The following is a 55096-nucleotide window of genomic DNA, read 5'->3' on the forward strand; positions in this document are numbered from 1 at the left end:
CGATCAGTAGGTGACGGCCTTCACCATCAACCCGGTCTTGACCTTGTAGGCGACGGGGCGGGCGGGATCGATCGGCTGCGACCAGGTCGCGCCGGCATAGAGCCGCTTGGCGGGGAGCGGGCGGCAGTCGCCGCCGGCGGCGGTGCATTGCCGGCCCTCGTACAGCTCGACGCTGGTGCTGCCGGTGTTGGTTAGGACGAGCGTCGTGCCGTCGCGGCGGCCGGCGACTTCGCCGGCCATCACCGCGGGGCGGACGATGACCAGCATGTCGTAGCCGACCAGCACCTTGAGCGCCGACCCCGCGGCCGAGACATCGCCCGCCACCGGCTTGACCGTGACGCGGTAGACGCGATCGCGTGCCGCGCGCGGCGCCACCGCGGCGATGCGGATCAGCTTGCGCTCGCCCGGTTCGAGGATCATCTTCTGCGGCGTCACCAGCAGGCCGCTTTCGGCCGGATCGGCGCTGGCGACACGCCGCTCCGCCGGGGTGCCGGGATCGACGATGCTCGCGGGTTCGGCGACGACGTACATGCGCTCGGCCCCGGTGTTCCACGCCTCGACATCGGCGCGCGGCGGCCCGGCGGGTGTGAGGTCGACGACGACCTGGCTGAGCACGAGATTGGCGGCGGCGGGCTGGGCGCCCAGGCCGGCGACGGCGACGGCGGTGACGACGGTCGCGAGGCTCCGGCGCATCCGGGTCATGGTCATGATCCTCTCCTTCTTCACGGCCGCAGGTCGGCGATCTGGTTGACGAACGACGCGCCGACGCAGGCGAGCGTTCCGAGCGCGGCATAACCGTTGGGCGTCGCCGCGGCGTGGACCGGCAATTGGCAGGACCGGCCGTCGGGCGCCTGGATCTTCAGCACGGCGTTGCGGATCGTCTCGATCTGGAAATAGCCCGCGGCATCGGTGTCGCCGATCGCGCCGGCGGCGTGGATCGCCGCATTGGCGACCGGCGTGCCGTCGTGCCACAGCAGCCGCCCGAACATCGCGACGACGTGGCGCGTCTTCCATTCGAGCCGCGCGACGGTGCCGGGATAGACGCTCACCTTGCGCGTGCCGCCATCCAGATGCATCAGTTCTTCACCGGTCGAGCGCAGGCGTACGGCATATTGGCGATAGGCCGGCACCGACACCGCCAGCGTCTCGCCGAGCCGGACGGTGCCGCGCGCGCCATTGTCGACCAGCACCTCGAACGGCGCGCCGGCGGCGCCCTTGCGGCGGGGCTCGCCATCCTCCTGCACCGAGACGACGATGATCGCGTCGTTGCGCTCGCGGCCTTGCAGGACGAGCGCGCGATGCGTCGCCGCAGCGGTCGTCTGGAAGCCGAAACTATATTGGGTGGCGCCGTTGCTGCCCGCGAGCGGCTGCGCGACATCGGCATAGAGCGCGGCGGCGCGGGTGCGCAGATCGGCATGGCCGCGCGCCAGCGTGCCGCCGACCTCGCGCTCCACGCCGCCCGACAGCGCCAGCTCGCCGCCGAGCACGCGATCGCGCTGCCACGCCCCGGCGATGCCACCGACCGCCGCGACGCCACGCTGCGTGCCGCCGACATCGCTGGCGCGCAGGCCGGTGCTGGCGCTCCAGGCGGCGGTGCCGCGCAGCCGCTGGAGGCTGATGCCGAGGAACGCCGCGCGCCCCTGATTGGTGATCGTCGCGTCGCCGCGCACCGTCACCTGCAGGCCGCCGCGCTGGATCAAGGGGATGGTGAGGCTCGGCCCGAGGCCGTAGGAGGCGCGCGCACGCTGATCCCGGCGGTAGAAACCCGACAGGGCGAACTGGCCGCGGGGCAGCGCATAGTTGATCGTGCCGTTGACCTGGGTGAAGCCGCCGGCCGAGACGCGCGCCGCCGGATCGGCGCGGAGGATCATCGCGGTCGCGACGCTGTCGCCGAGCGGGATCAGCGGCCGTCCCCCCGGGCTCCACACCCGCCGCAGATCGACCGCATAATTGAGCCGCGCGGTGCCCGACGAGGTGGCCTGGGCCAGCACGCCGAACTGGCCGTGGAGGGAGGCGAGCCCGGCGGCGCGCCATTGCGCGGCGTGGCCGAGCCAATAGCCACCCAGTTCGATCAGCGCGTTGCGGTCGGTGCCGAGCACGGTAGCGTCGAGCGCGAGCTGCGGCGTCAGCCGGCGCGCGACGCCCGCTTCGTAGAAGGGCGTGCGCGACGTCGCGATGAAGGTGCCGACGCGGTCGTTGGCGAGCAGCCCGGCATAAGCGAAGACGATGGGGTCGCCGATCGCCGCGATCGCGGCGTTCTTGGTGAAGAAGCGCCGCTCGTCGCGCACCGCGCCGCCGGCCTCGGTGACGTGCAGTACCAGTTCGTAGGCGCCGTCCGGCAGGCTGGAAGTGTCGAGCGCCTGATTGCCCGCGTCATAGGTCCGCGAGGTCAGCAGCCGGCCGTCGCGCAGCACGTCGACGCGCGCCCGCGCCGCCAGCGAGACGACGAGCGGACTGCCGGCGATCAGCGTACGGTCGAGCCGGGTATCGATCTGGCTCTGCACGCCGACGCCGAGGATCCGCCGCCGGCCGGTGAGATCGATCCCCGGCGTCCACTGCACGCCCGCCGCATAGCGATAGCCGGGCGTGTCGAGCTCGGCCGCGAGCGTATCGGCGAGCAGGCCGTAGCGCGACGAATAGGACATCTCGCTGCGCACGCGGGCATGGCCGTAGCCGAGGATGGCGCGGTTGAGCACCGTATAGTCGACATAGCCGCCGCTGCCCGCGACGGTGCCGCCGATCTGGTCGACCAGCGACAGGCGCGCCTCGGGCGGCGGCAGATAGCGGCGCTCGCTCGCCGGATGCACCGCCAGCAGCTTCGGATTGAAGAAGAGATCGATACGGAAGCGTGCCGCATCAAGGATCACGCCGGCATCGGCGGGCGTCAGCGTCCGGCAGCCTGCCGGATCGGCATCGGCCGGGCAGACCAGCCCGGGATGCGCATCGAGATCCGGCGCGGCGAGCGCGGCGCGCGCGGTGGCGACGTCGACCAGATCGGGGACGAGGGCGAGCAGCGCGTCGACCTCAAGAAGGGTGACCCGGCCCGAACCGTAGCGCAGCCGCGTCTGGCCGATCGCGCGGCCGCCGACGAAGACGTCGACCATCGCCTCCTGCGGCTTGAGCAACTGGTCGAAGCCCGCCGGCGCACCGACGTGGAGCTGCGGCGCATCCGCCGGTCGATCCGCACGCGCGCCCGCGGAGCAGCACAGCGCCGCCGCCGCGGCCAGCGCCAGCCGCCAGCCCCTTCTGGGACGGCACTGGGGAACGGAAGCGCCGGACATGGCGTCGCGCCGCTATTCGGCCGCGATCAGCAGCGTCAGCGTACCCGTATAGGGACCCGCCGTCGCCTTGCTCAACTCGCTCGACCGCAGCAGGACGATCAGGCTGGCGCTGTCGTTGCCGAGCACGCAGCCGAGATTGAGGCCGAGGCCGGTCGTCGTAAGCCCGGTGGTGGCGACCCCGGCGACCAGCGCGGTGCCGGTCGCCCGGCCCGGCGTGCCGCTCCACTGCACCTCATAGGCCAAAGGCGCACCGGCGCCGGCGAGCGTGAAGGCGCGGTTGGTGCCACTGCCGCTCGCGACCACATTGTAGCGGCCGAGCAAGCCGGACGAGGAGATACACACGTCCTTGCTGCTGCTGATGTCCGCATCGACCCCGACCGTGCCGAAGGCAAAGTCGGCGAGCCGGGTGATCTGGACCTGCTGCGCGGCAGCGGGCGCGGCGCCGGCGAGCGCCACGGCCAGCATCATGCCGCCGGACAGGGCGCGCGGACATCCGATGGCCACGCTCCCGCCGTCCGTCAGAGCGGGTTGACGAGCAGCGTCAGCGTGCCTGTGTAGCTGGTCAGCGACGGCATCGCCTGCAACTGCGACTGCGCGATGGTGACGATCAGGCTCGACGTCGAGCTGGGCGTCGTCGCGCAGGTCGGCACCGCGGCGGTCGAGACGAAGCCGCTCGACGCGGTCGATGCGACCAGCGCGGTGCCGGACGTCTGGCCCGAGCTCTGGTTCCACTGCACGGCATAGGTCACCGGCGTCAGCGCGCCCGAGGCGAGTGTAAACGCGCCGCCGGTGCCGCTGCCCGTCGCGGTGATCGTATAGCCCTTGGTCGCGGTGTTGCTCCACACGCAATTGTTCTGCGCGCTCAGCGCCTGGGCGTTGGGCTCGGCATTGGCGAAGCTGATGTCGCTGAGGCCGGTGATCTGCACGCGGCTCGGCACCGAGACGGTGATCTGGACGCTGCCCGTCGAGGTTGCGCCGAGTGCGCCGTTGGTCGCGGCCGCAGCCGGCGTCGCGGCGAGTGCGGTGAGGCCGAGCAACGCCGCCGCGCGACCCGGCAGGAACTTTCCGAAAGCAATGATGTTGAGCTTCATGTTGCGCCACCCAAGTTGACCGACGTTCGAAGTGCCGGTGAATGTGCCGCTGGACCGCTCGTTAACCCGAACCGTCCGAATAGTTCGGCGTTGATCCGCTGATCTCATGGCGCCGTTAACATTACGTGTAACATTTTAACCACTTTGATGTGGGTTATAGGCGATTAGAACCACAACTGTTCTATGGGAACGGCGGTTTTATCTATCGTATATGATATCGCGGTGCGGTTGCGGGTGGGTCGCGCGGTTCGGGCGATCCGATCATGCCGGGAACCTCATCGGCGCTGCGGAATTGTGGGGGGCAGCGCGTGGGCGAACGCCCCGTGTCATCGATCTGAGGACATTATGAATCGTATCAAGCTGGGCCTGTTCGGGGCCGCCCGTCCGTCGAGCGTATCGGCCGACCTGCAAGCGCCGAGCGACGCGCGCACGATCGAAGCGCAGGACCGGCTCGCCGGCCTCACCCCGGTCGAGATCGCCACCGCGGAAGCCCTGTCGCGCAGCGACGGCGTCGCGCTCGCCGCGCGCTGACGCGAGGGTGGTTTAGGACGAGGCGACCTTCCAAAGTCCTCCCCCCGGCAGGGAGGTGGCATGCCGAAGGCATGACGGAGGGGGAGGTAAGCGACGACTTCGGTTCCGTGTCCTCCCCCTCCGTCACGGCTTCGCCGCGCCACCTCCCCCTGGCGGGGGAGGACTTCTTCTAAGCTCCGCGTGTCGCTCCTCCGGCCGCACGTCGACCGCCTCCGGTCATTCGACCAGGAAACCTTCGGGCGGCGTGCGGGTGATGAAATGGCCCTTCACGCCCGTGGGCCATTGCTTGAACGCGACCTGCCCGGTGTCGCTGGCAGCGTAGAGCGCGGCATAATCGAGGATCGCGCGCGCCGCTGCCTCGTCCGGAGTGAAACGGCCGAGGACGTAGCCGACCTTGCCGGGCGCGCGCAGGTGGACGGTGCAGAAATCGGCGCAGGCGAACAGGCACGGCATCTCCTGTACCGCAACGCCGGCATAAGCGGGATCGGCAGCGCGTGCCGCATGGAGCGCCGCGACGAGCAGCGCGCCGCCGCGACGGCCGTCGCCATCCTCGCGCGCGTCCGCGGTCAGGCGGCAGGTGCTGCATGCGACCACGGCAGGCCCGGCGGCAACGGGGGTGAGCTTCATCGCGCGACCCGGCGGTGCCTGTCCCGCACCGTCCGCTCCGCGGCGCGGCCGAACAGATCGGCGGCGACCAGCCAGAACAGCGCCTGCGTGCCGATCGCGGCGACGCGGAACTGCCAGAGCAGCGTCGCCGGGAAGCGTGCCGGCACCTCGTCGATCACCGGCAGCAGCCGCTGCACCAGCGCCACCGTGCCGGCATAGATGCCGATTGCGATCAGCAGCCGGTCGAGTCCGGCGATACGGCCGGCGAGGCGGCGATAGCTCCACAGTGCCAGGGTCGCCGCCGCCACCGACAGCGCGAGCATCGCGAAATAGGCGGCGGTGCGCAGCCGCACCGTCTCGTGCAGCCCGACCGCGGGCGGAGTCGGCGGATATTTGATCGCCGGCACCAGCACGATCGCGACGAAGGCGGCGAGCGCGAGCAGCAGCGCGAGGCTGCGCGGCCCGACCCGCGCGACCCGGCCGTACAGCCCGGCGAAGACGATCGCGAGCAGCCCGCCGAGGGCGGTGCCGTACAGGCCCATCGCCGTGTAGAGCCCCCAGGTCTTCTGCGTCGCGCGGCTGACCAGTTCCTCGTCCGCCATCGCATGCACGGCGTTATGCGCCTCCAGCGCCACCGCGGCGTCGATCTGCGGCTCGGCGAACAGCAGCGCGAAGGTGGCGGCGACCAGCGCGCCGATCAGTCCGGCGAGCATCCCCCGCCAGAGCAAAGTCCTCATCATGACCGTCCGTCCGTCGGGATCAGTGACAGGGGAAGCCGAGCAGGTGGCGGCCGTCGTGGACATATTCGTGGACGTACATGCCGTCGAACAGCGCGAAGGCGCCCTGTTCGGTGCTGACGAAATACAGCAGGATCAGCGCGACGATCGCGGCGAACACCGCCCAGGGGGCGATGTCGGCGAGCGGGATGTGCGTGGTGCCGACGGGAAGAAACGCGTCGTCGAAGGCGGCGGTGGTGCCGGACATCAGTCAGTCTCCTGCCGGGAAAGCGCGCCCGGATGGGGTGGAGGCGCCGGGCGGGGTCTGACTCTCGACAGGCTGGCGCCCGGCGATCACAGTGGCGCGACCGCGCCGGATTTCCACCGGCTTCCCGCCCGGCTCCGATCCACCATGCTGTGGACGCGGGGCGGGGATGCGTCAACCGATCAGGAGATCCCGCCCGATGCCGACCCGCCTCGTCCTGCTCTGCGCCGGTGCCACCGCGGCGACGCGCGCGGCGCGTTTCGCCGATCCGGCCGAGCCGCTCGACGCCGGCGGCCGCGCCAAGGTGCTGGCGCTCGACCTTGCCGGGGCGGCGGCCGCGCATTGCTGGGTCAGCCCGGCGGCGGCGGCGCGCGAGACCGCCGCACTGATCGGTGTCGCCGCCGAGGAGGCACCGGCGCTCCGCGACATCGATGCCGGCGCGTGGACGGGCCGCAGCCTCGAGTCGCTCGCGCCCGCCGCGGTCGCGGCGTGGCTGGCGGCACCCGAGGCGGGCGCGCCGGGCGGCGAGAGCATGGCGGCGGTGCGCGCGCGGGTCGGGCCGTGGCTTGACGGGCTGGGGGAGGGGCGGGTGCTGGCGATCAGCCATGCCGCGGTGCTGCGCGCGGCAATCGCGCACGCGCTTGACGTGCCGGTGGCGGCGACGCTGGCGATCGACGTCGCGCCACTGTCGATGGTGGTGCTGTCGCGGCACGGCCGCTGGCGGGTGCAGGAGCTGCGCCGCGGCTGAAACGTCAGCGCTCGACGATGCGGTCGGCGAGCGGTTCGCGCGCCTGCCAGCCGCGGCGCGCCAGTTCGGGGGTGGCGGCGGGTGCCTCGGGATAGCCGATGCAGAGCAGAGCGATCAGCGTCCACTCCGCCGGTACGTCGAGCAGGGCGGTGACATAGGTCGGATCGAGGATCGAAACCCAGCCGAGGCCGATGCCGTGCGCGCGAGCGGCGAGCCACAGCGTGTGGATCGCCATGACGGTGGAATAGCGCAGCATTTCCGGCATCGTCGCGCGGCCGAGGCCGTGGCCGGCGGCGGGCGCCTCGTCGCTGAACACCGCGAGCAATTCGGGCGCCTCGCGTAGCCCGTGCAGCTTGAGCCGGGCATATCGCGCGCGGCGCTCGGCGTCGGGCAGCCGGTCGGCCGCCGCGGCGCTGGCGGTATCGACATGCGCGGCGAGCGTCTCGCGCAGGCCGGGCGAGCGCAGCCGCACGAAGCGCCACGGCTGGGCGTTGCCGACCGAGGGCGCCAGCGCCGCGGCGGCGAACAGCGCCTGCATCGCCCCCTCCGCTACCGGATCGCGGCGGAAATGGCGCACGTCGCGGCGCCAATGGAGCAACAGGTCGAGCCGGTCGCGGAACGCCGCGTCGAAAGCGGGGGCGGTCACGCGGCCGTCCGGCGCAGGAGATAGGTGTCCATGATCCAGCCGTGGACCGCACGCAGCGCCGCGCGCCGCGCGACGATCGCCGCACCGGTGTCGGCGAGCGGACCGGCGGCGAGCGCTTGCTGCGGCATGCCGAGATAGGCGCCCCACCAGATCGTCACGCCGGCGGGGTCGAGCGTCGTGAACGCGCAATCGCCGTCGAGCATCACCGCCAGCGTGTCGATATCCGCCGGCCAGCCCGCGGTGCGCAGCCGGCGGCCGGTGGTGACGAGCACCGGCGCGGCGAGCGTGTTGAGCGGGATGGCATGCGCGGCGGTCAGCGCCTGCAGGCTGGTGATGCCGGGCACCACCGTGACCGTCAGCGCCATGCCGCCGCGGCGCAGGCGGGCGGCGATCCGCAGGCTGCTGTCGTAGAGCGAGGGGTCGCCCCAGACGAGCAAGGCGACCCGCCCGCCGGCGGGCAGATTGGTGGCGATCGCCCCGGCCCAGGCGGCGGCGATGGCGTCGTGCCAGTCGCGCACCGCCCCAAGATATGGGCCGAGATAGGGGCCGTCCGCGGCGCGTTCGGGCAAATCGAAGACCACGACGCGCGTCGTGTCGGTCAGCACCTCGGCGCAGAGCGCGCGGCGCAGATCGAGGAGATCGGCGGCGTCGGCGCGCTTGCGCGGCAGCAGGATCAGGTCGGCGGCGCGCATCGCGCGTTCGGCGGCGCGGGTGAGATGATCGGGATTGCCGGTGCCGATGCCGATGAGGTCGAGGTGGATCACGCCTCCTCCATCAACGGGCCGTAGAGGATCAATGCCGGTGCCTCCGACACGGTCGCGCGCAGGCGGTCGGCGAGCGCGGCGACGGTGGTGCGGGTCAGCCGCTGGTCGGGGTGGCCGACATTCTCGGCGAACAGCGCCGGCGTATGGGGTGGCAGACCGTGCGCGACGAGATCGTCGGCGAGCGCCGGAAAGGTGCGTTTGGGCATGAAGACGACGGTGGTCGCGTCGGGATCGGCGAGCGCCGCCATGTTGCGCGCCTGCGGCAGCGTGCCGGTGACGTCGTGGCCGGTGACGAACTGGACGCGCCGTGCCGACAGCCGCCGGGTCAGCGGGATCGCCGCCGCCGCCGCCGCGGCGCTCGCCGAGCTGATGCCGGGGACGATCTCGAAGCCGATCCCCGCGTCGCGCAGCGCGACGATCTCTTCCTCGAGCCGGCCGAAGATGGCGGGATCGCCCGATTTGAGGCGGACGACGCGCGCGCCGGTCGCCGCATGCGCGACGAGCAAGGCCGAGACGTGGCTTTGGCTCGGCGAGGGGCGGCCGGCGCGCTTGCCAACCGCGACCAGATCGGCGTCGGCGCGGACGTGACGCAGCACCGGCCCGGCTGACAGATCGTCGAACAGCACGATGTCCGCGGCGCGCAGCCGGTCGACCGCTTTCAGCGTCAGCAACTCGGGGTCGCCCGGTCCCGAGCCGACGAAGGAGACGAAGCCGCTCATCCCACCGCCGCGATCAGGTGGAAGAAGGTGCCCGACACGCGGCGCCGGTACGAACCGGTGTCGGCGAGCTCGGTCCCCTCTGCATCGATGACCCGCGCCAGCGCGGCGTCGGGCTGGTCGAGGATCGTCGAATAATGGAATTCGTGCCCGGCAAGCGTCGTCCCCGCCGGCAGCGCGGCGAGCGGCGCGTGCAGCGCGGCGCGACGATAGCCGAGGTGCATCCGCCGCCGTTCGTAGCTGGTGACGAGGCCGAGCAGCCCGGCCATGCGGTGGCGCACGCCGGCGGCATCGATCAGCCCCTCGCCGAGCGCCATATAGCCGCCGCACTCGCCGTGGACCGGCCGCGTTTCGGCATGGAGGTGGAGCGCGGCCCGGAACCGCTCCGCCGCGGCGAGGCGGCCGGCGTGGAGTTCGGGATAGCCGCCGGGCAGCCAGACCAGATCGGCGGCGGCGTCCGGCGCCTCGTCGGCGAGCGGCGAGAAGGGCAGGATTTCGGCACCGGCGGCGCGCCAGCCGTCGAGCAGATGCGGATAGGTGAAGGAGAAGGCCGCGTCGCGGGCCAGCGCGATGCGTTGCGCGGGCGGCACCAGCGGCGTCGATGGGACCGGCAGGCGCGTGTCGGCGCCGGCGGCGGCATGGAGCGCGTCGAGATCGACGTGCTCCGCCAGGAAGGCGGCATAGGCAGCGATGCGCGCGTCGAGATCGAGATGTTCGGCGGCCTGTACCAGGCCGAGGTGGCGTTCGGGCAATTGCAGGTCGGCGCGACGCGGCAGGCTGCCGAAGACGCGGAGGCCGATCGCCGCCATCCCGACCCGCGCGAGCCGTTCGTGGCGCGGGCTGGCGACGCGGTTGAGGATGACCCCGGCGATCCGCACCGCGGGATCGAAGCGCGCGAAGCCCAAGGCGGTGGCGGCGGCGGATTGCGCCTGACCCGATATGTCGAGCACCAGCACCACCGGCCAGCCCATCCGTGCGGCGATGTCGGCGCTCGCGCCATTGCCGGTCGCGCCGGCGCGCGCGACGCCGTCGAACAGCCCCATCGATCCCTCGGCGAGCACCAGATCGGCATCACCGGCGCGGTCGGCCAGCCCGTCGAGCATCGCCGCCGGCATCGCCCAGCTGTCGAGGTTGAACGACGGGCGCCCGCTCGCGGCGCGGTGGAAGGCGGGATCGATATAATCGGGGCCGCTCTTGAACGGCTGCACGGTCAGCCCGGCGTCGGTGAAGGCGCGGAGGAGGCCGAGCATCACCGTCGTCTTGCCGGCGCCCGAGGCGGGCGCGGCGATCATCAGGCCCGGAATGGAGCGGGGCGTCATGCCGCATCGCCTCGGGCGAAGCGCGAGCCCGCCGATTGCGGGCGGAAGCGGCGATCGTAACCGGGCGCGTAGAGGCTGCTGTCGCCGAACCCCTCGGCGGCGAGGACGCGGCCGACGAGGATCAGCGCGGTGCGCTCGGGGCCGCCCTCCGCCGCCGCGACGATCGTGGCGAGCGTGGCGCGGACGATGCGCTCGTCGGGCCAGCTCGCCCGCCAGACGATCGCCGCCGGACAGTCCGCGCCATAATGGTCCGCGAGTTCGGCGGCGATCTCGGCGAGGCGGTGGATCGACAGATGGATGGCGAGCGTCGCGCCGGTCGCGCCGAAGGCCGCGAGCGTCTCCGCCGCCGGCATCGCGCTGGCGCGACCGGAGGTGCGGGTCAGCACCACCGATTGGGCGAGGCCGGGCAGCGTCAGTTCGGCCTCCAGCGCCGCCGCGGCGGCGGCGAAGGCGGGCACGCCGGGGGTGATCGTGACCGGGATGTCCAATGCGCGCAGCCGGCGGAGCTGTTCGCCCATCGCCGACCAGATCGACAGATCGCCCGAATGGAGGCGGGCGACGTCCTGACCCGCCTCGTGCGCCGCGACGATCGCGGCAACGATCTCGTCGAGCGACAGCGACGCGGTGTTCACGATCTGCGCGCCGGGCGGGCAATGGTCGAGCAGCGCGGCGGGCACCAGCGATCCGGCGTAGAGGCAGACCGGCGAGGCGGCGATGCGGTCGCGGCCGCGCAGCGTCAGCAGATCGGGTGCGCCGGGGCCGGCGCCGATGAAATGGACGGTCATGCGGGAATATCCTGTGAGATGGCGAGCGCGCAGGTCGCCATTCGATCCGGCGAGATGCGGCGGGATGTGAGCAGCCGCGCACCGCGACCGGCGGCGGCGAGCGCGGCGGCCTCGGCGACGCTGCCGGTGCCGCGCGCGGCGAGGCTGGCGCGCGAGCGGGTCGGCGTAACGATGGCGGCGAGCGCATTGGTGGCGATGCCGACCAGCGGCAGATCGAGCGCGTCGGCCAGCGGCCGGGCGATCGCGAGCCGGTCGGCAGGGATGGCGAGCATCGTCGCGACATGGTCTTCGCTCGCGACGACGAGCGCGGCGTGCAGCGATGCGGCGGTGGCGCCGGCGCGGCACCCGAAACCCGCGACGATCATAGCGTCACGCTCCACTGGACCAGCGGATAGCTCGACCGCCAGCCGCGGCGGCTGCCGAGCGGCACCGCTTCGGCGAGTTCGATGCGCAGCAATTGCCCGCCGCGCCGCGCCTGCCAGCCGGCGAGCAGGGCTTCGGATTCGAGCGTCACCGCATTGGCGACCAGCCGTGTGCCGGCGGGCAGGTCGGCGCACAGCCGGGCGAGCAGCGCCTCGCCGAGTCCGCCGCCGACGAACACCGCATCCGGCGGCGACCGGCCAGCGAGCACCGCGGGGGCGTCGCCCTCGACGACGTCGAGCCGGTCGACGCCAAGCGCGGCGGCGTTGGCGCGCGCGCGGGCGGCGCGGACGGGATCGCGCTCGAAGCCGATCGCCCGGGTCGAGGGGCAGGCAAGCAGCCATTCGATCGCGATCGATCCCGATCCGCTGCCGATGTCCCACAGCGTCTCGCCGGGACGCGGCGCGAGCGCCGAGAGCGTCAGCGCGCGCGCCGGGCGCTTGGTGATCTGGCCGTCATGCGCGAACCAGTCGTCGGCGAGGCCGGCGGTGCAAGGCAGGACTGCGCCGTCGCCGGCGAAGGCGATGCCCACCGCGACGGGATGCGCGATGTCGTCCAGCGCGAGATCCACCGCGGCGGCGTGGCGGATGCGTTCGCGTGGACCGCCGAGCGCTTCGAGGACGGCGATCCGCGATGCGCCGAAGCCGTGGTGGGTCACATAGCGCGCGGCGGCCAGCGCCGCCTCGCCGTCGCGGACCAGCACGATCGCGCGGGCACCCGGCGCCAGATGCGGGCGCAGCCGCGTCGGCGGCGCGGCGTGGAGGCCGAGGCAGGCAGTCTCCTCCAGCCGCCAGCCGAGCCGCGCCGCGGCGAGCGCGAAGGTCGAGGGGGCGGGATGGGCAACCCATTCGCCGGGCGCAAGATGGCGGGCGAGCGTGCCGCCCGCGCCGAACCAGAACGGATCGCCCGACGCCAGCATCACCACGCGCTGCCCGCGCCGCGCGAGCAATGGCGCGATCCCCGCCTCGAACGGCACCGGCCATGGTTCGACCGGGCAGGCGAGCGGCGGCAGCAGCGCGAGATGACGGCGCGCGCCGGTGACCCATTGCGCTGCGTCGAGCGCGGCACTGCTTGCCGCGGACAGGCCCGCGGGTCCATCTTCGCCGATCCCGACGATCGTCAGCCACGGATTGCCTTCAGCCATGCCCCATCTCCTGATCCTCGGCGGGACGACCGAGGCGAGCGCGCTCGCCGCTGCCTGTGCGGCGCGCGGGGTGGCGGCGACGCTGAGTTATGCCGGACGTACCGCGGCCCCTGCGGCACAGCCGGTGCCGGTGCGGATCGGCGGTTTCGGCGGGGTGGCCGGGCTGACCGCGCATCTCCGGCGGGAGGGCGTCACGCATCTGGTCGACGCCACCCATCCCTTCGCCGCGCAGATGAGCGGCCATGCCGTCGCCGCCGCCGCAGCCGCGGGCGTGCCGCTGCTCGCGCTGACCCGCCCGGCCTGGGTGGCGCAGGCCGGCGACCGCTGGACGCACGTGTCCGACATCGCCGGCGCGGTGGCGGCGCTCGACGGGCCGGCGCGGCGGGTGATGCTCGCGCTGGGCCGGATGCACGTCGAGGCCTTCGCGGCGCAGCCGCAGCATCATTATTTGCTCCGCTTCGTCGACCGGCCGGACGCGGCTCCGCCGCTGCCGCGATACGATCTGGTGGTCGATCGCGGGCCGTTCACCGTCGCCGGCGACCGCGCGCTGATTGAGCGGCACGGCATCGACCTGGTCGTCGCCAAGAATGCCGGCGGCAGCGGCGCGGCGGCGAAGCTGGCGGCGGCGCGCGCGCTCGGTCTGCCGGTGCTGCTGATCGACCGGCCGATGCTGCCGGCGCGCGCCGAGGTGCACGACGTCGCCGCGGTGCTGGCGTGGCTGGGTCATGCCGAGCGCGGCGTATAGAGGATCGGCGCGCCGGCGCGCGCGATCAGCCGGGTGCGGCTCGATCCGACGATCACCATCGTGCGCATGTCGGCCATCGCGCCGCGCGCCGCGGGCAGCGGCACGATGCGCAGCGCTTCCTCCGCGGTGGTGACGGCGCGCGCGAAGAGCACCGGGCGATCGTCGCCGCATGCCTCGCGCAGGATCGCGAAGGCGGCGTCGAGCGTGTCGGGCCGCGCGCGCGAGCGCGGATTGTAGAAGGCGATGGCGAAATCCGCTTCGGCGGCGAGCGCGATCCGGCGTGCGAGCAGCGGCCAGGGCTTGAGATTGTCGGAGAGGTTGATCGCGCAGAAATCATGGCCGAGCGGCGCACCGGCGCGGGCGCTGGCGGCGAGCATCGCGGTGATGCCGGGCAGCACGCGGATGTCGAGGTCGCGCCAGTCGGGCGGCCCCGCCTCCAGCGCCTCGAACACCGCCGCTGCCATCGCGAACACGCCGGGATCGCCCGACGACACCACGACGACGCGCGCGCCCGCCGCCGCCAGCCGCAGCGCGTGGCCGGCACGGTCGATCTCGACGCGATTGTCGCTGGCGTGCAGCCGCAGGCCCGGCCGCGGCGCGATCCGCGCGACATAGGGGATATAGCCGATCACGTCGGTTGCGTGGGTTAGCGCGTCGGTCACCTCGGGCGTGATCAGCGCCGCATCGCCCGGTCCCAGCCCGGCGATCGCCAGCCAGCCGCTGCCGATCATGGCCGCCGCCCCTGGCCGTGGATCAGCAGGATCGCGAAATAGGGTGCGGTCTCGCCCGCCTCGGCGAGCGGGGTGACGCGTTCTTCCGGCATCGCGGCATATTCGACCAGCCAGGCCGCGTCGGTGCGCCCGGCGGCGGCGATCGCGCGGCGCAGCTTGGCGAGGTGGCGGCCGATCTTCATCACCACCAGCGCATCGGTATCGCGGATGCGGCGGGCCAGCTCCGCCTCGGGCAGCGTCGCGGTGGCGATGGTCAGCACGTCGTCGCCCCAGGTGATCGGCCGGTCGGTCGCGGTCCAGGCGCCCGACATGCCGGTGATCCCCGGCACGATCCGCACCGGCACGCGGCCGGCGAGCCGCGCATGCAGGTGCATGAACGATCCGTAGAAGAACGGATCGCCCTCGCACAGGACCACCACGTCCTCGCCCGCTTCCGCCAGCGTGGCGAGATGCGCGGTGCAGTCGGCATAGAAGGCGGCGAGGCAGGCGTTATAGGCGGGGTCGGCGACGGCGATCTCGGTGGTGACCGGATAGTCCATCGCATATTCGACCACGTCGGCACGCAACAGGCCGTCGACCAGCCGGCGGGCACGGCCGGCGCGACCCCGTTTGCGGAAATAGGCGAGGTGGCGCGCGCCGCGCACCAGCCGGTCGGCGCGCACGCTCATCAGGTCGGCGGCGCCGGGGCCGAGGCCGACGCCATGGATGGTGCCGGTCGTCATTCGGCGCGGCTCGCCAGCGCGTTGACCGCGGCGACGGTGATCGCGCTGCCGCCGAGCCGCCCGGCGACGATCGCGCAGGGCACCGGCTGCTCGGCCCAGAGCGCGTCCTTCGACTCGCATGCACCGACGAAGCCGACCGGGCAGCCGATGATCGCCGCCGGGCGCGGGCAGGCGGGGTCGGCGAGCATATCGAGCAGGTGGAACAAGGCGGTCGGCGCGTTGCCGATCGCCACCACCGCGCCGGCGAGATGCGGCCGCCACAATTCCAGCGCGGCGGCGGAGCGGGTGTTGGCCATCGCCGCGGCGCGCGCCGGCACCTGCGGATCGTGCAGCGTGCAGATCACCGCATTGCCGGCGGGCAGGCGGGCGCGGGTGATGCCCTCGCTGACCATGCGCGCGTCGCACAGGATCGGCGCCCCGTCGGCGAGCGCGGCGCGGGCGCGGGTCGCGAAGCCGGGCGAGAAGCGGATCGCGGCGGCGAGCTCGACCAGTCCGGCGGCATGGATCATCCGCACCGCGACCGGTTCCTCCTCGGGCGGAAAGCGGGCGAGATCGGCCTCGGCGCGGATGATGGCGAACGAGCGGCGATAGATTGCGGCGCCGTCGGTTTCGTAGCTATGCGACACGGGAAGGGCTTTCGAGCAGGGCGATGAGGTCGTCGGGCGACAGGCCGGCGACGGCGGCGGGATCGCCGGCACGGGCGTGGAAGGCGAGATCGAAACGGCCGTCGCGGCCGGTGGCAACGAAGTCGGCGGGGGCGGCGCGGGCGCAGCCCTTGGCGCATCCGGAGACGTGCAGCCGCCCGGCGACGTGCGGCGCGAGACGCAGCGCGAGCGCGCGCGTCGCGACGGTCGCCTGCGGACAGGCGGGTGCGCCGACGCAGGCGTCGACGGCGAGGTCCGCAGCCGCGCAGGCGGGGAGGCCGGCGGCGGTGGGATCGAGCCCCTCGACCAGCAAATTGCGCCACGGCGTCACGCGGATGCCGGTGACGCCGGCCCGGTCGGCGAGATCGGCGAGCATCGCCGCGTCGGCCCGGCCGAAGGGGAGGCCGATCGCGGTGCCTTGGGTAGGTCGTAGCGGATGCGTCTTGTGGTCCCCGGCGGAGGCGCGACCTTCGCGCAAGCCGACGCCATCCCCCGTTCTCCCGCGAAGGCGGGAGTCCAGGCCCCCGGACACCACAAGACGATGTCCTGCTTGGTCCTGTGCTCCCGCTTTCGCGGGAACACTGGGGGTGGTGGCACCCCCCGCGAGGTTCGCCGGCAACGGTACGACATGACGCGCCATTCGTCCCGCCGCGACGCCGCCGCTGGCGACGAACCACTCCGCCAGCGCGATCAGCGCCGTCGTTTCCTCGCCCGGCGTCAGCGCGTACCCACCGGCGCGGCCGTCGGCGCGCAGGATCAGCCCACCGGTCGCATCGCGTTCGATCCGGAAGTCGGCGGGACTGTCGGTCAACACCGGCTCGCGGCCGGCGTCGATCGCGATGCCGATCTTGCCGGGCAGCGGCGGCAGCGCGTCGAGACGGTCGAGCAGCACGCAGGCGATGCGATGCGTGTCGTCGCTCTCCCGCCAGTCGGGCGCGACCAGCAGCGCGCGGGACTCGCGAACCGGATCGGGATCGACCAGCCCGGCGGCGACCAATGCGCCGAGCGCGACCGGCCAGTCCGCCTCGCGCAACCCGCGCAACTGGAGCGCGGCGCGGTTGGTGAGGTCGATCAGGCCATTGCCATGCGTGCGGGCCACCACGGCGATCGTCCGCGCCTGCGCCGGCGTCAGCCGGGCGAGCCGCGGGCGGACGCGCAGGATCAGCCCGTCGCCCGCCGCCATCGGCCGCCATGCGGTCGGGCACCAGCCACGCACGACGCTCATGCCAGCGACGCCACAATGGCGTTGCGCCGCGTCGGCCACAGGCCCGAGCGATGCAGCGCGGCGAAGCGCGCCTCCATCGCGGCGAGCGCGGCGGGATTGGCGGCGGCGAGGAAGGCGCGCACCGCGTCGCGGCCGAGCGTCGCGTCGTGATAAAGGTCGATCAGCTCCGGCGTCACGACGCGCGCGAGATGCGCGAAGGCGCCGAGATGGTCGAGCGTCGCGGCGATCTCGGCGGCGCCGCGGAAGCCGTGGCGCATCATGCCGTCGATCCACGCCGGCTGCGTCGCCCGGCCGCGGACGACGCGGGCGATCTCCTCGCGCAGGCTGCGCGCGCGCAGCCGCTCGGGATCGCGCGCATCGAGATGATAAAGCGCCGCCCGGCCGCCCGCGACCGCCTGCGCGGCGGCGAACCCCCCTTCGTGCGCGGCATAATCGGCGGCGAGCAGCAGGTCGCTTTCGGGCAGGTCCTGCAGATGGACGAAGGCGTCGGCGGCGGCGACGCGCGCGCGCAGGCCGGCGGCATCGGCGCGCGCGTCGGTGTCGTCGAAGGCAAAGGACGATGCCGCCAGCCACGCCTCTCCCGCCGCGGTGCGTGCAGCGTCGGTATAGGTGTCCGCAGCCTCGCCCAAGCCGAGCCCGTACCGCCCCGGCGCCGGGCCATAGACGCGCGGCGCTGCGGCACGGCCGACGAACGGATTCCAATCGGCGGACTCGTCGCGCGCCGCCAGCGCCCGCACCGCCTGGCCGAACAGCGTGCAAAGCGGCCCGAACGTGTCGCGGAACAGGCCGGAGATGCGCAAGGTCACGTCGATCCGGGCCCGGTCGAGCAGCGCGAGCGGCAGGATGTCGACGCCGGTGACGCGATCGGAGCCGGTATCCCAGACCGGCGCGGCGCCGAGCAGGTGCAGCGCCATCGCGAATTCCTCGCCGGCGGTGCGCATCGTCGCCGATCCCCACAGATCGACCACCAAGCCGCGCGGATAGTCGCCGTGATCCTGAAGATGGCGGCGGATCAGTTCGTCGGCGAGCCGCTGGCCCTGCACATGCGCCGAGCGCGACGGCACCGCGCGCGGATCGACCGCGAACAGGTTGCGCCCGGTCGGCAGCACGTCGGTACGGCCGCGGTGCGGCGATCCCGCCGGGCCGGCGGCGACGCGGCGGCCGGCGAGCGCGGCGAGCAGTCCGTCGCGCTCCGCCGCGCCGCACGCGCCGCGTCCGAAGACGTGCAGGCCGTCGCCGAAGCGGCTGTCCTTCACGTCGCAGACGAAAGCGTCGATGCGGGTGATCGCCTCGGCGGCGGTGGCCGCGCCGGCGAGATCGAGTTCGGCGGCGAGGCCGATCGCCTGCGCCTCCTCGGCGATGTCGCGCTGCAACCGGTCGCGCCGCGCCGGGTCGAGCCCGCCGGCATTGGAGAATTCGTCGAGCAGCGTCTCGATCCGCCCGAGACCCACGCCGCCGTCCGCCGCGATCATCGGCGGCGGCAGATGGCCGAGCGTCACCGCGGCGGTGCGGCGCTTGGCCTGCGCCGCCTCGCCGGGATCGTTGACGATGAACGGATAGAGGATCGGCAAGTACCCGGTCAGTGCCTCCGGCCAGCAGGCGTCGGACAGCGCCACCGCCTTGCCGGGCAGCCATTCGAGCGTGCCGTGCGCACCGATCTGGATCGCCGCATGGCACCCGCGGCTGCGCAGCCAGAGGTAGAAAGCAACATAGCCATGGCGGGGAACGCGCGACAGATCGTGATAATCGTCGGCGCGCGTCGCGGGCGTGCCGCGTTCGGGCTGGAGCGCGACCAGCGTCGCGCCGCGCAGCGTCGCGGCGAAGCGGAAGGCGCCGTCGGCGACCGCGGGATCATGCTCGGGCTCGCCCCAGGCTGCGGCGAGATCGTCGCGCAGCCCCGGCGGCAAGGCGGCGAGCGCGGCGCGATAGGCGACGACCGGCCAGCAGAGCCGCTCCGCCGCCAACGCCTCGGCCAGCGGCGCCCCGGCGGCGACCGCGTGCCCGACCGTGGCGAGATCGGCGAGCATCGCCTCGGCAGAGGCGAGCGCGTCGAGCCCGACCGCATGCGCCATCTGGTGGCTCTTGCCGGGATAGGTGGAGAGGATCAGCGCCAGCCGCCGCGCCGCCGGAGCGGTCCGCCCGAGCGAGACCCAGGCGGCGACGCGATCGGCGATCGCCGCGATGCGGGCGGGGTCGGCGCGATGCGCGCGGCGGGCGTAATCGAGATCGGGGTCGCGCACCGCATCCTGCTTGCAACTGGCGATCCCGGCGAAGATGCGACCGTCGACTTCGGGCAGGACGACATGCATTGCGAGATCGGCGGGCGACAGGCCGCGCGTGCTCTCGGCCCAGGCGGCCTGCGTCGAGGTGGCGAGCGCGACCTGGAAGACCGGCACGTCCGCGCCATCGAGCGGCGACTCGGTCTCGTCGCGCGCCGAGAAGGCGGTGGCGTTGACGATCGCGACCGGGGCCAGCGCCTTGACCCATCGTGCGATCCAGCCGCGCGCGTGCGCGTCCTTGAGCGACGGCGCGAACAGCGGGACGACGTCGAAGCCGCGCGCCGCCAGCGCCCCGGCGAGCGCTACGACCGGGTCGAGATCGGCGGCGAGCAGATAGGAGCGATAGAAGGTGAGCAGCACCCGCGGCCGCGCCTCCGGTCGCATCGCGAGCGCCGCGGGGCAGGTGACGCCGTCCGCCTGCGTCCAGCCGCCGACCGGCGGAACCGCACGCACGCCGCGTACCGGTCCCGCCGCCAGCCCCGCAGCGAGCGCGAGCTGCGCCAGCGCCGCCTGTGCAGCGACCGCGCCGCCGGTGTCGCACAAGGCGGCGAGCCGGCCGAGCGTCGAGCCTGGCACCGTCGAGGCGGCGGCCAGCGCGGCGTCCTCGCGCCCGTCGGCGGCGAGCACCGCCAGCGCGATGCCCTGCGCCCGCGCCAGCGCCTCGACCTGTTGCAGGCCATAGGACCAATAGGACCGCCCGCCGATCAGCCGAATCAGGATGCCCTTCGCGCCCGCCAGCGTCCGCTCGACATAGGTGTCGACCGACAGGGGATGCGCGAGATCAGCGAGGTTGGCGAGCCGCAGCGACGGCAACGGCACGCCGCCGCCGCGCGCGGCATGCCAGCCCGCGGCGAATGCGCCGAGGTCGCTGTCGGAGAAGGACAGGACGACGAGATCCGCCGGCCGCTGGCCGAGATCGCGCGGCGTCGCGGTCTCCTCCAGGCCGTGGCTCTCGCGGAAGACGACGTGCATCGTGGGGGCTCAGCCGTTCAGCACGGGCCCGATCGTCGCGGGGTCGATCCGGTCGCGCTCGGCGATCACGACCAGCCGGGTAGCGCGCGCCTCGCCCGGCCGCCACGGCCGGTCGTATTGCGTCCGCACCCGCGCGCCGACCGCCTGGACGAGCAGCCGCATCGGCTTGCCGCGCACCGCCGCATAGCCCTTGACGCGCAACACGTCGGACTCGCGCGCGAGCCGTTCGATCCGCGCGACCAGATCGGCGGGATCGTCGATCTCGCCGATTTCGTGGACGAGGCTGTCGAAATCGTCGTGCTCATGCTCGTCCTCGCCGTCATGATGCGAGGGGCGGGCGGCGATGTCGTCCTCGGCGGCGGCATCGAGGCCGAGGATCACAGCCGGATCGATCACGCCGTCGACCAGCTCGACCACCGGCACCGGCCGCGGCGCCTCGGCGGCGATCACCGCGCGGGCGGCGGCGACGCCCTCCGGCCCGGCGAGGTCGGCCTTGGTCAGCAGCACCATGTCGGCACAGGCGAGCTGGTCCTCGAACACCTCCGCCAGCGGCGTCTCGTGGTCGATCCCCGGATCGGCGGCGCGCTGCGCGTCGAGCGCGGCGACATCGGTAGCGAAGCGACCGGCGGCGACCGCCTCGGCGTCGGCCAGCGCGATGACGCCGTCGACGGTGATGCGCGAGCGGATCGCCGGCCAGTCGAACGCCTTCAGCAACGGCTTGGGCAGCGCGAGCCCGGAGGTTTCGATGAGGATATGGTCGGGGCGCGGGTCGAGCGCGAGCAAGGTCTCCACCGTCGGGATGAAATCGTCGGCGACGGTGCAGCAGATGCAGCCATTGGCCAGCTCGACGACATTCTCCGCCGGGCAATCGGGGATCGCGCAGCCCTTCAGGATGTCGCCGTCGACACCCAAGGTGCCGAATTCGTTGACCACCACCGCGAGCCGGCGGCCGTTGGCGTTGCGGATCAGATGGCTGATCAGCGTCGTCTTGCCGGCGCCAAGGAAGCCGGTGACAATGGTGACGGGGATCTTGGCGAGCTGTGGATCGGCCACGGATGTTCCTTCGCGAGCGCCGCGACGACGAGAACACGGTGGGGCCACATATCGCCGATGCGCGAGCGACGGACGGGCGCTTCGCATGTCGCCCGCGCCACGCACCGATGCGGGCCAACCGCATGGGTCTTCGTCGCTCAGACGGAACACCGTGCCCCGGCCATCCCCTGGACCGAAGCAAGAGCGACCCTATCGCCGGCAGGTTTCCTGGCTCGCGGGTCGTCGCTCGGGGCACGGCCTTCCCGGGTCGGGCGAACCCTTGCCAGTGGCCGCCTTCCCGCGGGGGAAGGCATGTGTCCGTCGCTCGCCGCTTACAGTTGCAGGGACAGCCGCGGCATTGGAGCCGAGGCCCCGCACCGCATTCCCATTTACGCCCTCTTGCGAAGGGCACCGACGCGATCATGGCACCGGGAACCGGCGCCGCCGGTCGACTTAGCCGCTACCGCCGGCTTTGCCAATCGCGCAGGCGGGGGCAGACGGCGATCGCTGTGTACGGTTTCGTACATAGCCCGTTTCCGGTCGACTTGCCGCCGTTAACCATTAGAGCCCGTGCGCAGCAGGAAGGGTTCTCCCGATCCTTCGTGTGCAGTTCTCCAGGACTGTCGGAGCCGTCGCCGCATCATGCCGGTGGCGGCTCCACCCCGCCCCGTCAATGCGCCGCGAGGTGCGCGGCCTCATCCTCGATCAGCCGGCTGATCGAGCGTTGCAGCGTATCGTGCGACACCGGCTTTTCGATCACCGTCGATCCCGGCGGGCATTCGCCGCAGCGTTCGGGATAGCCGGTGACGTAGAGGATCGGGATGCGGCGCCCCTTGACGATCCGCTCGACCGCACGAACCCCGGAGCCGTGGACGAGCTTGACGTCGGCGATGATCATGCCCGGCATGCAACGCTGCGCCGCCGCTTCCGCCGCTTCCTGCGTCTCCACGATCTCCGTGCTGCCGGCACCGGCGAGCACCGCGGCGTCGGCGACGAACTGGCCGAACAAATAGGAATCCTCGATGATCAGCACATGGGTCATGACCGCTCCCGGCAGTATCCGGGGGGCGGCAGGCCAGAGGTGGCGACGCCGTCTCCCGAACCGGCTCCTAATGCGTCATGCTGATCTAAGTTCCTGATAGAGGTCATTCTCCGCATGTTCGACGGGCGATGCGTCCGGTCCCCGGCACGGTGCGTTGACGCCGCGCACGAGGAGAGAATGATGACCGACACGACCGACCAGAATGGCCCCGCCGAAAGCTACGGCGACCTGCCGATCCAGCCGACCGGATCGGGTGTCGCCGATCTCGAGATCGCCTATGAGCAGATGAAGCTCGCCGAACAGGCCGAGGCGGATGTCGGTGCGGTCGCGGTGACGCCGACCGATGCCAGCGACGCCGCCGCCGAGAGCGCCGCCCACCCGAGCTGAGCGACGGGACGGCGCTTGCGAGGCAGCGGCGGCACGGTGCCGCAAGGAGAATGACGATCTTCCACCTGATCTTTGCGACGCCGTCCCTGTACGTCATCGTCCGTTGGCTGCTGCCGCTGTCCCTGCCGCTTTGGGCGAAGGGCGGCGTCGCGGTGACGCTGCTCGCCGCCTCGCAATATCATTTATGGAGCCGCCTCTCGTCGGGATCGGTGTTCGCGCCGGAATTCCCGCGCGCGATCGTCATCCTGTTCAACTGGGCCTTCGGCGCCATCCTGTTGCTCGCGCTGCTGCAGATCGTGCTCGATCTCGGCACGCTCGCTACGATGGTGGTGCGGCGCGAGGTGTTGGGGGCGCCCGATGCGGCCCGCTATGGCATCGCCGGCGTCGCGGCGCTGCTCGGCGCGGTCGGCGTTGCCGGGGCGATCCGCGTGCCGCCGGTGCGCGACATCACCGTCGCGGTGCGCGACCTGCCGCCGTCGTTCGACGGCTACCGGCTGGTCCAGCTCACCGACCTGCACATCAGCCGTCTGTTTCCGCAACGCTGGACCCGGGCCGTCGTCGATCGCACCAATGCCGCGGGGGCCGACCTGATCGTCGTCACCGGCGACTTCATCGACGGATCGGTCGACATGCGCCGCGCCGACGTCGCCCCGCTCGCCGGATTGCGCGCGCCCGATGGCGTCTACGCCATTCCCGGCAACCACGAATATTTCTTCGATTACGGCGGCTGGATGCGGCACCTCGCCGGGCTCGGCTTTCGCATGCTGCCGAATGCGCATCGCGTGCTGGCGCGTGGCGGCGACGGGCTGGTGCTCGCCGGCGTCACCGACGCCTCCGCGCCGTCGCATGGCGAGCCCGGCCCCGATCTCGACGCCGCACTGTCGCGCCGCCCGCCGGGCGCGCCGGTCCTCCTGCTCGACCATCAGCCGCGCAATGCGCGTCGGGCGGCGGCGCGCGGGGTCGCGCTGCAATTGTCCGGCCACACGCATGGCGGGATGATCGTCGGGCTCGACCGATTGTTCAGGCCCGCGAACGGCGGCTTCGTGTCGGGCCGGTATGCGGTGGACGGCATGACGCTCTACGTCAGCAACGGCACCGGCTTGTGGCCGGGCTTCGCGCTGCGCCTCGGCCGCCCGCCGGAGATCACCCGGATCACGCTCCGCGCCGCACCGGGCGGAGGCTGAGCTACAGACCGAGCTTGTCGAGCGCGGCGGCGAGTTCGGCGTCGATCGCCGCCGCTTCGCCCTTCGGCGTGAGACGGTTGAGCGCGGTTTGCACGCGGGTCTGCGCGACCTGGAGCGTCTTGTAGCGCACCTCGCGCGTCGCATTGGTCCGCCACGACGGGCTCTCGCCGAGCAACGCCGCCCATTTCGCCTCTTCGACGGCGAGGATCGCCAGCGCCAGCCGCAATCCGTCGCGCCGGCCGCGGGCATAATCGTCGGAAGGGGGCGGGGTCCTCACACCGGGGCCACGCCGTCGGCATTGACCAGATCCGGCCCGACCAACGTGCCGACCAGCCGCACGCGCTTCTCGACCAGATCGACCGGCGTGCGATGGAGTTCCAGCTCGAACCGTCCGCCCGAATCGCGGCGCAGGTAGAAGGCGCCGCCGTCGCGGATCAACGTGCCGGTTTCATCGACCCGGGTTCCGATTGCGATCATAAGGAATTGGGCCTCGTGCTGGGATGCCGGAACAGGCGGCGGGGGAGAGCCGAAGGCTCGATCCCCCGCCCAACCGGTCGGGCCGTTGCCGGTCTTGCCGGCGGCTCCTCTCCTGCCGTTTCTGTTTCGATCCGCCCGGACACGGTAACTGGAACCTGCCGGAGATCGGGACAAAAAGAAAGGCCGATCGAAACGACCGGCCGTAAAAGTTTTTAGGAGAGGATGCCTGAAAGGCACGCTCTTTGTGCAGCGCAGCACCCGATGTCGCAAGTGCAAATGGTAGCGCTCAACATGCAAAGTTTGCAATCGCACGAAGGCGGCGCTCCGGGTCGGTCAGTCGCGCTTCTTGCCTGAGTTGGCGAACAGCACCGCTGCCGCCACCGCCGCGGAGCCGATGCCGACACCGATGATCCGCATCGGCCAATGGCTCTTGGTCGACGGATCGCGCGTGTTCGCGGCGGCATCCTGTTGCGCCTTGGCCGCGGCGGCCGCGGCGAGAATCTCATTGGGCTGATCCGACATATTACTCTCCCTTGCCCCGCTTGTAGCGCGCGCGGAACGCGTTCGCGAACGGGGTCAGTTCCTGGGCTGCAATGGCGCGTCGCAGGTCCGCCATCAAGCATTCGTAGAACCAGATGTTATGCTCGGTCATCAGCATTGCGCCGAGAATCTCGCCGGACCGGACGAGATGATGGATATAGGCCCGGCTCCACGTCGTGCAGGCGGGGCAGGCGCATTCGGCGTCGAGCGGCCCCTGGTCCTCGGCGAATCTGGCGTTGCGCAGGTTGATCGGCCCGTCGCGGGTAAAGGCCTGCCCCGTCCGTCCCGACCGCGTCGGCATGACGCAGTCGAACATGTCGATGCCCCGCTCGACCGCGCCGACGATATCGTCGGGCTTGCCGACCCCCATCAGATAGCGCGGCTGATCCGTCGGCAGCTGCGCGGGCGCGAAGTCGAGGCAGCCGAACATCGCCTCCTGCCCCTCGCCGACCGCGAGGCCGCCGACCGCATAGCCGTCGAAGCCGATGTCGACGAGCGCGTCCGCCGACGCCTTGCGCAGCCCCTCGTCGAGCGCCCCCTGCTGGATGCCGAAGATCGCATTGTTGGCGCCATGATCGCCGCCTGCGTCGAACGCGGCGCGGCTCCGTTTCGCCCAGCGCATCGAGCGCTCCATCGCCGCGGCCTGTACCTCGCGCGTCGAGGTGGTCGGCACCAGTTCGTCGAACGCCATGACGATGTTGGAGCCGAGCAGCCGCTGGATCTCGATCGACCGTTCCGGGCTGAGCAGATGGCGGGTGCCGTCGAGATGCGACTTGAACGACACGCCCTCCTCGGAGCGTTTGGTGAGATCGGCGAGGCTCATCACCTGATAGCCGCCCGAATCGGTGAGGATCGGCCGCTCCCAGCCCATGAAGGCATGCAGCCCGCCGAGCCGCGCCACCCGCTCCGCGCCGGGACGCAGCATCAGGTGATAGGTGTTGCCGAGGATGATGTCGGCGCCGCTCGCCGCGACGTCCGCCGGCTTCATCGCCTTCACCGTCGCGGCGGTGCCGACCGGCATGAAGGCGGGGGTGCGGATCGTGCCGCGCTGCATCCGGATGGAGCCGGTGCGGGCACGGCCGTCGGTGGCGGCGATGGTGAAGGCGAAACGCGGGGACATGATCGTCCCGCTTTGGCGAAGCTGGCACGCGGTGTCGAGCGTCGGGGTGCGATAGCAAGGCGATGGAACGATGGCTGGGCAGGCGGGGACCAGAACGACCTCTGGGATTTCGCGGGTTCGCTCCTTTCGTCACCCCGGATCGAGTCGTTACCTCTCCGAGAGTCGGCATCACCGGTTGAGCAGTACTGTGCTCCTGCGAAAGCAGGAGCCTAGGATCAAGCAAAGCAACGCCTTATGGCACTCGGGACTCCTGGGCTCCTGCTTTCGCAGGAGCACTGGGCAGTGTTGCAGACGTCTCAAAGGGATCTCGAGCGAGTCGCAGCCTCAGCAGATGTCGACCGGTCTCAGCGCTTGCGCTTGCCGGGCGGTCCCATCATCCGGCCGGCCATGGCGCGGATCGTCAGCAGCTCCTTGCGGGTGACGAAGCCGTCCTTGTCGACGTCGAGCCGCGCGAAGATGCGCGCGAACGCCGCCTGCAGCTCGGCGAGGGTGATCCGATTGTCGCCGTCGCCGTCGACCTCGAACGGGCTCGGCAGCGCATTGCGGTCGCCGAGCCAGCGCTCCGCCCAGTCGGCGAAGGCGATATAGCCGATCGTGCCGGCCTGCGCGCTGTCGACCGCGGCGAAGCTGCGGCGCACGCCCGCGTCGAGCTCGGCGCGGCTGGTCCGCCCGTCGCCGTCGGCATCGAATCCCGCGATCGCCATGCCGACCGGCTCGACGACGAAGGTCGCCGGCGGCTGGCCCGGCGCGGCGGGCGCGGGCGAGGCCGGAACGGCGGCCTGGAGCAGCAGCGCGAGCAGCATCACGATCGCGCCGGCAGCAGCAGCGACGCATCGCCATAGCTATAGAAGCGATAGCCCGCGGCGATCGCATGCGCGTAGGCCGCCTGCATCCGCTCCCGCCCCATCAGCGCCGATACCAGCATGAACAGCGTCGATTTGGGCAGATGGAAGTTGGTCACCAGCCCGTCGATGCCGCGGAAGGCGTAACCGGGGGTGATGAAGATCGCAGTGTCGCCCTCGAACGGGGCGATGACGCCATCGGCGCGCGCGGCGCTTTCGATCAGGCGCAGCGAGGTGGTGCCGACCGCGATCACCCGGCCGCCGTTCACGCGCACCGCGTTGAGCCGGTCGGCGGTCGCGGCGTCGATCCGGCCCCATTCGGCGTGCATGCGGTGATCGGCGGTGTCCTCCGCCTTGACCGGCAGGAAGGTGCCGGCGCCGACATGCAGCGTCAGCGTCTCATGCGCGATCCCCGCCGCGGCGAGCGCGTCGATCAGCGCCGGGGTGAAGTGCAGCGCCGCGGTGGGCGCGGCGACCGCGCCGGGTTCGGCGGCGAACATCGTCTGGTAATCGGTCGCATCCTGCGCGTCGGTCGGGCGCTTGGCGGCGATATAGGGGGGCAGCGGCATGCGGCCGGCGCGCTCGAGCAGCAGCTCGACCGGCTCGTCGCCGGCGAAGTCGAGCGCGAAACTGCCGTCCTCGCCGCGATCGGAGGCGCGCGCGCCGACCCCCGCGCCGAAGTCGATCGTATCGCCGTCGCGCAGCCGCTTGGCGTTGCGGATGAAGGCTCGCCAGCGGCGCGGCCCCTCGCGCTTGTGCAGCGTCGCGCCGATCGTCGCATCGCCACGCCGCCCTTCGAGCTGCGCGGGGATGACGCGCGTGTCGTTGAACACCAGACAGTCGCCGGCGCGCAGCTGGCCGGGCAGGGCGCCGACGGTCAGGTCACGTGTCGCCTCGCCGTCGAGGACGAGCAGCCGCGCTGCATCGCGCGGCACCGCCGGACGCAGCGCGATCCGCTCGGCCGGCAGGTCGAAGTCGAAAAGGTCGACCCTCACTTGCGCGCGGGCGCGGCCCCGGCGGGCGCGCGCTTGGGCGCGGCGGTGCCGGCCGGGCCGGCACCGGGCAGCGTCACCGGCGCGCCGAGCGTCACCGGCGCCGGCGCGGCCGCGGCGGTATAGGGCGGGGGATTGTCGGCGGCGATATAGGCGCGGACGATCCGGGTCGGATTGGCGGGCGGCTCGCCGCGTTCGATCGCGTCGACATATTGCATCCCGTCGATCACCCGCCCGAACACCGTATATTTCTTGTCGAGGCTGAGCCGCGGCTGGAAGACGATGAAGAACTGGCTGTTGGCGCTGTTCTCGGCATCGGCACGCGCCGCCGACACCGCGCCGCGGACGTGCGGCAGATAGTTGAACTCGGCCGCGACGTTGGGCAGCGTCGAGCCGCCGGTGCCGTCGCCCTTGGGATCGCCGCCCTGCGCCATGAAGCCGTCGATCACGCGGTGGAACAGCAGGCCGTTGTAGAAGCCCTGCCGGGTCAGCGTCTTGACCCGCTCGACCATCTTCGGCGCGACATCGGGGCGCAGCCAGATCGTCACCCGGCCGCCGTCCGACAGATCGATCAGCCAGAGGTTTTCCTTGTCGGTGGTCGCCGGCGGCGTCGCCCGTTCGGCGACCCCGGGCACCGCCTGCGCCGCGGCGGCGGTCGCCGCGAAGGGCAGCGCGAACAGGCAGAGAAGAAACGCGAACAGACGGGCGAACAGGCGCATGGAATATCCAACCTTGGGTGGTGCCGGCGGCTTAGAACAAAATGCGGATTGCACCAAACTGAACGTGGTCAGACGTTCCTGATACTTGGTCTGCGTCTCGCGCCGCTGCCCCGCTGGTCGATCCGCTATCATACTCACGTCGTCACCCCGGACTCGTTCCGGGGTCCACCCTGCGGCGAGGAGAGAGGCTTGAGGAGCAAGCGCGCAATTGCGGCCCGGTGGACCCCGGAACCAGTCCGGGGTGACGGGCCGTTGGGGAGATCGATCGAGCCTCGTCACGCCACCTTGTCCGATGGCCTTGCCGTGGGTTAACGCGCGGAGCGCCCTCAGCTGCCCTTGCGGCCGATCACCTCGACGCGGGCGACCACTTCGGCGCAGACGGCGGGGGTGACGAACTTGCCGATCGGGCCGCCGAACAAAGCGATTTCCTTGACCAGCCGGCTGGCGATCGGTTGCAGCGCGACGTCGGCCATCAGGAAGACGGTCTCGACCCGCGGATTGATCTGCTGGTTCATCCCCGCCATCTGATATTCATATTCGAAGTCTGCCACCGCGCGCAGGCCGCGGATGATGACCCTGGCGCCCTGACGTTCGGCGAAGTCCATCAGCAGCGAATCGAAGGCGACGACCTCGACCGTGCCACCGATCCCCGCCACCTCGCGGCGGACGATCGCCATCCGCTCCTCGATCGTGAACATCGGCGACTTGGACGGGTTGGTGGTGACGCCAATCATCAGCCGGTCGACCAGCTTCGCGCCGCGCCGGATGATGTCCATATGCCCCAAGGTGATGGGGTCGAAGGTGCCGGGATAGACGCCGATCCGCTCTGCCATGTCGTTACCCTTCAGCGATCGCGTTCGACGACGTAGCGCGCGACCTCGCGCAGCACGTCGGCTTCGGCGCCGTACCCGTGGAGGTGCCGTACCGCCTGGTCGACGAGCATGCGGCATTGCTCGCGCGCCCGGTCGACGCCGAGCAGCGAGAGGAACGTCTCCTTGCCCGCCTCGCCGTCCTTGCGCAGCGCCTTGCCGACCACCGCCTCGTCGCCCTCGGCATCGAGCAGGTCGTCGGCGATCTGGAAGGCGAGGCCGAGGTCGTGCGCATAGCCGTGCAGGCTGCGCCGCCCCTCCGGCGGCACGCGGCCGAGGATCGCACCCAGCTCCACCGAAACGGAGATCAGCGCGCCGGTCTTCATCTGCTGCAGCCGGGTGACGGTGGCGAGATCGAAGCGCGAGCGTTCGGCGACGAGGTCCATCATCTGCCCGCCGGCCATGCCGCCCGGCCCGGAGGCGCGCGCCAGTTCCATCACCAGCTCGGCGCGGACGAAGGGATCGGCGTGCGTCCTGGGATCGGCGAGGATCTCGAACGCCAGCGCGTGCAGGCAGTCGCCGGCGAGGATCGCGGTCGCCTCGTCAAATGCCTTGTGGACGGTCGGCTTGCCGCGGCGCAGGTCGTCGTCGTCCATCGCCGGCAGATCGTCGTGGATCAGCGAATAGACGTGGATCGCCTCCACCGCGAGCGCGACGTCGCCCGAACAGTCGCGGTCGACGCCGAACAGATCGGCGGTCGCGCCGACCAGCAGCGGCCGCAGCCGCTTGCCGCCGCCGATCGCCGCATGCCGCATCGCGCGATACAGATCGGCGCGGGGATCGTCGGGGATCGCCAGCAGCCGGGCGAACCGCGCGTCGATGTCCGCGGACATGCGCGCCAGTGCCGCATCGAGCGTCGTCGTCACGCGATCAGCCTGCGGCAAAGGGGCGCGTCGCCGTCGCCTTGCCCTCGGCATCGAGGCGGATCGCCTCGATCCGCGCCTGCGCGGCGTCGAGCCGCTCGGCGCAGCGCTGGCGCAGACGGTCGCCGCGCTCGTAGAGCTGGATCGATTCGTCCAGCGTCGCCTCGCCGCTTTCGAGCCGGCCGACGATCCGTTCCAGCTCCTTGAGCGCGTCTTCGAACGACAGGCTTTCGATAGGATTATCCATGGCCTCGCTATGCGGCAGCGTCGCAGCAGGCGCAAGCACGGGCGGCGGCATCGCCGCGTCGGCTCAGCGGCGGGCGGTCCAGGTGTAGAGCACCGACACACCGACCAGCCCGAGGTCGATCGCCGCCTGGACGCGATGCGGGCGCGGATCGCCGATGTCGTGGGTGAGCAACCGGATGTCCGGCGTCGGGTGGCGCAGCGCGAGCAGCGAGGCGAGCGCGATGCCTGCCACGGCCAGTTTCCGACGGTCCCTCATCGCGCAATCCTCCCGATGGGTGAATTCCTACCAGAAAGCCGGCCCCGCTGCCAGCGGGTCATGCCACCTGGGCGAGGGGGGCGCCGTGGCGGACGCGGTCGCGTCCGGCCGCCTTGGCGGCGAACAGGGCACGGTCGGCGCAGCGGTACAGCGCCTTCCAGTCGGTCTCGCGGCGCAGCGTGCCGGTGCAGGTGCCGATGCTGGCGGTGACGACCAGGTCGAACGGCATCCGCTCCATGCGCAGCCGGTCGAGCACCGCGCGCGCGTCGAGCGGCGTATCGGCACGCACCAGCAGCGCGAATTCCTCGCCGCCGATCCGCGCGACCAGCGCCTCGGGCGTGGCTGCGGCGCGCAGCGAGCGGGCGATGAGGCGCAGCACCTCGTCGCCGCCGTCATGGCCGATCGTCTCGTTGATCCGCTTGAAATGGTCGATGTCGACGAGGATCAGCTGATGCGCGTCCTCGCGGCCGATCGCACCGTCGAGGAAGGCGCGGCGGTTGAGCAGGCCGGTGAGCGGGTCGGTCGCGGCGAGCAGGCGGGCGGCGATCTCCTGCTCGCGCGCCGCGTCGCGCTCCAGGCTGAGCAGGCGGATGCGATAGGCGACGCCGAGCGACGACAGCGCCGCCTCCAGCGCCATCGCCAGCAGCGTCGAATTGTCGATCCACAATTGCCAGGCGAAGACGTTGAACGCCGCCAGGATGCGGACGCTGCCCAGCACCACCGGCGCGCCCCAGGCGAGGCCGAAGACCCACAGATAGTTGCTGCGCCGGCGATAGGCGCGGATCAGGATCGGGGCGAGCAGGGTGATGACGAACAGATAGCTTGAGGTGCTGATCAGATCGGTGATCGCGGCGAAGCGCGGGGTCAGTCCGGCATAAGCGGCGGCGGCGAGCAGGACGAAGGCGATGACCGCGCTGCTGTACGGCCGCAGCCAGCCGTCGAACACGCGGCGTTCGAAGAAGGCGCGCGCGAAGACCAATGCCGCGGCGGCGGAGCCGGCGAGCAACACGTAATTGATCCGCTGTCGATCGTTGTTGTCGATGCCGGTGATCTGGCCGAGCAGCCCCGACGAGGTGAAGGCATAACCGAGCAAACACAGCACCATCAGGCAATAGGCCGGCTGGAACGCCTGACGCAGCGCCGCCCAGAGCGCGAGATTGTAGACGAGCAGCGCGAGGCACATGCCGGCGAACGCCGCATAGAGCGCGGCCATCGTCATGTCGGCGGCGGCGGCGGCGTCGCGGTCGATCAGCGTCGGCCCGATCACCACGCCGCGGCGGTTGAGCGCCCCCTCGACGTGCCACAGCAACCGCACCGGCGGCGCGGCGTGACGCGGCAGCGCCAGTTCGATGATCGCGCCGAGGCGCAGGTGCCGGCCCGCGTTAGCGCTGGTGAAGCCGGTCCGGCGGATCGCGCCATCGGCATAGAGCACGTAGAGCGTCGCGCGTGTCTGCCACAGGCTCGCCTGGCGCACGCGCAGCGGCGCGTCGCCGGTGGCGGGCAGCGGCTGCGACAGCACCCAATAGTCGCCCGCGCCATAGGCGGTCTGCTTGCCCGCGCAGTCGAAGCGCTGCGGCTGCGTGAACAGCATCGCGGCGGTGCGGCCGTCCGCCTGACCGGTGGCGGGGAGGATGCAGGCGCGCAGCGGGACGTGGACGGCGGCGTGGGCCGGATCGGCGGCGAACGCGGTCAGGACCAGCAACAGGACGGTGAGGATCCATCGTATTGCGGGCGCGCTCGACATGAGCCGCGGGCTAGCAGTCGAGTGCAAACCATTGGTTAACAACAGGGTAAGCCGATTTGCCCGGTGGCGGCGATCGGGCATACCGGTGCCCGGGGAAAGATCGACGTTCAGCTCGTGGACTATCGCATGCCGCCGCCCCCCTTGCGGGCAGGGCAATCGCATATGGACGCCCGTGTGAGCCTGTCCTCTTCCAAGCTGACCCCGTCACCCCGGACTTGTTCCGGGGTCCACCCTGCGGCGAGGCGTAAGGCTTGAGTCGACACCCTTCTTTCGCGGCCCGGTGGACCCCGGAACGAGTCCGGGGTGACGATCCTGCTAACGAAACCGATCGAACCTCATCACCGCAGCCATAGGCGATAGCCCTGCCTTGGCGGGCGAGGAATTTGTGACCAAGATCATCGGCTCCACCGAGGGAGGGACGCATGCAATCCATGACCGAACCGCGCGTCGGCTGCGGCGCGGCGATCGTCGTCGATGGCCAGATCCTGCTGCTGCGCCGGCTCAAGCCGCCCGAGGCGGGCTGCTGGGGCCTGTCCGGCGGCAAGATCGACCTGTTCGAAACCGCCGAAGCGGCGATGCGCCGCGAGGTTTCGGAAGAGCTCGGCATCACCGTCGGTGCCGCGGAGTGGCTGTGCTGGGTCGACCAGATCGATGCCGACGCCGGCACGCATTGGGTCGCGCCGGTCTATCGCGTCCGCGACTTCACCGGCACGCCGCGCAATTGCGAGCCGACCAAGCATGAGGGACCGCGATGGTTCGCGCTCGACGCGCTGCCCGAACAACTGACCACGCCGACGCGGGTCGCCGTGGCGGCGCTGGGGGTGATCGGGGCATAGGGTAGCCTGCGCGCGTCCGGGGGCTGTCCCTGCAAAGGGCCGTGATATCGACGGATCAGCACCGTGTTCCTGCGAAAGCAGGAACCCAGGGCCAAGCAGACAATACCTTACGGTGTTCGGGACTCCTGGGCTCCTGCGTTCGCAGGAGCACTGGTCGGGTATCGCCCTTGCCGGGGCATTACTGAGCAAACCATCACCAGCGCGAGCACGTCCGCGTAACGCACAGTCTGTCGACCGTACGCCGCACTCCCAAAGCAAAACGGGCCGGACTGTCGCCAGTCCGGCCCGCTCTGCATCGTCGTCCGAACCCTATTTGGCGTCGACCGGTTCGGCCTTGCCCTTCTTCTTGGGCTTCTTCGGCGCCGCCGGCTCGATGCCGAACGACAGCGCACCGTCCTTCATCCGCACCGTGACCTCGCCGCCATGGACGAGCTTGCCGAACAGCAGTTCCTCGGCGAGCGGCTGCTTGATCTTCTCCTGGATCAGGCGACCCATCGGACGCGCGCCGTACAGCTTGTCATAGCCCTTCTCGGTGAGCCAGCTCTTGGCGGCATCGTCCAGATTGATGTGGACGTTGCGGTCGGCGAGCTGGAGTTCGAGCTGGAGGATGAACTTGTCCACCACCCGCGCGACCACCTCGGTCGGCAGATAGCCGAACGGCACGATCGCATCGAGCCGGTTGCGGAATTCCGGCGTGAACATCTTCTGCACCGCCTGCTCGTCCTCGCCCTCGCGGGTGAGATTGCCGAAGCCGACCGTCTCGCGCGCCATGTCCGACGCACCGGCATTGGTGGTCATGATCAGGATGACGTTCCTGAAATCGACCGACTTGCCGTGCTGGTCGGTGAGGCGGCCGTTGTCCATCACCTGCAACAGGATGTTGAACAGATCGGGATGCGCCTTCTCGATCTCGTCGAGCAGCAGCACGCAATGCGGATTCTGGTCGACCGCATCGGTCAGCAGCCCGCCCTGGTCGAAGCCGACATAGCCCGGCGGCGCACCGATCAGTCGGCTGACCGAATGCCGCTCCATATATTCGCTCATGTCGAAGCGCTGGAGCGGGATGCCCAGGATCGACGACAATTGCTTGGCGACCTCGGTCTTGCCGACGCCGGTCGGGCCGGTGAACAGATAGTTGCCGATCGGCTTTTCCGGCTCGCGCAGGCCGGCGCGGGCGAGCTTGATCGCCGAGGCGAGCTTCTCGATCGCGCTGTTCTGGCCGAAGACGACGCGCTTCAGATCGGTTTCGAGGCTTTCCAGCGCCGCCTTGTCGTCGGTGCTGACCGACTTCGGCGGAATGCGCGCCATCGTCGCGATCACCTGTTCGATCTCCTTGGCGGTGATCGTCTTCTTGCGCTTGTTGAGCGGCACCAGCATCTGCATCGCGCCGACCTCGTCGATCACGTCGATCGCCTTGTCGGGCAATTTGCGATCGTTGATGTAGCGCGCCGACAGCTCCACCGCCGACTTGATCGCATCGGGGGTGTATTTGACGTTGTGATGATCCTCGAACGCCGAGCGCAGGCCGGCGAGGATCTTGATCGTATCCTCGATCGTCGGCTCGTTGACGTCGATCTTCTGGAAGCGCCGCAGCAGCGCGCGGTCCTTCTCGAAGTGGTTGCGGAACTCCTTGTACGTCGTCGAGCCGATGCAGCGGATCGTGCCGCCCGACAGCGCGGGCTTCAGCAGGTTGGAAGCGTCCATCGCGCCGCCGCTGGTCGCGCCGGCACCGATCACGGTGTGGATCTCGTCGATGAACAGCACCGCGTGCGGCAGCTTCTCCAGCTCGTTGACGACCGCCTTCAGCCGTTCCTCAAAATCGCCGCGATAGCGGGTGCCGGCGAGCAAGGCGCCCATGTCGAGGCTGTAGATCACCGCCTCGAGCAGCACGTCAGGCACCTCGCCCTCGACGATCTTGCGCGCGAGCCCCTCGGCGATCGCGGTCTTGCCGACGCCGGGATCGCCGACATAGAGCGGGTTGTTCTTCGACCGGCGGCACAGGATCTGGATCGTACGATCCACCTCCGGCCCGCGCCCGATCAGCGGATCGACCTTGCCGATCTTCGCCTTCTCGTTGAGGTCGACGGTGAATTGCTTGAGTGCGCTTTCCGTCTTGCCCTTCTCCTGTCCCTTGGCGGGCTTGTCGTCCTCGGCGCCCTTCGGCGTCGTGGCTTCGGTCGCGGCGCCGCCCTTGCCGACGCCGTGGCTGATGAAGCTCACGGCATCGAGGCGGCTCATGTCCTGCTGCTGCAGGAAATAGACGGCATAGCTCTCGCGCTCGCTGAACAAGGCGACGAGCACGTTGGCGCCGGTCACCTCGTCGCGACCCGACGATTGCACGTGCAGGATGGCGCGCTGGACGACGCGCTGGAAGCCGCTGGTCGGCGACGGATCGGTCGCGGCATCGACCTTGAGCGCGTCGAGCTCGGTATCGAGATAATGCGCGACGGTAGTCTTGAGATCGCCGAGCTCGACGTGGCACGCCTCCATCACCTTGGAGGCATGTTCGTCGCCGATCAGCGCGAGCAGCAGATGTTCGAGCGTCGCATATTCGTGCCGACGCGAGGACGCGGCTTCGAGCGCCTTGTGCAGCGTGGTCTCGAGCGCGGGGGCGAAGGATGGCATTCAGATTACTCCAGTCGGGCCGCGGTGGGTCGCCGCGCCCTTTCCAACCATGTCGGTATCGCGGGCGTCCGCATCAAGCACTTGACGTCGCACCGTCGGCATCCTGCACGCGGCCGGTCGAGTGCCCTGCCGGTTCATCGCCGGAATAACGCGTCGGCGGTTGCGCGGTGGTTAACGGATCGCTCGCGCGCCAGCCGGGTCCGGACGATCTCGCCCTCCAGCGCGTCGAGCCGCGCGTCGAGCTCGGCGACCGACAGCGGATCGAGATCCTGCCGCAGCAGCTCGGTCAATGCGTCATTGGGACGCGACGGGGCGTCGTCCGATTCCATCGTCGCATAACGTTGACCCCCGCCCGCACGATGTCAATAAGGCCGTCATGCCCGTATCTCCGCGGTCGGGCGAGCTACGGACAGGATGCGACCGGATGAGCGAAGTGCCCGAGACGATGCAGGCGATCGATCCGGAGGCGCCCGGCGGCCCCGAAGTGCTGCAACTGGTCGAACGGCCGGTGCCGCGGCCCGGTGCGGGCGAGGTGCTGATCCGCGTCGCCGCCGCCGGGGTCAACCGCCCCGACGTGCTCCAGCGCAAGGGCGGCTATCCGCCGCCGCCGGGCGCGCCGTCGATCCCCGGGCTGGAGATCGCCGGTACCGTCGTCGCGCTCGGTGCCGATGTCGATGAGGCGCTGCTCGGCCAGCGCGTCTGCGCGCTGCTCGCGGGCGGCGGCTACGCCCAATATGCGGTCGCGCCCGCCGGCCAGTGCCTGCCGGTGCCCGCCGGGCTCGACATGATCGAGGCGGCGGCGATCCCCGAGACGCTGTTCACCGTGTGGACCAATCTGTTCGAGCGCGCCTTCGCCACCGAGGGTGACAGCGTGCTGCTGCACGGCGGCACCAGCGGCATCGGCACGATGGCGATCGCGCTCGCCAACATCTTCGGCCTGACGATCATCGTCACCGCCGGCTCGGACGCGAAATGCGCACGCGCCCGCGAACTCGGCGCGACGCATGCGATCAACTACAAGACCGAGGATTTCGTCGAGCGGGTCAAGGCGATCACCGACGGCAAGGGCGTCACCGCGGTCATCGACATGGTCGGCGGCGACTACGTGCCGCGCAACCTGCAATGCCTCGCCGACGACGGCCGCCACGTCTCGATCGCGGTGCAGGGCGGCGCGCAGGCGACGATCCCGCTGTTCGAGATCATGCGCCGCCGCCTGACGCTGACCGGATCGACCCTGCGCCCGCGCGACACCGCGTTCAAGTCGCTGGTCGCCGACGAGATCGGCCGCACCGTCTGGCCGCATGTCGAGGCCGGCCGGCTGCGCCCGATCATCGATCGCGTCTTCCCGCTCGCCGAGGCGGCCGCGGCGCACGCCCGGATGGAAGAGGGCGATCACGTCGGCAAGATCGTGCTCACCGTCTGATCCGCGCCGGGCATAGATATTAGGTTGTTAACTCCCTTGTCTTTAAACGGTAACTTATTGAAATCTATCCGACGGACATGCGCCGCGGTTTGTGTTCGGAGGTCCTTTCCGATGCAAGTGGAATCTTGACCCGCGGCAGGTGCGGTTCCGTACCGCGCGCGTCCTTACTGGCGAAACTCTTGCTCCCCTCGCCGCTTGCGTCCATGCCTGCGGTTCATCCCCAATGGATTGTCCCGCGCGCGTCATGACTCTTCCTCCCGCTTCTCCGCCCCGCTCCTCCCGCCGGGCGGGTTCCGCGCCGACGATCAGCGACGTCGCCAAGCGCGCCGGCGTCTCGCCGATGACCGTCTCGCGCGTCATCAACGGCGAAAGCAACGTCCGCCCCGCCACCCGCGACCGGGTCAACGACGCGATCTCCGCGCTCAATTACGCCCCCAATCCCGCCGCACGCAGCCTGGCGGGGGCGGGGCCGTCGCGCGTCGGGCTGCTCTACAGCAATCCCAGCGCCGGCTTCCTCAGCGAATTCCTGCTCGGCAGCCTCGACCAGGCGAGCCGCAGCGACGTGCAGATCATCGTCGAGAAATGCGACCTCGGCGATCACGAGCTGGAGGTCGCACAGCATCTGATCGACGGCGGCATCGACGGCATCATCCTGCCGCCGCCGCTGTGCGAGGCGCCGGCGCTGCTCGCGCTGCTCGACGCGGCCAATATCCCGAGCGTCGCGGTCGCCACCGCGCTGCCCGCGGCGAGCCAGATGGCGATCCGCATCGACGATCGCGCCGCCGCGGCGACGATGACCCGGCATATCATGGACCTTGGCCATCGCCGCATCGGTTTCATCGCCGGCAATCCCAATCTCTCCGCCAGCGACCAGCGGTTGGAAGGCTATCGCGAGGCGCTGGCCGAAGCGGGGATCGCGATCGACCCGGACCTGATCGTCGACGGCCTGTTCACCTATCTGTCCGGCCTCGACGCCGCCGAACAACTGCTCGGCCTGACCGACCCGCCGACCGCGATCTTCTCGTCCAACGACGACATGGCGGCGGCGACGGTGGCGGTGGCGCATCGCCGCGGGCTCGACGTGCCCGGCGACCTCACCGTCTGCGGCTTCGACGACACGACGCTGTCGACCGCGATCTGGCCCGAGCTCACCACCATCCACCAGCCGATCGCCGACATGGCGCGCGCCGCGGTCGCGCTGCTCGTCGGCACCATCCGCCGCCAGCGCGGCGGCGACGCCCCGCGTCATCAGGTGCTCGACTATACGCTGATCCGCCGCCAGTCCGACGCCCCGCCGCGGCGGCGGCCGCGCGCCAGCCTTTAGGTTGGATCGACGGTCCCGAAGGGCCTAGAAGAAGAGGAATGTTCGCGCGGAGGCGCGGAGATGGACCGGGTAGGCGATGTGGTCCTGTCATCGCCGTCGTTCGATAGGAAGGACCGCGGATCGGGCGAGCGCAACACCTCCGCGCCTCCGCGTGAACGTCACCTCGGCTCGTGCGAACCGGCGGCGCGGCCCTCGATTGGTCGCGGCGGCCGGTTATGGGTTGCGTCGCGGCGCGCAAGCGTAGACGGTGCCGGGCAGGGCGGATGAAGGTGACACGCTAGGCTATGGCGACGCAGGCAGCGCCTCTCTCGGACGCCGCGACGCATGCGCGGCGCTGGATCACGGATTATTGCGCGCGCACCACCGCGGGCGACGTGCTGTGCGGCAGCGACGACGCCGCCTGGGCGGCGATGTTCGAGGAACTCGCCACCGTCGCCTCCGACGACCTCGACCACGTCCGCGAGCGCGTCCGCCGCCACGCCGCCGATATCGGCATGGGCTTCCGCATCATCGGCGAGGCGGACGAGCGACCTTGGCCCGTCTCGCCCGTGCCGCTGCTGATCGCGGCGGACGAATGGGCGCAGATCGTCCGCGGCGTCACCCAGCGCGCCGCGCTGATGGAGACGGTGATCGCCGACCTCTACGGCCCCGGCCGGCTGGTCGAGCGCGGGCTGATCCCCGCCGCTCTGGTCACCGGCAGTCCCTATTTCCTGCGGCCGATGGTCGGGCTGGAGCCACCCGGCGGCCGCCACCTCCATTTCATCGCGATCGACCTCGGCCGCGGCCCGACCGGCGAGTGGCGTGTGCTCGCCGATCACCTGCGCGCGCCCGCGGGCGCGGGATATGCGCTGGAGAACCGGCTCGCGGTCAGCCGTACGCTGGGGGGCCTGCAGGCGCGGATCAACGTCCAGCGCCACGCGCCCTTCTTCGCCGCCTTCCGCGCCGGCATCGCCGCGATGTGCCGCCGCACCGACCCGCGTATCGGCCTGCTGACGCCGGGCCGGTTCAACCCGAGCTATCCCGAACAGGCGCATCTCGCGCGCTATCTCGGGCTGCTGCTGGTCGAGGGCGCCGATCTCGCCGCGCTCGAGAACCAGCTCTACGTCCGCACCATCGCCGGCCTCAAGCGCGTCGATGCTCTGTGGCGGCGCGTCGATCCGCGCATGCTCGACCCGCTGGCGTTCGATTCGCATTCGCAGATCGGCGTGCCGGGGCTGATCGATGCCTATGCCGCGGGCAATGTCGTGCTCTCCAACGCCCCCGGCGCGGGCGTGCTCGAGGCACCGGCGTTCGGCGCCTTCCTGCCGCAGCTCGCGACGCGACTGTGCGGCGAGAGCCTGCACCTGCCCAATATCGCGACCTGGTGGTGCGGCCAGCCGTCCGAGCGTGCGCGCGTCGAGGAGGATCTCGACCGGATGCTGATCGGCTCGGCGTTCGGACCGGTGCCGCTGGGGCTCCCCGGCGGGCGTACGATGCCGGGCGCCGAACTCGACGCCGGCCAGCGTGCCGCGCTGCTCGCCGACATGGAACGCCGGCCACAGGATTATGTCGGGCAGGAGATCGTCCGCCTGTCGACGATGCCGGTGGTGATCGACGACCGATTGGTGCCGCGGCCGTTCACGCTGCGCGTCTTCGCCGCGCGCGACGGCAATGGCGAATGGACGGTGCTGCCCGGCGGCTTCGCGCGGATCGGCGAGGCGACCGACCCGCGCGCCAGCGTGCTCGGCGAGGGGACGTGGTCCGCCGACGTCTGTATCCACGGCGCCGACACGGTCGAGCCGGTGTCGCTGTTGCACGCGCCCGATTCGCATCAGGTCCGCCGCAATCCCGGCACGCTGCCGAGCCGCGTCGCCGACAATTTCTACTGGCTCGGCCGCTATCTGGAGCGCGGCGAGGCGTTGCTCGCGGCGATCCGCGTCATGCTCGGCAATTCGATCGATGCCGATGGCGGCGCAGCGCTTTCGAGCGCGACGGTCGGCAAGCTCGTCGGGCTGATCGCCGGCGGCGGCGCGGCGCCGCATCCCGCCTCGCTGCGCCGCGCCGACCTCACCGGCTTCGCCAGGACTGCGATGGAGGACGAGGGCTGGCATTCGGTCGCGACGATCAACCGGCTCGCGCGCGGCATCGGCGAAGGCTCGCGCGACCGGCTGTCGGCGGACATGGTGCGCCTGCTCGAAGCACCGTTCCCGACGCATCGCGGCATGCTCGATCGCGCCGGCTCGCTCCAGCGCCGCTATGTCGCGATCGCCGGCCTGTCGGCGGAGCATATGGGGCGCACCGCGGCGTGGCGGTTCCACGATCTCGGCCGCCGCGTCGAGCGGGCGATGGCGATGACGCGTGCGTTGCGTCTGTTCGGCATGCCGGGGGCGACCGCCGACGATCTGTCGACCCTGCTCGACCTCGCCGACAGCCAGATCAGCTATCGCCAGCGCTATCTGACGGGAATCGCGCGCGTCCCCGTCGTCGATCTCGTCGCGCTCGATCCGGGCAATCCGCGCAGCCTCGCCTATCAGGCGGAGCGGATCGGCGAGCGGCTGCGCGACCTGCCGGTGCTCAGCGACGACGGCATGCCCGAACCGCAACAGGCGCACGGCCGCAGCCTCGCCGCCGCACTGGCGATGACGACCGCGGCGACGCTCGATGCCGACGTGCTCGGCGACCTCGAACGACGGCTGGCGCAACTATCGGAAAGCGTCGCGCGCCGCTATTTCCTGCAAGGCGCCGAGCCGCTGCGCGAAGGCGGGCTGACGCTGGCATGATCCGGGCGCTCGATCATCGCGGATGGGGATCGGAACCGGTCCACTTACACTTCGTCACCCCGGGTTCCTTCGAGTGGTCCGCGGGAGTCCGCATTACCAGTGAAGCAACACAGTGCTCCTGCGAAAGCAGGAGCCTAGGGCCAAGCAGAGCAACGTATCCTTGCGCTCGGGACTCCTGGGCTCCTGCTTTCGCAGGAGCACTGGGACAGTTTTACAGAGGTTTCGAACAATTCCGCGGTGACGGGGGGTGTGGGGCGAAGGATCGCCCCAAGCCAGTCGTCACAGGCACGTATTCCGCGCACCGGACAGAAACGGCATGATCGGTGAAATGCTTTACGATATCCGCCACATCACGCGCTTCGACTATGGCGGCAACGTCAAGTTCGCGCGCTGCAACCTGCGGCTGAAGCCGATCGACTGGCCGGGGCAGAGCCTCGAGGAGTATGCGCTTACCGTCGAACCGGTCGGCCGGCTCAGCCCGGCGCGCGCCGAGGCGGGACTCGCCAACGTCACCCGGCTGGTGATCGACACGCCGGTGCGCAGCCTGACGATCGAGAGCCGCTCGCGGATGCGCGTCGACCGGCTGGTGCCGGTGGCCTCGCCCGACGACCCGACGCTGGCCGAGGTCGCGGCGCTGGCGCGCGCCAGCCGCGACCTGTCCGCGGCGAGCCCGGCCAATTACCTGTTCCCGTCGCCGCTGATCCCGCTCGATCATGCCATCGCCGCTTATTGCGCGCCCGATCTCGACCCGGCGCGCGGCGCGCTGGAGGCGGGGATCGCGCTCGCCCGGCGCATCCAGGACGATTTCACCTTCGATGCGACCGCGACTCTGGTCGACACGCCGCCGCACGAGGCGTTCCTCAAGCGCAAGGGCGTCTGCCAGGATTTCGCGCAGATCATGATCACCGGCCTGCGCGCCGCCGGCCTGCCCGCCGCTTATGCCAGCGGCTATATCCGCACCATCCCCCCCGCGGGCCAGCCGCGGCTGGTCGGCGCGGATGCGACGCACGCCTGGGTGCTGTTATGGTGCGGACCGGTGCACGGCTGGGTCGGGCTCGACCCCACCAACGGCATCTGGATGGCGGGCGATCACATCGTCATGGCGGTCGGCCGCGACTATGCCGAGATCGCGCCGGTCGACGGCGTCGTGCTCGGGTCGCAGGCGCAGAACATGGCGGTGAGCGTCGACGTCGCGCCGCTGGCCAATGCGGAGGGCTGAGGGCGCATAGGTGCGCGATGCCCGCTGCCCCGTCACCCCGGGCTCGACCCGGGGTCCCGCTTTTCGCGGTGTAGCCCGGCTTGAGTCGATACCTTCGCGGAATTCTATCAGTGCTCCCGCGCAGGCGGGAGCCCAGGAGTCGCGGACGCTATGAGATGGTATTGTGCGTGGCCCTAGGTTCCCGCCTGCGCGGGAACACTTTAGGGGGCAACGACTTTCAAAAGCGGCTCGCCCAAGTCCGGGGTGACGGCGATATCCCCGAGATCGAAAGCAGCGTCGATCGGACCCTCACAAATCCGGCAACACCTGCTCCGCCACGCCCCAGCCCGCCAGCGCCCGCGACGTCGCGCGCTGCAACAGTTCCTCGGCATCGCGCACGCCCCAGCGCGCCGCGGTGTCGATATCGCGCAGCTCGGTCCACGACACCGGCGCCGCGACCGGCGCGCCGGCCCGCGCACGCGTCGAATAGGGCATGATCGCGGTGCTGCCGCGCTGGTTGCGCAGGTAGTCGATGAAGATCTTCCCCTTGCGCTTCGCCTTGGTCATCACCGCGACGTAGCGGTCGGGCTCGGCCGCCGCCAACGCCCGCGCGAAGCGATCCGCAAAGTCCTTCACCGCCGGCCATGCCGCCTGCGGCGTCAGCGGCACGACGACGTGCACACCCTTGCCGCCCGACAATAACGGAAAGCTGACCAGCCCCAGTTCGGCGAGCTGCGCGCTGACATGCTCCGCCGCGCGCTTGGTGTCGGCGAAGTCGAGCCCCTCGTCGGGGTCGAGGTCGATCACCAGCCGGTCGGGCTTCTCCAGATCGTCGATCCGCGATCCCCAGCCGTGGAATTCGATCGTCCCCATCTGCACGCAGGCGACCAGCCCGTCGGCATCGTCGACATAGAGATAGGGCTGCACCGAGCCGTCCTTCTCCTTGACGTCGACATGATGCACCGTGTCGCCGAAGCTGCCCGCGTCATGCTTCTGGAAGAAGCATTGCTTGGCCCGCCCCTGCGGACAGCGCACCAGACTGACCGGCCGCCGCCCCGCCCAGGGCAGCATGATCGGCGAGAGGTGCGCATAATAATCGGCGAGCTCGCCCTTGGTGACGTCGCTCTCCGGAAAGATCACGCGGTCGCGGCTGCTGACCTTGATATGCACCTCGGGCGCCGCAGGTGCGGGTTCGGCGACCTCCGCCACCACGTCCGCCGCCGCCTTGTCGCCGCGCAGGCCGAGGAAGCTCGAATGACGGAGCACCTTGTCGGGCGTCACCTCGGCGAAAGCGATTTCGGCGACGAGTTCGGGCTTCACCCATCTGGCGCCGCGCAGCGCCGCCTTGAACGGCTTGAGGCTCTCCGCATCGACCGGCGGCGTCTTGACCGCAAGCCCCGCCAGCCGCTCCGCGAGGTCATCCATCATCGCCTGATCGAAGCCGGTGCCGACCTTGCCGGCATAGCGAAAGCCGCCATCCTCGTGCAGGCCGAGCAGCAGCGACTTGAAGCCGCGCTTCTTGTCCGACGGCGTCCAGCCGATGATGACGAACTCCTGCCGCCGCGTGCATTTCGCCTTGAGCCACGTCCGGTTGCGCTTGCCGGCATAAGGCGCGTCGGCGCGTTTCGAGACGACGCCCTCCAGCCCCTCCTTGCACATCGCCTCGAACAGCGCCTCGCCCGAGCCGAGCACGTGCTCGGCGAACTGGAGGCGCGGCCCGTCGGTCAGCATCGCACGCAGCCGGTCCTTGCGCTCGACGGTGGTCAGCGCCGTCAGGTCCTCGCCGTCCAGTTCGAGCAGGTCGAAGGCGAACAGCGTCATGTCGCCGCCGGCCGAAATGGCGTCCTTGAGCGTCGAGAAATCGGGCCGCCCGTCCTTGAACGCGACGATCTCGCCATCGATCAGCGCGCTGTCGACGGGCAGCGCAGCGGCCGCCTCGGCGATCGCGGCGAATTTGTCGGTCCAGTCGAGTCCGCTGCGCGTGAAGACCTTTGCCTCGCCCCCGGCGACCGCGACCAGCGCGCGATAGCCGTCATATTTCACCTCGTGCAGCCAGCCGGCGCCCGCGGGGACGGCGTCGACCAGGGTGCAAAGCTGCGGTTCGCGAAAGGCGGGCATCGCCTGCGGCTTGGCGGCGCGGCGCTTCGCAGGTTTGACGGCTTTCGCGGGTTTCGCCGCCTTGGCGGGCGCGGTCTTGCGCGCCGGCTTGCCCTCGGCGATCTCCGCCATCGTCCGGCCCGTATCGACGCTGGTCAGCGCCTCCTCGACCAGCGTGTCGGTGCCGCCGGCATAAGCGTCGTCGAGCTTGCGCAGCAGCCAGTTCTCGCGCTTTTCCTTGGCGCGCGGCTTCAGCCGGATCAGCAGCCATTCGCCCTTCATCCGCTCGCCGTCGAGCGTGAAGTGGAGATGCCCCTTGTCGATATCCTTGGCCGATTTGCCCGCCACCGGCGCCCAGGTGCCGCGATCCCACAGCATCACCGTGCCGCCGCCATATTCGCCTTTGGGGATCGTCCCCTCGAACGTCGCATAGGACAAAGGATGGTCCTCGGTGCGCACCGCCAGCCGTTTCTCGTCGGGATCGAGGCTCGGCCCGCGCGTCACCGCCCAGCTCTTGAGCACCCCGTCCACCTCAAGCCGGAAGTCCCAGTGCAGCCGCGTCGCATCATGCTTCTGCACCATGAAGCCGTTGCCATGGCCGGGTTCCAGCGTCCCCGCCGGCTCGGCAGTCTTCGCGAAGTCGCGCTTGGCGTTATAGCGTTCGAGCGGATCAGGCACGTTTCTTCGCCGGCGCCTTCTTGGCCGGTGCCTTCTTCGCGGGCGCCCCCGTCTCCGCCTTGGTCTCCGCCTTGGCCGCGCCCGATTTCTCCATCGACTTCTTGAGCGCCGCCATCAGGTCGACGACGTTGCTCGACGTCTTGCCGCCGTCGTCCTTCTCCTCGATCACCTTGGCGCCCTTCGCCTTGCGCTTGCGCTCGACGAGGTCCTTCAGCGCATCGACATAGCGGTCGTGGAATTCCTGCGGATCGAACGCCGAGGTCTTCTTGTCGATCAGCGCCTCGGCGAGGTCGAGCAATTCGGCGTCGGGCTTGCCCTCGGGGATCTCGCGGAAATAGCTCTGCGCCTTGTTGACCTCGTCGGCATAGCGCAGCGTCTCGAGCACCAGCCCGCGACCGCAGGGTTTCAGGCTGACGACATATTCGCGCCCGCGCATCGCCAACTGCCCCAGGCCCACTTTCTTGGTCCGCCGCAGCGCCTCGCGCAGCACGATGAACGCCTCTTCGGCGAGATCGTCCGCCGGCACGACGAAATAGGGTTTCTCGTAATAGAGCACGTCGATCTCGCTCGCATCGACGAACTGGGTCAGCTCCAGCGTCTTCTTCGATTCGAGCTTCACCGCGTCGATCTCGTCCTGCTCGAGCAGCACGAACTCGCCCTTCGACACCTCATAGCCCTTCATGATCTCGTCGGTGTCGACCGGGCCGACGCCGGTGACGATCTTCTCGTAATGGATCGGCTGGCCGGTCGGCTCGTGGATCTGCTTGAACGCGACCGACGCGCCGCTCTTGGTGGCGGCATAGATCTCGACCGGGATCGACACCAAAGCGAGCCGGATCTGTCCTTGCCAATAGGCGCGTGCGGGCATGATGGGGTCTTTCCGTTGCGGAAGCGATTCAATCCGCGGGCGCGGGAGTCGTTCCGCCGAGGTCAATCCCTCCCCCGGCGGGCAGGGCCATCGCATACGGGCGTTCGAGTGGGTCTATCGCTTTCCAAGCCTACCCCCGTCACCCCGGACTTGTTCCGGGGTCCACTCCGCGGCGAGGAGAGCGGTTTGATTCGAGGCCGTTTCCCTGCGGGCCGGTGGACCCCGGAACGAGTCCGGGGTGACGAATCTGATGAGGAAATCGATCAAACCTCATGACCGCAACCATAGGCGATAGCCCTTCCCCGGCGGGGGAGGAATCGATGGCTGCATTTCCCGTTGCATCAACATGCGCTAAGGGCGGCGCATGGCTGACGACCCCTTTGCGCTGTTCGAGTCCTGGTACGCCGAGGCGCGCGACAGCGAAATCAACGATTCCAACGCGATGGCCTTGGCCACCGTCGATGCGACGGGGCAGCCGTCGGTGCGCATGGTGCTGCTCAAGGGCCATGGCCCGGACGGCTTCGTCTTCTACACCAACCGCGAAGGGCGCAAGGCCGCCGATCTCGCCGCGGTGCCCAAGGCGGCGCTGCTGTTCCACTGGAAGTCGCTGCGCCGCCAGATCCGCATCGAGGGGCCGGTAAGCCTCGCCAGCGACGCCGAATCGGACGCCTATTTCGCCAGCCGCGGCCGCGATTCGCAGCTCGGCGCCTGGGCCTCCGACCAGTCGCGCCCCCTCGACTCGCGCGAGACGTTCGAGGCGCGGGTCGACGCCGCCAAGGCGCAGTTCGAAGGCCACGACGTCCCGCGCCCGCCGCATTGGGGCGGCTATTGCGTCACCCCGCACGCCATCGAATTCTGGCAGGATCGCGCGCATCGCCTGCACGAACGCCGCCTGTTCACCCGCGCCGGCGACGGCTGGACCGAAGGATTGCTGTTCCCATGACGCGCGACGAACAGCGCCGGCTTCTGCCGCTGGCGACGCGTGCCGCGCTCGCCAGCGTGGCGATGGCGTGCTTCCTGCTCGCGCTCAAGGGCTTCGCCGCCTGGCATACCGGGTCGGTGGCGATGCTCGGCAGCCTCGCCGATACCGCGCTCGACCTGCTCGCCAGTCTAGTCACGCTGTATGGCGTCCGCCTCGCCGCGACGCCGGCGGATCACGACCACCGCTTCGGCCACGGCAAGGCGGAGGCGCTCGCCGCGCTGTTCCAGGTCGCGCTGATCACCGCCTCGGCGGCGGGCATCGCGTGGCGCGCGATCACCGCATTGTCGGAAAACGGCCCGACCGCCGACGCCGAATTCGGCATCGGCGTGTCGATCGTCGCGATCGGCGCGACCATCGTGCTGCTCTGGTACCAGCGCCAGATCATCCGCCAGACCGGCTCGGTCGCGATCATGGCGGACAACGTCCATTACCAGTCCGACGTGCTGCTCAACGGTTCGGTCATCATCGCTTTGGTGCTCGATCAATATTTCGGCTGGCACAAGGCCGATCCGATCCTCGGCATCGTCATCGCCCTGTGGCTGGCCTGGGGCGCGTTCCAGGCGTCGTCCAACGCCATCGACCAGCTGATGGACAAGGAATGGCCCGACGACGAGCGCGCCGCCTTCCTCGACGTCGCCGCGCGCCAGCCGGGGCTGAAGGGCATCCACGACTTCCGCACGCGCCGCTCGGGCAGCCACGATTTCGCGCAATTCCACATGGAGGTCGACCGCGACCTCACCGTCGGCGCGGCGCATGACATCGTCGAATCGGTCGAGCGCAACCTCCGCCGCACCTTCCCCAAGGTCGAGGTGCTGATCCACCTCGATCCCGAGGGGCATGTCGACACCGACAATCCGCTGGTCGAGGCGGACGTCACCCCCCATTGGTTCGGGAAACGCCTGTGAGAATACCGTTCGCGCAGATCGACGCCTTCGCCGACGCGCCGTTCGGCGGCAATCCCGCCGCGGTGATGCCGCTGTCGCAATGGCTCGCCGACGACGTGCTGCAGGCGATCGCGGCGGAGAACAATCTGTCGGAAACCGCCTTCCTGATCCCCGATGCGAGCGGCGAGGCGGATTTCGAGCTGCGCTGGTTCACGCCGGGGCATGAGGTGCGATTGTGCGGTCATGCCACGCTCGCGAGCGGCCATTTCGTGCTGTCGTCGGACACCGACCGCACGCAGGTCCGCTTCCGCACCCGCCGGGCGGGCGTGCTGACCGTCATGCGGGAAGGCGCGGGCTATACGCTGGCGCTGCCGGCGTGGAAGCCCGAACCCCGGCCGCTGCCCGAGGTCGTCGCGGCGCTGGGCGTCACCGATGTGGTCGAGACCTTGTGGCGCGAGGGGGGGTACGGCGTGATCGTGCTGGAGTCGGAAGCCGCCGTCCGTGCCGTCCGCCCCGACCTGCGCGCCCTGGCGGCGACCGGCGACCATCAGGCGATCGTCACCGCGCGCGGCGAGACCGCCGCGGTGGTCAGCCGCATGTTCGCGCCCGGCGCGGGCGTCGACGAGGACCCGGTGACGGGCTCGGCGCATGCGGTGATCGTGCCCTATTGGGCGGAAAAGCTCGGCACCGACCGGTTCGGCGCCTATCAGGCGAGCGCGCGCGGCGGCGCTTTGTCCTGCCGGCTGGAGGGCGACCGCGTGGTGCTCGGCGGCGCCTGCGTGACGGTGATCGAGGGAACGTTCCTGCTGCCGTGACGGTGCTGCCGCGGCATCGCCCCGCTTTGTCATCCCCGCGAAGGCGGGGATCCAGACGCGCAGGTCCCCGACTGAGCCGGAACGTCAGCGTCTATGGATCCCCGCCTCCGCGGGGATGACAGACATGGGGTGGACGCGTAGGCCCGCACCGGTGGGTCTGCTGATCGTGCGGCGAGTTCGTCGCCGCCGGCATCTGTCACCACCCCTCCTGTCGTCATCCCGGCGAACGCCGGGACCCATGGATACGATGACGTAGGCGGTAGTGTTCCCCGCCAGCCGCCCGCAACCATGGGTCCCGGCGTTCGCCGGGATGACGATCGGGCGCGCGCGCGTGAGGTGAGGCGACGGTTGCCCCTCCACCCCTCGCGCGCTACCGCCCCCGGCGCTTGGTCATCGGATCGGGCTTGACCGGCTTCACCCAGCCTTCGGGCGGCACCACCCGCGACTGGCTCGTGCCGAGCCCCATCGCGCCCGGCCGCTGCCGCTCCAGCCCGGCAGGATCGACATCCTCGCCACCGGCGCGCAGCAGGCTGATCCGGTCGCGCAGCCGCCCCGCCGTCTCGAAGTCGAGCGCCGCCGCGGCCGCCTCCATCTCCAGCCGCAGCGCCTCGATCGAGACGGTCACGCCGCCGCCGCCGCCGCCAGCGCCGGTTCGGTCGCCGCGATCCAGCCGCCGCCGAGCACGCGCTCGCCCGCATAGAGCACCGCCGCCTGGCCCGGCGCGACGCCATATTCGGGCGCGGCGAAGCGCAGCCGGTCGCCGTCGAGCCGCGCCGGCACCGGCTTGGCCATCGAGCGCACCTTGGCGGTGATCGCGCCGTCATGGTCGCCGCCGATCCAGTTGAGCCCCGTCACCTGCGCCGCCGCCACCGCCAGCGCGGCGCGCGGGCCGACCACCACCTGCCGCGTCGCCGCATCGACGCGCACGACGTAGAGCGGCTCGGGTGTGCCGCCGATCTCGAGCCCGCGGCGCTGGCCGACGGTGAAATGGATGATGCCGCGATGGCTGCCCAGCCGCCGGCCGACGAGGTCGACGATGTCGCCTGCGGTATCCGCCTCGGGGCGCAGCTTGCGCACCAGCCCGGCGTAATCGCCGTCGGGGACGAAGCAGATGTCCTGGCTGTCGGGCTTGGCGGCGACGCCGAGACCGAGTTCGGCGGCGATCTCGCGCACCCGCGCCTTGGGCAGCGCGCCGAGCGGGAAGCGCAGATAGTCGAGCTGCGCCTGCGTCGTCGCGAACAGGAAATAGCTCTGGTCGCGCGCCGGATCGGCACCGCGATGCAGCTCCGCCCCCGCCGGACCGACGACGCGGCGGACATAATGGCCGGTCGCGAGACAATCGGCCCCGAGGTCGCGCGACAGGCTCAGCAGGTCGGTGAATTTCGGCCCGGTGTTGCACTGGACGCAGGGGATCGGCGTCTGCCCCGCCAGATAGGCGTCGGCGAAGGTGTCGACCACCGTTTCGCGGAACCGCGTCTCGTGGTCGAAGACGTAATGCGCGATGCCGAGCCGGTCGCACACCGCGCGCGCGTCGCGGATGTCGCGCCCGGCGCAGCAGCTGCCGGCACGGCCCGTCGCCTCGCCATGGTCGTACAGCTGCAGCGTGACGCCGATCGTCTCGGCGCCGGTCTGTGCCGCCAGCGCCGCGACCACCGAACTGTCGACCCCGCCCGACATCGCCACGACGATCCGCTTGCCGGTAAGCGCGTCGCCGAGCTGGAAATCCACATCGTCCATCCGGCCATCATACCCGGTCCGGCGGCGAACCGCAAAACAGCTACGGTTAACATCGGCTCACATAGGTTCGCACAAAAGTGACGGCGGCTTTACCCCGCCTTCATTGCTCGCCGCTACAAGGGAGGTTCGAACAGGCAACACGAGTGGATCAGCGTTGGACCTCAGCTTTCCAGGCTTCGACAGAAATACGGAGGTCACCAAGCTTCCGGGCGATCTGGCGGTGCTCATGGTCGGGATCGCCGCACGGCAGACGGCGTCGCCGACCGCCGTCGCGCAGGCGCGCTTCGGCCGGATCGGTCATCCCTCGCGTTTGCTGCAGCCGCTCGACGGCGCCTTCAACGGTCCGACCGCGGCGCTGCTTGCCCAATGGAGGGACGGAATTCCGCGCCCGGAAGAATGAAACTGCCGTTAACCTTGGCGTGCAAGGCGATCTTCAAGACCGTTCGCTAAGGTTCAGTATCGCGTTTGAGAGGGGGCCCCCAGCCCCGATCGAGGTTGAGTGATGATCGAGAACCAGAAAATCCGTCCTGCCAAAGTGATAGGCCCGCTCGGCGAGTCGCTCACGCTGGATTCGCTGCCGCCGCCGTCGACGACGCGCTGGGTGGTGCGGCGCAAGGCGGAAGTGGTCGCGGCGGTCAACGGCGGTCTGCTGACCGTCGACGAGGTCTGCGCGCGCTACGGTCTGACGGTCGAGGAATTCGCCAGCTGGCAGCGCGCGATCGACCGCTCCGGCATGCCCGGACTGCGCGTCACCCGCATCCAGCACTATAAATCGCTATACGAGCGCCAGCAGAAATATTGAGCGATCCGACGCCCCTGGCGCCCTAAAAACGAAACGCGTGCGGAACATTGTTACGGGGTTGAGAGTCTTTCCGAGCGGAGCCCACGGCGGGCACAACGGAGGGACCTATGGGTATCATTCTTTGGCTTATCATCGGCGGTGTCATCGGCTGGCTGGCCAGCATCATCATGCGCACCGATGCCCAGCAGGGCATCTTCCTGAACATCGTCGTCGGCATCGTCGGCGCGTTCATCGGTGGCCTGATCCTGTCGGGCGGTTCGATCAACAATCAGCCGCTCAACATCACTTCGTTTCTGGTATCGCTGCTCGGTGCGGTGATCCTGCTTGCGATCGTGAACCTCGTGCGTCGCGGTAGCGTCCGCTAAGACGTTCGCTTCGTCACGCGAAACGAAAGGGCCGTCCGGGCGACCGGGCGGCCCTTTTCGCGTCATTGCAGCAGGAAGCGCACCGACAAGGTGACGGTCACGTCCTTCTCGCCCGGCGCGATCTCGGTCGATGCGGCATCCGCCTTCATCGCGCGCGCCATGAACATCGGTTGCGGCCCCGGTCCGCCGGCATCCTGCCCCGCCTCGGCGATCGAGATCACCCGCGCCACCTTCATCCCCGCCGCCGCCGCATACAGATCGGCCCGCGCGCGCGCCCGCTTGACCGCATCGGTCCGCGCCTCGTCCAGCGCCGTCTCGGGCTGGTCGATCGACAGGTTGGGGCCGTCGATCTGGTTCGCGCCCTGCGCCACCAGCGCATCGAGCACGCTGCCCGCCTTGCTCACGTCGCGGAAGCGGACGCTGACCGTGTTGGTCGCCTGATAGCCGGTGATCGCGGGCGGCTGGCCGTCGGTATAGCGATATTGCGGGCTCAGTCCGACGTTCGACGTGGCGAGGTCGCGCGGCGCGATGCCGGCGCGCTTCAGCGCCGCGAGCACGCGCTGCATCCGCTGCGCATTGTCGGCGAGCGCGGCGGCGGCCGTCGGTGCCTGCGACACCACGCCGGCACGGATCGTCGCCAGATCGGGCACCCGCGTCGTGCGTCCCTCCGCGCTGACGTCGAGGATCGTCCCCTGCGCCGGCACCAGCGGCTCGACGCTGGTCGCGGCGCTCTGCGCCAGCGCCGCCGTCGGGACCATCATTAGCGCCATTGCTGACAGATATTTCACTTAGTCTCTCCCGTGTTGGTGAACGCCAGGCCGAGCATTTGCCCTGATCGAGGTCAACCCTAGCTGAACGGGCGATCGTGTTGCGGACACTGTGCATTTCGGGCATGGCAGCGCCATCGCGCCAGCGGGGGCTTGAGCGCGGTGATTTATTCAGATAACACAGTCGCGACGGACGATGGCCCGGCAGTGGCCGGCACGGGGATGGGACAGGCATGAACGACTATCAGGGTTCGATCGGTCACGAGGAACGGCTGGCTCTGCCGGGTGAATCCGCACCGTCGGGCCGCCGCCGCAAGATCGTCGTCGTCGCCGTCATCGTGCTGCTGCTCGCCATCGTCACCTGGGCGATGTTCGGCCGCAAGAAGGCCGATCCCGCCGCCGGCCAGAAGACCGAGCAGATGCCGACCGTCACCGTCGTCGTCCCCGGCCGCAAGACCGTCGACCGCACGCTCACCGCCACCGGCACGCTCGCCGCGCGCCGCGAGATGCCGGTCGGCGTCGCCGGCGAGGGCGGGATGATCACCCGCGTCCTCGTCGAGCCCGGCCAGTGGGTCAATGCGGGGCAGGTGCTCGCCACCGTCGACCGCTCGGTGCAGACGCAGACCGCCGCCTCGCTCGCCGCGCAGGTCGCGGTCGCGCGCTCCGACCAGACGATCGCGCAGGCCGAGCTCGACCGCGCCCAGCAGCTCGTCGACCGCGGTTTCATCTCCAAGGCCGATCTGCAGCGCAAGGCCGCGACCCGCGACGCCGCCGCCGCGCGCGTCCAGGTCGCCGCCGCCAGCCTGCGCGAGGCCAATGCCCGCAACGGCCGCCTCGACATCCGCGCGCCCGAAGCCGGCCTCGTCCTCACCCGCGGCGTCGAGCCCGGCCAGATCGTCAGCTCGGGCAGCGGCGTGCTGTTCCGCATGGCGCAGGGCGGCCAGATCGAGATGCGCGCGCAGCTCGCCGAGGCCGATCTCGCCAGCCTGCACGCCGGCGCGCGGGCGCAGGTGACGCCGGTCGGCAGCGACCGGACCTTCGCCGGCGAGGTGTGGCAGGTCTCGCCGATCATCGATGCGAACACGCGGCAGGGCATCGCGCGGATCGCGCTGCGCTACGATCCGGCATTGCGCCCGGGCGGCTTCGCCTCGGCGACGATCGTCGGCGGCGCCGCGGTCGCGCCCTTGCTCCCCGATGCGGCGTTGCAGAGCGACGACAAGGGCAGTTTCGTGTATATCGTCGGCAAGGACGACAAGGTCGAGCGCCGCAACATCAAGATCGGCCAGGTCTCCGACGCCGGCGTGACCGTGGTGGCGGGCCTCGACGGCAGCGAACGCGTCGTCCGCTCGGCGGGCGGGTTCCTGGCCCCCGGCCAGAAGGTGAAACCGGTCGTCGCGACCGCCCAGCCAAAGGCGAGCTGACATGAGCTTCCGCAACATCTCCGCCTGGGCGATCCGCAACCCGGTCCCGCCGATCGTGCTGTTCCTCGCACTGACGCTGGCGGGGATCGTCAGCTTCATGCGGATGGACGTCAACAACGACCCCGACATCGACTTCCCGGTCGTCATCGTCGTCATCAGCCAGCCCGGCGCCGCGCCGACCGAGCTGGAGAATCAGGTCACCAACCGCGTCGAATCGGCGGTCCGCTCGCTCCAGGGCATCGACGAGATCACCTCGACCGTCACCGAGGGCCAGTCGACCACCGTCGTCCAGCTCGCGATCGGCACGCCGATCGACCGCGCGGTCAACGACACGCGCGACAAGATCGCGCAGATCCGCAGCAATCTGCCCGAGGGCATCCTCGAACCGCAGATCTTCCGCGCCGACACCACCGACAACGACCTCGCCAGTTACTCGGCGATCGCCAGCGACATGACCGTCGAGCAATTGAGCTGGTACATCGACAATACGGTGACCAAGGAGCTGCTGTCGGTGCCCGGCATGGCCGCGGTCAATCGCAACGGCGGCGTCAGCCGCGAGATCCGCGTCATCCTCGATCCGCTGCGTCTGCAGAGCCAGGGCCTCACCGCCAGCCAGGTCAACGCGCAGCTGCGCCAGATCAACCTCAACGCCGCCGGCGGCCGTGCCGAGATCGCGGGCTCCGAACAATCGGTGCGCGTGCTCGGCAACGCCCGCAACGCCAACGACCTCGCGCAGACGCAGATCAACGTCGGCAACGGCCGCACCATCCGCTTGGGCGACATCGCCACCGTCCGCGATCTCTATGCGGAACAGCGCAGCCGCGCCGCGGTCGACGGCCGACAGGCGATCAG

58 protein-coding genes and 1 riboswitch (1 of these 59 running past the window's edge) are annotated in these 55096 nt (G+C 70.5%); of the genes, 18 read left to right on the forward strand and 40 right to left on the reverse strand.

Annotation, left to right across the window (positions count from 1 at the left end; genetic code table 11):
- Positions 1–3: 3 nt before the first annotated feature.
- From MC45_RS16100 to MC45_RS16115, 4 genes are read right to left on the reverse strand one after another with little or no spacing between them, the layout of a single operon-like run.
- The gene (locus MC45_RS16100; RefSeq protein ID WP_038665327.1) at positions 4–708 is read right to left on the reverse strand and encodes a fimbrial biogenesis chaperone; all 705 of its coding nucleotides are present in this window, start codon (positions 706–708) and stop codon (positions 4–6) included.
- Positions 709–722: 14 nt separating this feature from the next.
- Positions 723–3281 (reverse strand): TcfC E-set like domain-containing protein, encoded by a 2559-nt coding sequence (locus MC45_RS16105; RefSeq protein WP_038665330.1) that lies wholly within the window; start codon positions 3279–3281, stop codon positions 723–725.
- A gap of 12 nt (positions 3282–3293) precedes the next feature.
- Positions 3294–3749, reverse strand: coding sequence for a hypothetical protein (locus MC45_RS16110; protein ID WP_038665333.1), 456 nt, complete (start codon positions 3747–3749; stop codon positions 3294–3296).
- A 50-nt stretch (positions 3750–3799) separates the two neighbouring features.
- Entirely contained in the window at positions 3800–4372 is a 573-nt protein-coding gene (locus tag MC45_RS16115) for a hypothetical protein (RefSeq protein ID WP_038665336.1), read from the reverse strand.
- Positions 4373–4717: 345 nt separating this feature from the next.
- Here MC45_RS16115 and MC45_RS16120 point away from each other — a divergent pair, with 345 nt between their 5' ends.
- Entirely contained in the window at positions 4718–4903 is a 186-nt protein-coding gene (locus MC45_RS16120; RefSeq protein WP_038665338.1) for a hypothetical protein, read from the forward strand.
- Between the two features lie 216 nt (positions 4904–5119).
- Here MC45_RS16120 and MC45_RS16125 read toward each other — a convergent pair whose 3' ends face one another.
- From MC45_RS16125 to MC45_RS16135, 3 genes are read right to left on the reverse strand one after another with little or no spacing between them, the layout of a single operon-like run.
- On the reverse strand, positions 5120–5530 hold the full coding sequence (locus MC45_RS16125; protein WP_038665341.1) for a DUF1636 domain-containing protein: 411 nt from the start codon (positions 5528–5530) through the stop codon (positions 5120–5122).
- Complete coding sequence (locus MC45_RS16130; protein WP_038665344.1) at positions 5527–6249, reverse strand: CbtA family protein; 723 nt, start codon at positions 6247–6249, stop codon at positions 5527–5529. Before MC45_RS16130 ends, MC45_RS16125 begins: the two co-directional genes overlap by 4 nt.
- Before the next feature lie 19 nt (positions 6250–6268).
- Entirely contained in the window at positions 6269–6493 is a 225-nt protein-coding gene (locus MC45_RS16135) for a CbtB domain-containing protein (protein ID WP_038665347.1), read from the reverse strand.
- 196 nt (positions 6494–6689) lie between these two features.
- Here MC45_RS16135 and MC45_RS16140 point away from each other — a divergent pair, with 196 nt between their 5' ends.
- Complete coding sequence (locus tag MC45_RS16140) at positions 6690–7238, forward strand: histidine phosphatase family protein (RefSeq protein ID WP_038665350.1); 549 nt, start codon at positions 6690–6692, stop codon at positions 7236–7238.
- Positions 7239–7242: 4 nt separating this feature from the next.
- Here the strand turns inward: MC45_RS16140 and bluB are convergent, their stop codons facing one another.
- Genes bluB through MC45_RS16175 form a run of 7 tightly spaced genes read right to left on the reverse strand, consistent with a single transcriptional unit; the run spans position 7243 to position 13032 of the window.
- Positions 7243–7884 carry a 5,6-dimethylbenzimidazole synthase gene (bluB, locus tag MC45_RS16145; protein WP_038665353.1) on the reverse strand — a complete coding sequence of 214 codons (642 nt, stop codon included), beginning with the start codon at positions 7882–7884 and terminating at the stop codon, positions 7243–7245.
- Positions 7881–8648 (reverse strand): precorrin-6A synthase (deacetylating), encoded by a 768-nt coding sequence (gene cobF, locus MC45_RS16150; RefSeq protein WP_038665356.1) that lies wholly within the window; start codon positions 8646–8648, stop codon positions 7881–7883. Before cobF ends, bluB begins: the two co-directional genes overlap by 4 nt.
- Positions 8645–9367, reverse strand: coding sequence for a uroporphyrinogen-III C-methyltransferase (gene cobA, locus MC45_RS16155; RefSeq protein ID WP_038665359.1), 723 nt, complete (start codon positions 9365–9367; stop codon positions 8645–8647). Before cobA ends, cobF begins: the two co-directional genes overlap by 4 nt.
- On the reverse strand, positions 9364–10683 hold the full coding sequence (locus MC45_RS16160) for a cobyrinic acid a,c-diamide synthase CobB (RefSeq protein ID WP_038665362.1): 1320 nt from the start codon (positions 10681–10683) through the stop codon (positions 9364–9366). Before MC45_RS16160 ends, cobA begins: the two co-directional genes overlap by 4 nt.
- Positions 10680–11468, reverse strand: a complete 789-nt coding sequence (gene cobM, locus MC45_RS16165) for a precorrin-4 C(11)-methyltransferase (protein WP_038665366.1) — start codon at positions 11466–11468, stop codon at positions 10680–10682. The genes MC45_RS16160 and cobM overlap by 4 nt, the downstream gene beginning before the upstream one ends.
- Positions 11465–11833, reverse strand: coding sequence for a cobalamin biosynthesis protein (locus tag MC45_RS16170; RefSeq protein ID WP_038665369.1), 369 nt, complete (start codon positions 11831–11833; stop codon positions 11465–11467). Before MC45_RS16170 ends, cobM begins: the two co-directional genes overlap by 4 nt.
- Positions 11830–13032, reverse strand: a complete 1203-nt coding sequence (locus MC45_RS16175) for a bifunctional cobalt-precorrin-7 (C(5))-methyltransferase/cobalt-precorrin-6B (C(15))-methyltransferase (protein ID WP_038665371.1) — start codon at positions 13030–13032, stop codon at positions 11830–11832. The genes MC45_RS16170 and MC45_RS16175 overlap by 4 nt, the downstream gene beginning before the upstream one ends.
- On the opposite strand from MC45_RS16175, the gene MC45_RS16180 reads away from it, so the two are divergent.
- Entirely contained in the window at positions 13031–13777 is a 747-nt protein-coding gene (locus MC45_RS16180) for a cobalt-precorrin-6A reductase (RefSeq protein ID WP_038665374.1), read from the forward strand. The genes MC45_RS16175 and MC45_RS16180 overlap by 2 nt on opposite strands.
- Here the strand turns inward: MC45_RS16180 and cobJ are convergent.
- From cobJ to MC45_RS16215, 7 genes are all read right to left on the reverse strand, one after another.
- Positions 13756–14508, reverse strand: a complete 753-nt coding sequence (gene cobJ, locus MC45_RS16185; protein ID WP_038665377.1) for a precorrin-3B C(17)-methyltransferase — start codon at positions 14506–14508, stop codon at positions 13756–13758. The genes MC45_RS16180 and cobJ overlap by 22 nt on opposite strands.
- Positions 14505–15230 (reverse strand): precorrin-2 C(20)-methyltransferase, encoded by a 726-nt coding sequence (cobI, locus tag MC45_RS16190; protein WP_038665380.1) that lies wholly within the window; start codon positions 15228–15230, stop codon positions 14505–14507. The genes cobJ and cobI overlap by 4 nt, the downstream gene beginning before the upstream one ends.
- Entirely contained in the window at positions 15227–15856 is a 630-nt protein-coding gene (locus MC45_RS16195) for a precorrin-8X methylmutase (protein WP_038665383.1), read from the reverse strand. Before MC45_RS16195 ends, cobI begins: the two co-directional genes overlap by 4 nt.
- A complete protein-coding gene (locus tag MC45_RS16200) occupies positions 15846–17099 on the reverse strand; it encodes a hypothetical protein (protein ID WP_052075719.1) in 1254 nt (417 codons plus the stop codon). The genes MC45_RS16195 and MC45_RS16200 overlap by 11 nt, the downstream gene beginning before the upstream one ends.
- The gene (gene cobN, locus MC45_RS16205; protein WP_038665389.1) at positions 17096–20350 is read right to left on the reverse strand and encodes a cobaltochelatase subunit CobN; all 3255 of its coding nucleotides are present in this window, start codon (positions 20348–20350) and stop codon (positions 17096–17098) included. Before cobN ends, MC45_RS16200 begins: the two co-directional genes overlap by 4 nt.
- Positions 20351–20359: 9 nt before the next feature.
- Positions 20360–21403, reverse strand: a complete 1044-nt coding sequence (gene cobW, locus MC45_RS16210) for a cobalamin biosynthesis protein CobW (RefSeq protein ID WP_038665392.1) — start codon at positions 21401–21403, stop codon at positions 20360–20362.
- A 180-nt stretch (positions 21404–21583) separates the two neighbouring features.
- A riboswitch (cobalamin riboswitch) is annotated at positions 21584–21813 on the reverse strand.
- A gap of 239 nt (positions 21814–22052) precedes the next feature.
- Positions 22053–22424 (reverse strand): response regulator, encoded by a 372-nt coding sequence (locus MC45_RS16215; RefSeq protein ID WP_052075720.1) that lies wholly within the window; start codon positions 22422–22424, stop codon positions 22053–22055.
- Positions 22425–22604: 180 nt separating this feature from the next.
- Here MC45_RS16215 and MC45_RS16220 point away from each other — a divergent pair, with 180 nt between their 5' ends.
- Positions 22605–22811 carry a hypothetical protein gene (locus MC45_RS16220; RefSeq protein WP_137899009.1) on the forward strand — a complete coding sequence of 69 codons (207 nt, stop codon included), beginning with the start codon at positions 22605–22607 and terminating at the stop codon, positions 22809–22811.
- Positions 22812–22861: 50 nt separating this feature from the next.
- Entirely contained in the window at positions 22862–23995 is a 1134-nt protein-coding gene (locus MC45_RS16225; RefSeq protein ID WP_038665398.1) for a metallophosphoesterase, read from the forward strand.
- A 1-nt stretch (position 23996) separates the two neighbouring features.
- Here MC45_RS16225 and MC45_RS16230 read toward each other — a convergent pair whose 3' ends face one another.
- The 12 genes from MC45_RS16230 to MC45_RS16285 all read right to left on the reverse strand — a co-directional run bounded on the left by MC45_RS16230 (position 23997) and on the right by MC45_RS16285 (position 32663).
- Positions 23997–24272, reverse strand: coding sequence for a hypothetical protein (locus MC45_RS16230; protein WP_038665401.1), 276 nt, complete (start codon positions 24270–24272; stop codon positions 23997–23999).
- On the reverse strand, positions 24269–24472 hold the full coding sequence (locus MC45_RS16235) for a DUF5818 domain-containing protein (protein ID WP_038665404.1): 204 nt from the start codon (positions 24470–24472) through the stop codon (positions 24269–24271). The genes MC45_RS16230 and MC45_RS16235 overlap by 4 nt, the downstream gene beginning before the upstream one ends.
- 333 nt (positions 24473–24805) lie before the next feature.
- Positions 24806–24994, reverse strand: a complete 189-nt coding sequence (locus MC45_RS16240; RefSeq protein ID WP_038665407.1) for a hypothetical protein — start codon at positions 24992–24994, stop codon at positions 24806–24808.
- 1 nt (position 24995) lies between these two features.
- Positions 24996–26132, reverse strand: a complete 1137-nt coding sequence (gene tgt / locus MC45_RS16245) for a tRNA guanosine(34) transglycosylase Tgt (protein WP_038665410.1) — start codon at positions 26130–26132, stop codon at positions 24996–24998.
- Positions 26133–26476: 344 nt separating this feature from the next.
- Positions 26477–26935, reverse strand: a complete 459-nt coding sequence (locus MC45_RS16250; RefSeq protein ID WP_038665412.1) for an EF-hand domain-containing protein — start codon at positions 26933–26935, stop codon at positions 26477–26479.
- Entirely contained in the window at positions 26935–27969 is a 1035-nt protein-coding gene (gene queA, locus MC45_RS16255; protein ID WP_038665415.1) for a tRNA preQ1(34) S-adenosylmethionine ribosyltransferase-isomerase QueA, read from the reverse strand. Before queA ends, MC45_RS16250 begins: the two co-directional genes overlap by 1 nt.
- Positions 27966–28685 carry a peptidylprolyl isomerase gene (locus MC45_RS16260; RefSeq protein ID WP_038665418.1) on the reverse strand — a complete coding sequence of 240 codons (720 nt, stop codon included), beginning with the start codon at positions 28683–28685 and terminating at the stop codon, positions 27966–27968. The genes queA and MC45_RS16260 overlap by 4 nt, the downstream gene beginning before the upstream one ends.
- Positions 28686–29011: 326 nt before the next feature.
- The gene (gene coaD, locus MC45_RS16265) at positions 29012–29518 is read right to left on the reverse strand and encodes a pantetheine-phosphate adenylyltransferase (protein ID WP_038665421.1); all 507 of its coding nucleotides are present in this window, start codon (positions 29516–29518) and stop codon (positions 29012–29014) included.
- Positions 29519–29529: 11 nt separating this feature from the next.
- Positions 29530–30387 (reverse strand): polyprenyl synthetase family protein, encoded by an 858-nt coding sequence (locus tag MC45_RS16270; RefSeq protein ID WP_052075838.1) that lies wholly within the window; start codon positions 30385–30387, stop codon positions 29530–29532.
- A gap of 37 nt (positions 30388–30424) precedes the next feature.
- On the reverse strand, positions 30425–30664 hold the full coding sequence (locus tag MC45_RS16275) for an exodeoxyribonuclease VII small subunit (protein ID WP_038665424.1): 240 nt from the start codon (positions 30662–30664) through the stop codon (positions 30425–30427).
- A gap of 63 nt (positions 30665–30727) precedes the next feature.
- A complete protein-coding gene (locus tag MC45_RS16280; protein WP_038665427.1) occupies positions 30728–30919 on the reverse strand; it encodes a hypothetical protein in 192 nt (63 codons plus the stop codon).
- 58 nt (positions 30920–30977) lie between these two features.
- On the reverse strand, positions 30978–32663 hold the full coding sequence (locus tag MC45_RS16285; protein WP_081974478.1) for a GGDEF domain-containing protein: 1686 nt from the start codon (positions 32661–32663) through the stop codon (positions 30978–30980).
- A 422-nt stretch (positions 32664–33085) separates the two neighbouring features.
- Between MC45_RS16285 and MC45_RS16290 the strand changes: the two genes are divergently transcribed.
- Positions 33086–33499 carry an NUDIX hydrolase gene (locus tag MC45_RS16290; protein ID WP_038665430.1) on the forward strand — a complete coding sequence of 138 codons (414 nt, stop codon included), beginning with the start codon at positions 33086–33088 and terminating at the stop codon, positions 33497–33499.
- 309 nt (positions 33500–33808) lie between these two features.
- Here MC45_RS16290 and clpA read toward each other — a convergent pair whose 3' ends face one another.
- Positions 33809–36124, reverse strand: a complete 2316-nt coding sequence (gene clpA / locus MC45_RS16295) for an ATP-dependent Clp protease ATP-binding subunit ClpA (protein ID WP_038665433.1) — start codon at positions 36122–36124, stop codon at positions 33809–33811.
- Between the two features lie 134 nt (positions 36125–36258).
- Positions 36259–36453 (reverse strand): DUF1192 domain-containing protein, encoded by a 195-nt coding sequence (locus MC45_RS16300; RefSeq protein ID WP_038665437.1) that lies wholly within the window; start codon positions 36451–36453, stop codon positions 36259–36261.
- A gap of 95 nt (positions 36454–36548) precedes the next feature.
- On the opposite strand from MC45_RS16300, the gene MC45_RS16305 reads away from it, so the two are divergent.
- The 4 genes from MC45_RS16305 (at position 36549) to MC45_RS16320 (ending at position 42849) form a co-directional block, all read left to right on the forward strand.
- Positions 36549–37547, forward strand: coding sequence for an NAD(P)H-quinone oxidoreductase (locus MC45_RS16305; RefSeq protein ID WP_081974479.1), 999 nt, complete (start codon positions 36549–36551; stop codon positions 37545–37547).
- 244 nt (positions 37548–37791) lie between these two features.
- Positions 37792–38871, forward strand: a complete 1080-nt coding sequence (locus MC45_RS16310; RefSeq protein ID WP_081974566.1) for a LacI family DNA-binding transcriptional regulator — start codon at positions 37792–37794, stop codon at positions 38869–38871.
- A gap of 284 nt (positions 38872–39155) precedes the next feature.
- Positions 39156–41630: a circularly permuted type 2 ATP-grasp protein gene (locus MC45_RS16315; RefSeq protein WP_038665443.1), complete on the forward strand. Its 2475-nt coding sequence runs from the start codon at positions 39156–39158 to the stop codon at positions 41628–41630.
- 328 nt (positions 41631–41958) lie between these two features.
- On the forward strand, positions 41959–42849 hold the full coding sequence (locus MC45_RS16320; RefSeq protein ID WP_038667706.1) for a transglutaminase family protein: 891 nt from the start codon (positions 41959–41961) through the stop codon (positions 42847–42849).
- A 288-nt stretch (positions 42850–43137) separates the two neighbouring features.
- Here MC45_RS16320 and ligD read toward each other — a convergent pair whose 3' ends face one another.
- Positions 43138–45603 (reverse strand): DNA ligase D, encoded by a 2466-nt coding sequence (gene ligD, locus MC45_RS16325; RefSeq protein ID WP_038665445.1) that lies wholly within the window; start codon positions 45601–45603, stop codon positions 43138–43140.
- Positions 45596–46471: a non-homologous end joining protein Ku gene (ku, locus tag MC45_RS16330; RefSeq protein ID WP_038665448.1), complete on the reverse strand. Its 876-nt coding sequence runs from the start codon at positions 46469–46471 to the stop codon at positions 45596–45598. Before ku ends, ligD begins: the two co-directional genes overlap by 8 nt.
- Before the next feature lie 364 nt (positions 46472–46835).
- Between ku and pdxH the strand changes: the two genes are divergently transcribed.
- From pdxH to MC45_RS16345, 3 genes are read left to right on the forward strand one after another with little or no spacing between them, the layout of a single operon-like run.
- Positions 46836–47414, forward strand: coding sequence for a pyridoxamine 5'-phosphate oxidase (pdxH, locus tag MC45_RS16335; RefSeq protein ID WP_038665449.1), 579 nt, complete (start codon positions 46836–46838; stop codon positions 47412–47414).
- Complete coding sequence (locus MC45_RS16340; RefSeq protein WP_038665451.1) at positions 47411–48358, forward strand: cation diffusion facilitator family transporter; 948 nt, start codon at positions 47411–47413, stop codon at positions 48356–48358. Before pdxH ends, MC45_RS16340 begins: the two co-directional genes overlap by 4 nt.
- On the forward strand, positions 48355–49152 hold the full coding sequence (locus MC45_RS16345; protein WP_038665454.1) for a PhzF family phenazine biosynthesis protein: 798 nt from the start codon (positions 48355–48357) through the stop codon (positions 49150–49152). The genes MC45_RS16340 and MC45_RS16345 overlap by 4 nt, the downstream gene beginning before the upstream one ends.
- Before the next feature lie 370 nt (positions 49153–49522).
- Here MC45_RS16345 and MC45_RS16350 read toward each other — a convergent pair whose 3' ends face one another.
- Both MC45_RS16350 and mnmA read right to left on the reverse strand, forming a co-directional pair.
- Positions 49523–49777, reverse strand: coding sequence for a UvrB/UvrC motif-containing protein (locus MC45_RS16350; RefSeq protein WP_081974480.1), 255 nt, complete (start codon positions 49775–49777; stop codon positions 49523–49525).
- Positions 49774–50889 (reverse strand): tRNA 2-thiouridine(34) synthase MnmA, encoded by a 1116-nt coding sequence (mnmA, locus tag MC45_RS16355; protein WP_038665456.1) that lies wholly within the window; start codon positions 50887–50889, stop codon positions 49774–49776. The genes MC45_RS16350 and mnmA overlap by 4 nt, the downstream gene beginning before the upstream one ends.
- A 154-nt stretch (positions 50890–51043) precedes the next feature.
- On the opposite strand from mnmA, the gene MC45_RS16360 reads away from it, so the two are divergent.
- The 3 genes from MC45_RS16360 to MC45_RS16370 all read left to right on the forward strand — a co-directional run bounded on the left by MC45_RS16360 (position 51044) and on the right by MC45_RS16370 (position 52056).
- The gene (locus MC45_RS16360) at positions 51044–51289 is read left to right on the forward strand and encodes a hypothetical protein (protein ID WP_038665457.1); all 246 of its coding nucleotides are present in this window, start codon (positions 51044–51046) and stop codon (positions 51287–51289) included.
- A 102-nt stretch (positions 51290–51391) separates the two neighbouring features.
- Positions 51392–51691, forward strand: a complete 300-nt coding sequence (gene sciP, locus MC45_RS16365) for a CtrA inhibitor SciP (RefSeq protein ID WP_037531838.1) — start codon at positions 51392–51394, stop codon at positions 51689–51691.
- 107 nt (positions 51692–51798) lie between these two features.
- The gene (locus tag MC45_RS16370; RefSeq protein ID WP_038665458.1) at positions 51799–52056 is read left to right on the forward strand and encodes a GlsB/YeaQ/YmgE family stress response membrane protein; all 258 of its coding nucleotides are present in this window, start codon (positions 51799–51801) and stop codon (positions 52054–52056) included.
- A 62-nt stretch (positions 52057–52118) separates the two neighbouring features.
- On the opposite strand, the gene MC45_RS16375 is transcribed toward MC45_RS16370, so the two are convergent.
- A complete protein-coding gene (locus MC45_RS16375) occupies positions 52119–52826 on the reverse strand; it encodes an SIMPL domain-containing protein (RefSeq protein ID WP_245640751.1) in 708 nt (235 codons plus the stop codon).
- 230 nt (positions 52827–53056) lie between these two features.
- Between MC45_RS16375 and MC45_RS16380 the strand changes: the two genes are divergently transcribed.
- Together MC45_RS16380 and MC45_RS16385 are read left to right on the forward strand one after the other, a co-directional pair.
- The gene (locus tag MC45_RS16380; protein ID WP_038665461.1) at positions 53057–54244 is read left to right on the forward strand and encodes an efflux RND transporter periplasmic adaptor subunit; all 1188 of its coding nucleotides are present in this window, start codon (positions 53057–53059) and stop codon (positions 54242–54244) included.
- A gap of 1 nt (position 54245) precedes the next feature.
- Positions 54246–55096 carry the beginning of an efflux RND transporter permease subunit gene (locus tag MC45_RS16385; protein ID WP_038665462.1) on the forward strand. The gene runs 2380 nt beyond the window's last position, so only the first 851 of its 3231 coding nucleotides appear in the window; the start codon lies at positions 54246–54248; its stop codon lies beyond the right edge, outside the window.

Source organism: Sphingomonas taxi, from assembly GCF_000764535.1.
Lineage (GTDB): Bacteria > Pseudomonadota > Alphaproteobacteria > Sphingomonadales > Sphingomonadaceae > Sphingomonas > Sphingomonas taxi.

Excerpts from the sequence above, each read along its gene's own strand:
- MC45_RS16100 (WP_038665327.1), bottom strand. The coding sequence starts at position 708 with ATGACCATGACCCGGATGCGCCGGAGCCTCGCGACCGTCGTCACCGCC.
- MC45_RS16105 (WP_038665330.1), bottom strand. The coding sequence starts at position 3,281 with ATGTCCGGCGCTTCCGTTCCCCAGTGCCGTCCCAGAAGGGGCTGGCGG.
- MC45_RS16110 (WP_038665333.1), bottom strand. The coding sequence starts at position 3,749 with ATGATGCTGGCCGTGGCGCTCGCCGGCGCCGCGCCCGCTGCCGCGCAG.
- MC45_RS16115 (WP_038665336.1), bottom strand. The coding sequence starts at position 4,372 with ATGAAGCTCAACATCATTGCTTTCGGAAAGTTCCTGCCGGGTCGCGCG.
- MC45_RS16120 (WP_038665338.1), top strand. The coding sequence starts at position 4,718 with ATGAATCGTATCAAGCTGGGCCTGTTCGGGGCCGCCCGTCCGTCGAGC.
- MC45_RS16125 (WP_038665341.1), bottom strand. The coding sequence starts at position 5,530 with ATGAAGCTCACCCCCGTTGCCGCCGGGCCTGCCGTGGTCGCATGCAGC.
- MC45_RS16130 (WP_038665344.1), bottom strand. The coding sequence starts at position 6,249 with ATGATGAGGACTTTGCTCTGGCGGGGGATGCTCGCCGGACTGATCGGC.
- MC45_RS16135 (WP_038665347.1), bottom strand. The coding sequence starts at position 6,493 with ATGTCCGGCACCACCGCCGCCTTCGACGACGCGTTTCTTCCCGTCGGC.
- MC45_RS16140 (WP_038665350.1), top strand. The coding sequence starts at position 6,690 with ATGCCGACCCGCCTCGTCCTGCTCTGCGCCGGTGCCACCGCGGCGACG.
- cobA (WP_038665359.1), bottom strand. The coding sequence starts at position 9,367 with ATGAGCGGCTTCGTCTCCTTCGTCGGCTCGGGACCGGGCGACCCCGAG.
- MC45_RS16160 (WP_038665362.1), bottom strand. The coding sequence starts at position 10,683 with ATGACGCCCCGCTCCATTCCGGGCCTGATGATCGCCGCGCCCGCCTCG.
- cobM (WP_038665366.1), bottom strand. The coding sequence starts at position 11,468 with ATGACCGTCCATTTCATCGGCGCCGGCCCCGGCGCACCCGATCTGCTG.
- MC45_RS16170 (WP_038665369.1), bottom strand. The coding sequence starts at position 11,833 with ATGATCGTCGCGGGTTTCGGGTGCCGCGCCGGCGCCACCGCCGCATCG.
- MC45_RS16180 (WP_038665374.1), top strand. The coding sequence starts at position 13,031 with ATGCCCCATCTCCTGATCCTCGGCGGGACGACCGAGGCGAGCGCGCTC.
- MC45_RS16175 (WP_038665371.1), bottom strand. The coding sequence starts at position 13,032 with ATGGCTGAAGGCAATCCGTGGCTGACGATCGTCGGGATCGGCGAAGAT.
- cobJ (WP_038665377.1), bottom strand. The coding sequence starts at position 14,508 with ATGATCGGCAGCGGCTGGCTGGCGATCGCCGGGCTGGGACCGGGCGAT.
- cobI (WP_038665380.1), bottom strand. The coding sequence starts at position 15,230 with ATGACGACCGGCACCATCCATGGCGTCGGCCTCGGCCCCGGCGCCGCC.
- MC45_RS16200 (WP_052075719.1), bottom strand. The coding sequence starts at position 17,099 with ATGAGCGTCGTGCGTGGCTGGTGCCCGACCGCATGGCGGCCGATGGCG.
- cobN (WP_038665389.1), bottom strand. The coding sequence starts at position 20,350 with ATGCACGTCGTCTTCCGCGAGAGCCACGGCCTGGAGGAGACCGCGACG.
- MC45_RS16215 (WP_052075720.1), bottom strand. The coding sequence starts at position 22,424 with ATGACCCATGTGCTGATCATCGAGGATTCCTATTTGTTCGGCCAGTTC.
- MC45_RS16220 (WP_137899009.1), top strand. The coding sequence starts at position 22,605 with ATGACCGACACGACCGACCAGAATGGCCCCGCCGAAAGCTACGGCGAC.
- MC45_RS16225 (WP_038665398.1), top strand. The coding sequence starts at position 22,862 with ATGACGATCTTCCACCTGATCTTTGCGACGCCGTCCCTGTACGTCATC.
- MC45_RS16235 (WP_038665404.1), bottom strand. The coding sequence starts at position 24,472 with ATGATCGCAATCGGAACCCGGGTCGATGAAACCGGCACGTTGATCCGC.
- MC45_RS16240 (WP_038665407.1), bottom strand. The coding sequence starts at position 24,994 with ATGTCGGATCAGCCCAATGAGATTCTCGCCGCGGCCGCCGCGGCCAAG.
- tgt (WP_038665410.1), bottom strand. The coding sequence starts at position 26,132 with ATGTCCCCGCGTTTCGCCTTCACCATCGCCGCCACCGACGGCCGTGCC.
- MC45_RS16250 (WP_038665412.1), bottom strand. The coding sequence starts at position 26,935 with ATGCTGCTCGCGCTGCTGCTCCAGGCCGCCGTTCCGGCCTCGCCCGCG.
- MC45_RS16260 (WP_038665418.1), bottom strand. The coding sequence starts at position 28,685 with ATGCGCCTGTTCGCCCGTCTGTTCGCGTTTCTTCTCTGCCTGTTCGCG.
- coaD (WP_038665421.1), bottom strand. The coding sequence starts at position 29,518 with ATGGCAGAGCGGATCGGCGTCTATCCCGGCACCTTCGACCCCATCACC.
- MC45_RS16270 (WP_052075838.1), bottom strand. The coding sequence starts at position 30,387 with ATGTCCGCGGACATCGACGCGCGGTTCGCCCGGCTGCTGGCGATCCCC.
- MC45_RS16275 (WP_038665424.1), bottom strand. The coding sequence starts at position 30,664 with ATGGATAATCCTATCGAAAGCCTGTCGTTCGAAGACGCGCTCAAGGAG.
- MC45_RS16280 (WP_038665427.1), bottom strand. The coding sequence starts at position 30,919 with ATGAGGGACCGTCGGAAACTGGCCGTGGCAGGCATCGCGCTCGCCTCG.
- MC45_RS16285 (WP_081974478.1), bottom strand. The coding sequence starts at position 32,663 with ATGTCGAGCGCGCCCGCAATACGATGGATCCTCACCGTCCTGTTGCTG.
- MC45_RS16290 (WP_038665430.1), top strand. The coding sequence starts at position 33,086 with ATGCAATCCATGACCGAACCGCGCGTCGGCTGCGGCGCGGCGATCGTC.
- clpA (WP_038665433.1), bottom strand. The coding sequence starts at position 36,124 with ATGCCATCCTTCGCCCCCGCGCTCGAGACCACGCTGCACAAGGCGCTC.
- MC45_RS16300 (WP_038665437.1), bottom strand. The coding sequence starts at position 36,453 with ATGGAATCGGACGACGCCCCGTCGCGTCCCAATGACGCATTGACCGAG.
- MC45_RS16305 (WP_081974479.1), top strand. The coding sequence starts at position 36,549 with ATGAGCGAAGTGCCCGAGACGATGCAGGCGATCGATCCGGAGGCGCCC.
- MC45_RS16310 (WP_081974566.1), top strand. The coding sequence starts at position 37,792 with ATGACTCTTCCTCCCGCTTCTCCGCCCCGCTCCTCCCGCCGGGCGGGT.
- MC45_RS16315 (WP_038665443.1), top strand. The coding sequence starts at position 39,156 with ATGGCGACGCAGGCAGCGCCTCTCTCGGACGCCGCGACGCATGCGCGG.
- MC45_RS16320 (WP_038667706.1), top strand. The coding sequence starts at position 41,959 with ATGCTTTACGATATCCGCCACATCACGCGCTTCGACTATGGCGGCAAC.
- ku (WP_038665448.1), bottom strand. The coding sequence starts at position 46,471 with ATGCCCGCACGCGCCTATTGGCAAGGACAGATCCGGCTCGCTTTGGTG.
- pdxH (WP_038665449.1), top strand. The coding sequence starts at position 46,836 with ATGGCTGACGACCCCTTTGCGCTGTTCGAGTCCTGGTACGCCGAGGCG.
- MC45_RS16340 (WP_038665451.1), top strand. The coding sequence starts at position 47,411 with ATGACGCGCGACGAACAGCGCCGGCTTCTGCCGCTGGCGACGCGTGCC.
- mnmA (WP_038665456.1), bottom strand. The coding sequence starts at position 50,889 with ATGGACGATGTGGATTTCCAGCTCGGCGACGCGCTTACCGGCAAGCGG.
- sciP (WP_037531838.1), top strand. The coding sequence starts at position 51,392 with ATGATCGAGAACCAGAAAATCCGTCCTGCCAAAGTGATAGGCCCGCTC.
- MC45_RS16370 (WP_038665458.1), top strand. The coding sequence starts at position 51,799 with ATGGGTATCATTCTTTGGCTTATCATCGGCGGTGTCATCGGCTGGCTG.
- MC45_RS16375 (WP_245640751.1), bottom strand. The coding sequence starts at position 52,826 with ATGGCGCTAATGATGGTCCCGACGGCGGCGCTGGCGCAGAGCGCCGCG.
- MC45_RS16380 (WP_038665461.1), top strand. The coding sequence starts at position 53,057 with ATGAACGACTATCAGGGTTCGATCGGTCACGAGGAACGGCTGGCTCTG.